Raw genomic sequence first — 54,014 nt, 5'->3', positions numbered from 1 at the left:
CCCGAGCAGCGCCAGCAGCACCAGCGCGGCATGCGGCTGGTGCAGGAAGCCGGCCATGTCGAACAGATGCCCCGACGCGGCCGGTGTCCACAGCCCCACCACCCAGCGGAAGGCGAGCACCGCCACGCCCATCGCGATCACCGAGGCGGGCGAGTAGCGCGCCGAGATCTGCCCGCGCAGCAGCAGGTTGATCACCACCGATCCGATCGCGACGCCGACCGAGAAGACCGCCAGCACCAGGCTGGCGACGCTCGCGTCCGCGGTCAGCACGTTCTTCACCAGGGGCGGGAAGACGATGATCAGCACCGAGCCGATCGTCCAGAAGAAGCTGATCGCGCAGATCGCCAGGAACAGCCGCGGGATGTGCATCGTGCCCGCGATCAGGCGCCAGGAGGCGCGGAACGGGTTGAGGTCGACCGCCAGCTTGGGCCCGAGCCGCGGCGCGGGCGGCACCGCGCGCGCGGTGAGCCAGCCGAGCAGCGCCACCGCTATCGTCAGCGCGGCCACTAGCGCGGTGGAGCGGTAGACGAAGCCCGCCACGATCGTGCCGAGCAGGATCGAGAGGTAGGTCCCGGCCTCGACCAGCCCGGTACCGCCGAGCACGTCGTCCTCCTCGAGATGCTGGGGCAGGATGGCGTATTTGATCGGGCCGAAGAAGGTCGAGTGGACGCCCAGCCCGGTCACCGCGGTGAGCATGAGCACCAGCGGCAGCGTGACCGCGCCGGTGCGTGCCAGCATCAGCCCGGCGGTGCCGACCGCCATGATCGCGATCTCCACCGTCTTGACGATGCGGATGATCCGGGCCTTGTCCATGGTGTCGGCGAGCTGCCCGGCCAAGGCCGAGAGCAGGAAGAAGGGCAGGATGAAGAGCGCCGCGCTCAGCGCGTTGAAGAAGCTCTCCTGCGTCTCGTCGGCGAAGATCTCGTAGGTGGCGAAGAGCACCATCGAGGTCTTGAACAGATTGTCGTTAAAGGCACCGAGGAACTGGGTGGTGAACAGCGGCAGGAAGCGCCGCCGCTTGAGCAGCCCGAGGGCATTGATCATGACGCGGGACCAGGCCCTTCGGATAGTTGGTACTTGCCGCGGCCATAGCCCCTGGAGGCGCGCGTTCCAAACGCTGTTTTTCGCGGCCGCGGGTTGCGCCGCGGGCGTGCGCGGTCCACGTCGGCGGGCGATGCTGTCGCTGCCCAACCTCCTGACGCTCTCGCGGATCGTCGCGGTGCCGCTGCTGGTCGCCTTCCTGTGGTGGCCGAGCTGGCAGGCCGGCTTCGCGATCGCCTTCTGCCTCTACTGCCTGATGGGCATCACCGACTATTTCGACGGTTATCTGGCGCGCGCGCAGGGCACCGTCTCGAAGCTGGGCGTGTTCCTCGACCCGATCGCCGACAAGATCATGGTCGCCGCGGTGATCCTCATGCTGGTGGGGACGCGCCACGACGACGTCGCCGTGATCACCGGGGTGCATATCATCGCCGCGCTGGTGATCCTGCTGCGCGAGATCGCGGTGAGCGGGCTGCGCGAGTTCCTCGCGGGCCTGCAGGTGTCGCTGCCGGTGTCGCGGCTGGCGAAGTGGAAGACGACGCTGCAGCTGGTGTCGCTCGGCGCCCTGATCCTCTCGGGCGCGGTGCCCGCGGCGGTATGGGTCCACCAGGTCGGGCTCGCCAGCCTGTGGGGCGCGGCGGCGCTGACGATCGTGACGGGGTGGGATTACCTCCGCGTCGGCCTGCGGCACATGGATTGAGCGCGATGCGGCTGCTCTATTTCGCCTGGGTACGCGAGCGCGTCGGCGTCGGCGAGGAGGAGGTGGCGCCGCCGCCGTCGGTGACGACGGTGGCCGAGCTGGTCGCCTGGCTCGCCGCCGCGAGCGAGCGCCACGCCGCCGCCTTCGCCGAGCCGGCGCGACTGCGCGCGGCGGTCGATCAGGCGTTCGTGCCGCTCGACGCGTCGATCGCCGGCGCGCGCGAGGTGGCGATCTTCCCGCCGGTGACGGGCGGATGATCCGCGTCGCCGTCTCGCCCGCCGCGATCGACGTCGCGGCCGAGCTCGCGGAACTCGAGCGCGACGGCGCGGTGGCGAGCTTCACCGGGCTGGTGCGCGGCGACGACGGCGTCGCGACGCTCGAGCTGGAGCATTACCCGGGGGCCACCGAGGCGGCGCTGGAGCGGCTCGCCGCGGCAGCGAGCGCGCGCTGGTCGCTCACCGCGGCGACGATCGTCCATCGCGTCGGAGCGATGGCGCCGGGCGAACGGATCGTTTTCGTGGGCACCTGTGCGCCACACCGCGGCGCGGCGTTGGAGGCCTGCGCCTATCTGATCGACCGGCTGAAGACCGACGCGCCCTTCTGGAAGCGCGAGACGGTGAACGGCGCGGCACGCTGGGTCGAGGCGCGCGCGGGCGACGGAGAGGCGGCGGCGCGCTGGGAATAGACGCGTCCGTCGCCCGATGCCGCTGGGCCCCGACGACGGCCCGGGCCAGCCAGGTGACGCTGGTGAGAAGTCACCGACGCTGTCCCAACTGCTCCCCGGCCTGCGCCGGGGAACAGCCTCGTGTCGTGAGACGCGCCCGCTCACCTCACCGCGGCAATACCCAGTGGACGCGATCGGTGAAGGTGGCCGCGACGGGCGTCCCCGCCTCGTCGAGCGCCGCGGTGAAGCGGCCGCGGCGCTGGTAAAGCCGGCACGTCGCCTGATCGAGCGCGTCATGGCCGCTCGACGCGGTGACGCTGCACCCGGTGACCTTGCCGGCCGCGTCGACCTGGAGCGCGATCGCGACCACGCCCTGCTCGCCGGCGCGGATCGAGGAGGGCGGGTAATCCTCCGTCGAGATCCAGCGTGTGCGATCGCCGCGCGCGCGGACGCTGCTAGCCTTGCTCAGCGGCGGCGGGGGCGGGGTGATCTCCACGGTGCCGCTGCCACCACCGATGATCGGCGTGATCGGGATGATGGGGGGCGCGGGCTCGATCGTGAAGGATTTGTCCACGGCGGTCGGTACGACCGGCTCGGGCGTGACGATCGTCTCCCTCGGCTGCAGCTTGGACGCGACCTGCGTCGGCTGCGGCGCCGGATCAGGTGGCGGCGGAGTCTCTAACGGAATGTTGCGAATCGTCAGCTCTGTCGTCACCGACGTCACGAAGCTCGCCGCCATGCCGCTGACGAACACATAGCCGATCAGGCCATGGATCGCGGCGACCGCGGCGAGGGTGGTGAGGCGTCTCGAACTGGGGACCCGGTCTGCATAAGCCATGCGACAACCCTCCAACCTGGAGTGCCGTGGCGGCCATGTTGCCCGGCCATCGGCGAGCTCCGGACAATGGAGGCTGCGCCTCGGCCGCCGGGTGGTCAAGCCGGGGTTCCACCCATTGTGGGCGTGAAATGGGACAGGATCATCGAGCGGACGAAGTCATCCTGAGCACGTCTCAGGATCCGACGTGCCGCACGATCAGGTCCGGCGGTGCGAGCGGCGTCGTGGCCTCGGCGACGAGTGCAGGATGACGGAGGAGGAGCGTTCACCCGGCCGCCTTGAGCACCTCCCCGAGCAGCTGGAAGTCGCGCTCGCGCGGCGAGGCACGGCGCCACACCAGCGCCAGCGTGCGCATCGGATGCGCCGCGTCGAGCGGGCGCGCGGCGACGTTGGTATGCTCCAGGATGCCGGCGTCGAGCGCGATCTTGGGCAGCATCGTCACTCCCAGTCCGTTGTCGACCATCTGCACCATCGTGTGGAGCGAGGTACCCAGCATCGTCGCCTCGGCGCGCAGCTCGGCGCGGTTGCACGCCGCCAGCGCATGGTCCTTGAGGCAATGGCCGTCCTCGAGCAGCAGCAGCCGGGTCTCGTCGATCTCGGCCGGGCTCACCGCCGCGGGTGTCGCGGGCATCTCGCCCTCCGGGAAGGCGAGGAAGAGATGGTCGTCGAACAGCGGCAGCGTCGTCACCTCGCCGCAGGCGTAGGGCAGCGCGAGCAGCACGCAGTCGGTGCGGCCGTTGTGGAGCGCCTCGCACGCCGGGCCGCTCGGTTCCTCGCGCAGGAACAGCCTGAGGTCGGGATAGTCGCGGCGCAGACGCGGCAGCACGCGCGGCAGCAGGAAGGGCGCGATCGTCGGGATCACGCTCATCCGCATCTCGCCCGACAGCGGCCGCCCTGCCGCGCGCGCCATGTCGCCGAGCTCCTCCGCCTCGCGGAGTACGGTGCGCGCCTTGACGGCGATCTGCTCGCCCAGCGGGGTGAAGCGGACGACGCGGCGGGTGCGCTCGACCAAGGTGACGCCGATCAGCGTCTCCAGCTCGCGCAAACCGGCCGACAACGTCGACTGGGTGACGAAACAGGCCTCCGCGGCGCGTCCGAAATGGCCGTGATCCTTGAGTGCCACAAGATATTGCAGCTGCTTCAAGGTGGGAAGATAGATGGCCGCCATTCATCGCCTCGATCGATCAACAGCTTCGCGATAACCGACTTGATCGATCACGCGAACCCCCTTAGTGACGTCGCAACGAGAGGCGGCCCACCGCCCGCGCGTGAGAGGATGGCTGGAACTCCCTTTTTCCTCAGGAGGCTTCCATGCTGACCATCGGCGATACCTTCCCCGCCATCACCGTCCCCGTCCAGCAGGGCACCAGCGCGCTGCCCGCCGGCGAGACGCTTGACCTCACCACCGCCTATCCGGGCAAGTGGAAGGTGCTGTTCTACTGGCCGAAGGACTTCACCTTCGTGTGCCCGACCGAGATCGTCGGCTACAGCCAGATCAAGGGCGACTTCGAGGACCGCGACGCGGTGCTCATCGGCGCCTCGACCGACACCGCGCACGTCCACCTGGCGTGGCGCAAGTCGGATCCTGATCTGGCCGCGGCCGACTTCCCGTGGCTGGCGGACAACGGCCGCAAGCTGGCCGACGCGCTGGGCATCGTCGACAAGAACGAGCACGTTGCCTTCCGCGCCACCTTCATCGTCGATCCCGACAACGTGATCCAGGCGGTGCAGGTCAACGGCCTCAACGTCGGCCGCAACCCGGCCGAGACGCTGCGCGTGCTCGACGCGCTGCAGACCGACGAGCTGTGCCCGTGCAACTGGAACAAGGGCGACGACGTCCTCCAGGTCGCGGCCTGATCGATCCGGGGGCGGGGCCAAGCGTCCCGCCTCCTTCACTTACCCGTCGCCCCGGCGGCGGCTGACCCCCCGCGCACCCGCGGGGGCCGGTCGCGCCGGGGCGACTCACGTCCGAGAGAGAGACATGGCACTCAAGGAATTCGCGGGCATCTTGCCTGACTTCGCCAAGGACATCCGACTCAACGTCGGCTCGCTGCTCAACGAGACGGTGCTCAACGATCAGCGCAAATACGGGCTGCTGCTCGCCTGCGCGCACGGCTCGGGGCACAAGCCGCTGGTCGAGGCGACCGAGGCCGAGGTGGCCGACAAGCTGTCGACCGAGGCGGCCAACGCGGCGCGCGCCGCGGCGGCGGTGATGGCGATGAACAACGTCTATTACCGCTTCACCCACCTCGCCGGTAACGACGAGTACCAGCGCATGCCCGCCAAGCTGCGCATGAACGTCATCGCGGCGCCGGGGATCGACAAGGTCGATTTCGAGCTGTTCAGCCTGGCGGTCAGCGCGATGAACGGCTGCGGCATGTGCATCGACAGCCACGAGCAGGTGCTGAAGAAGGCCGGGGTCACCGCCGAGGTGATCCAGTCGGCGGTGCGCGTCGCATCGGTGATGAAGGCGGTCGCCACGGTTCACGCGGTCAGCGCCTGAGCCATCGCCCCGGTGCGCGTCGCGCGCCGGGGCCATCACGTCACATCAGCACGGCGCGCACGAAGCCGTAGGTGCTGGTGATCGTCAGCACCGTGCCGACCAGCACCAGCATCACCTTCATCGGGATGCGCTTGGCGAACAGGGCGCCGAGCGGCGCCGCGGCCACGCCGCCGATCAGCAGGCCGATCGTGGCGGTCGCGAAATCCTTCACGCCGAGATGGTAGATGAAGGTCGCCGACACGATCGAGGTGAGGAAGAATTCCACCGCGCTGACCGTGCCGACCACCTTGCGTGGCTCCACCCCCTGGACCAGCAGGTTGGAGGTGACGATCGGTCCCCAGCCGCCGCCGCCCGCCGCGTCCATGAAGCCGCCGATCAGGCCGAGCGGCTCGACCACCTTGGGCTTACTCACCTTGGGCGGGAAGACGAGGCCGCGGATCAGCAGGTAGACGCCCACCGCGATGAGATAACCGAGCACGAAGGGTTTGACCGTGTTGCCGTCGAGGTTGGTGAGCAGATAGGCGCCCGTGACCCCGCCGATCACGCCCGGGATCAGCAGCCGCAGGAACAGCCCGCGGTCGATGTTCCCATGCAGCGCATGGCTGATCCCCGACACGGCGGTCGTGAAGGTCTCGACGATGTGGACGTTGGCCGAGGCGCGCGCCGGCGCCACCCCCATCACCGCCACGAGCAGCGTGTTGCAGATCACGCCGAACGCCATGCCGAGCGCACCGTCGACGAGCTGGGCACCGAAACCGACGGCGATGAACGGAAGCAGGCCGGCGACGTCCAGCTGAGAGAGTAACTGCATGCACCTTCCTGATCGCTCCCGCCGTGGTGGCGATGCTAAGGGCTTGAGCGATCGTCCACAACCGCGATAGGAAATTCGCGTTTCGCGCGGCCAAGCTCTGCTTATGGAATCCGGCGCGCGTTCGCCTTATCTGTGGCGAACAACCATGCTCGAGCGTCGGCGCCGCCGGCGGTTAAGGAGCCGGCGGGGACACGGATGGCGCGACTGACCGATTATCTCGACTCGATCCGCGCGCGCGATCCCGCCCCGCACTCGCGGCTCGAGATCCTCACCTATCCGGGCGTTTGGGCGCTCGGCTTCCATCGTGTCGCGCACCGGCTCTATCGCCGTCGCTGGTTCCTCGGCGCGCGCGTGGTCAACCACGTGTCGCGCCTGCTCACCGCGATCGACATCCACCCCGGCGCGAAGATCGGGCGGCGTTTCTTCATCGACCACGGCTTCGTCGTCATCGGCGAGACCGCGGAGATCGGCGACGACGTCACCATCTATCAGTGCGTCACGCTCGGCGGCACCAGCCCGGACAACGGCGTCGCGGGCAAGCGACATCCCACGATCGCGGACGGCGCGATCATCGGGTCGGGCGCGCAGGTGCTCGGCCCTATCCTGGTCGGGCCGCGCGCGCGGGTCGGCGCGAACGCGGTGGTGACCCGCGACGTGCCCGCAGGCGCGGTGATGGTCGGCATACCGGCGCGGCCGACGATGGTCGAGGGCGGCGCCGCGCCTGAGCCGCGCTTCGTCCCTTATGGCACGCCGTGCAGCGAGATGTTCGATCCCGCCACGCAGAAGGTCGAGATCCTGCGCTGCGAGCTGGAGGCGATGAAGAAACGGCTCGACTCGCTGATCGCCGAGCAGGGCGGGCGCGCGGAGCGCGACCGCGCCTGATGGGGATCGTCACGCCTTTCCCGGGCGGTGCCCGACCTGATCAGGTCGGGTTCGACCGCCCCGAGCTCAACCGTATCCTCGACCTCTATGGCCGCATGGTCGCGGCCGGTCACTGGCGCGACTATGCGATCGATCTCGGCCGCGAGGCCGCGGTGTTCAGTGCATTTCGACGCGCCACCGAGCGGCCCGAGTTCCGCATCGAGAAGCGCCCGGCGTTACGCCAGCGCCAGGGCATGTGGGCGCTCGTGGGGGAGGCGGGGCAGGTGATCCGTCGCGGGCATGAGCTCGGTCCGGTGCTCGCGCCGGTCGAACGGCGGCTGATGAAGCTGGTCGAGGAATAGAGCAGCAGCGACGTCCCGCGCCGCGCCGGTCGGGGTTCATGCGAGTGTTCGTCGCAGCAGGAAGCCCGCCTCATGCGCGCGACTGCACGGGGGGAAGGCGCGTGGCGAGCCGGCCCAGTCGTGTCACGATCGACACCCGGATCGTCTGCCAGAATGCCGAGAGCGACAGCAGCGCCGCGCCGATCACCAGGGCGGTGAGCGCCGTCGACATGGCGACCGCACCCGTGGTGCGGATCAGCGTCGACAGCGCATACAGCACGTAGATCAGGCTGGAGACGAGCAGCGCGCGGCGGTCGATCGCCAGCGCCACTAGCGCGAACAGCATATACATCAGCAGCACGAGCAGCGCGGTACCGAGCGCGAGTCGGTCCTCGAACACGCCGAGCAACTGGAAGATCGGGTGCGCGATCATCGGTGCGGCGACGAGGTGGAGCCAGAACGCCACGTCGGCGCATCTCGTCTCGCGGCGTGGATCGCTCATGTCCCAGCGCATCGCATAGCCGAAGACCGCCATGCCGCCGACGAGCAGCAGCACCCAGGTGAGGGGCTTGGCCGCTGGGACGGCGGCGATGATCAGCGAGACGACGAGGGCGACCGCGGCGACCGCCGCGATCGCGGGCGTGATCGGAACGCTGAAGCGCCGCCAGTGGAGCGCGGCTCCCGTCCCTGCCGCCGCGCCAGCGAGGCCGATCGCGACCAGAGCGGCGCTGTCGACGACGCGGATCGCCATGAAGCCGATCGACGCGAGGACCGCCGCAGCGATGCCGCCGACGAAGGTGAGCAACAGCACGATGCTCGGCAGCGCCATTCGCCGACGCGCGGTGAAGTAGAGCGCCAGCACCCAGGACATCGCCGCCACGGCCGCGCCACCTGCCCAGTCGGCGACGAGGCCGCCGATCTGTGCCACCGCGACGAGCAGCAGGGTGATCGCGATCGTGACGAAGAGGTCGTTGAACCCGGTGAGGAAGCGGAAATGCTCCTCGTCGACCGCCGGGGTCGCGCGCAGCCCGGCGACGTGATCGCGAAAGGCGGCGGCGAGGTGCGCCGGTAGCACGCCGGCCGACACGGCCTGATCGAGGTCGCTGTCACTGTACATGCGCGCGACTGTCGCCCCGGCACCGACCCGGCGCAAGCCGCCGCGTGACCCGATCGGACGGAGCGATCAGTCGCGCTGAAGCGCGGCGCCGATCAGCAGCGCCTGCGCCGCACCCAAGTCGGGGACGATCTCGCCGGCGCGTTCGGTGATCGCCGCCCATTGCGCCGCGACACCTTCGGGCGAGAGCGCCTCGCCCTCGAGCAGCACGCCCGGGGTCAGCGTGATCTGGCTCGCCTGGAACACGCCTGCGCCGGCACCGATGATCTGGTTGCTCGGCGCCTCGTCGCTGACCAGGAACAGCGCGGCGGGCGCGACCTTCTCGGGGGCGAAGGCGGCATAGGCCTCGGCAGGGAACAGCTCCTCGGTCATCCGTGTCCCGGCGACGGGGGCGATGGTGTTGACGCGGATGCCGAAGCGCGCCCCCTCGAGGTGGAGCGTGCGCGCCAGCCCGACCAGCCCGAGCTTGGCCGCGCCGTAGTTCGCCTGGTCGAAGTTGCCGAACAGTCCGGAGGAGGACGCGGTCATCAGCACGCGGCCGTAATTCTGCTCGCGGAAGGTGTCCCAGCACGCCTTGGTGGCGTGAGCCGAGCCGATCAGGTGGACGCCGACGACGAAGGCGAAGTCCTCCGGCGTCATCTTCGCGAAGGTGCGGTCGCGCAGCACGCCGGCGTTGTTGATCAGGACATGGACGCCGCCCCAGGCCTCACGGGCGCGTGCGACCATCTCCTCCATCGCGGCATAGTCGGTGACGCTGGCCCCGTTGGGCATCGCCTCGCCACCGGCGGCGCGGATTTCCTCCACCACCGCCTGCGCCGCGTCCGAACCGCCCTGGCCCGAGCGATCGCCGCCGAGGTCGTTCACGACCACGCGCGCGCCGCGGCGGGCCAACTCGAGCGCATAGTGGCGACCGAGGCCGCCGCCGGCGCCGGTGACGATGGCGACCCGGCCGTCGAAGCGGATGGACATGAGAAAGGCGCCCCCTCGTGCGATGGAGCGCCTCTCCTAGTCAGGTGCGGGGCGGGCGAGAAGCCCGTCCCGTCCGGTCAGCGACGACGCGCGCGGGCGCGCTTCTTGCCGCCGGCGTCGCTCGCCTGCATGCAGCCATCGTACTGGCCCTTCTTGCAGATCGGGTATTCCGACTTCGCCGCGGGCGCCGGATAGGCCTGGTCAGGCGAGGGCGCGGGCTGGAAGCGCACCGTTGCCCCCGGCTGCGGCGTGCCCGACAGCGCCGGCTGCGACGGCTGATAGCCGCCGGCGGTCTCGGTGCCCATCGCGCCACCCGCGGCGGGCTGCGGCGAGGCGGGGCTGGCGGACGGCGGCGTCGCGGCGTCGCCGGTCGACGGCGCGCTCTGCATCGGCGCCTGCTGGCTCGTCGCCGGGTCGGCAGTGGTGTCGGCGGAGGGCGCCGGCGCCGCGTCGGCGGGCGCGGTGGCGTCCGGAGCGGTCGTGGTGTCGGGCTGCATCGTGCCCGTCTGCGGCGTCTGCTGCGGGGTGTCCTGCGCGATCGCCATCGTCGGGACGGCGATGACGGCGGCTGCTGCCAGAAGGATCGTCTTCATGTTCTCTCTCCTGCCGTGCGTTCGGTCAGAAACGCGTAAAGTCACGCGGGTCGGCCAACGATCCGGCGGCGAGAAAAGGTCCCTCGTTGCGCGCGCGCACCGAAGAAGAGGACGGGGAAAACGCCTGAGATCTAGAGTTCTCGGCCACGCGCGAACACAGGATGACGGGGGAAGCGCCCCGGACCGCTGGGCTCCCGCCTGCGCGGGAGCACGCCCATTCTTAGACGCAACTGATTGTAAACACGCCTCAATGCCCGGTGTCGAGCGCGTAGCCGGCGGAGCGGACGGTGCGGATGATGTCGGGCCGCCCGCCCTCGTTGATCGCCTTGCGCAGGCGGCGGATGTGGACGTCGACGGTGCGGCTCTCGATGTCGCTGTCGTGCCCCCAGACGCTGTCGAGCAGCCGCTCGCGCGAGAAGACGTGTCCGGGATGTTCGAGGAAGTGCTTGAGCAGGCGGAACTCGGTCGGTCCCAGCGCGACCACCTCGCCGCCGCGGCGCACCTTGTGGCCGACGGTGTCCATCTCGAGGTCGGCGTAGGTGAGCTGCTCGCCCGCCAGCGCGGGACGGACGCGCCGCAGCACCGCACCGACGCGCGCGACCAGCTCGCGCGGCGAGAAGGGCTTGGTCACGTAATCGTCGGCGCCCGTCTCCAGCCCGCGGACGCGATCCTCCTCCTCGCCGCGCGCGGTGAGCATGATGATCGGCACGTTCTGCGTCTCGGGGGCGCGGCGCAGCCGGCGGCAGACCTCGATCCCCGAGATGCCCTCCACCATCCAGTCGAGCAGCACGATGTCCGGCGGCGTCTCCTTCGCCATGAGGAGCGCCTCCTCGCCGTCGATCGTGTGCTGGACGGCGAAATGCTCGCGCGTGAAATGCCACACCAGCAGTTCGGCGAGGCTGGCGTCGTCTTCCACCAGCAGCATGCGGGCCTTGGCCATCAGATGGTACCCCCGTGATGAAGCTTGTCGCGCTCGGTCAATCGCGTCCCCGTCGCCGCGAAATAGACCATCTCCGCCACGTTGGTGGCGTGATCCCCGATCCGCTCGAGGTTCTTGGCGACGAACAGCAGGTGCGCGCACTGGCTGATCGTCTTCGGGTTCTCGACCATATAGGTCACGAGCGTGCGGAAGATGCTGTCGTAGAAATCGTCGAGCGCGCGGTCGCTCTCGCATACCGCGAGCGCCCGGTCGGGATCGCGCGCGGCGAAGGCGTCCAGCACGTTGTGCACCATCTCGGACGCCATCTTCGCCATCGCGGGCAGGGTGGAGATCGGGTCGATGCGATGCTCGCTCTCGATCTGCGGCACGCGGCGCGCGATGTTCTTGGCGTAGTCGGCGATGCGCTCGACCACGCCGGCGATCTTGAGCGCGGCGACCACCTCGCGCAGGTCGTCCGCCATCGGCGCGCGCAGCGCGATGATCCGCACCGCGGTGCGCTCCACCTCGGCCTCGAGCGCGTCGATCTTGCGGTCTCCCGCCGCCACGCGCGCGGCCTGCTCGGCGTCGCCGCGCTGCAGCGCCACCATCGCCTCCGCGATCGCGCTCTCCGCCAGGCCGCCCATCTGCGAGATCAGCCCGCGCAGCTGGCCGATGTCCTGGTCGAAGGCCTTGACCGTATGTTCCTGGCTGTTCGCCATCCGTCCCGTCCCGTCTCTCAGCCGTAGCGCCCGGTGATATAGTCCTTCGTCCGCTCCTCACGCGGGTTGGTGAAGATGTCGGACGTGTCGCCGTATTCGACCAGCTGGCCGAGGTGGAAGAAGGCGGTGCGCTGGCTCACGCGCGCCGCCTGCTGCATGTTGTGCGTGACGATCACGATCGCGTAGCGCCCGCGCAGGTCGTGGATCAGCTCCTCGATCCGCGCGGTGGCGACGGGGTCGAGCGCGCTGCACGGCTCGTCCATCAGGATCACCTCGGGGTCGACCGCGATCGCGCGCGCGATGCACAGCCGCTGCTGCTGCCCGCCCGAGAGCGCGGTGCCCGAGTCGCCCAGCCGGTCCTTGACCTCGTTCCATAGCCCGGCCCGCGTCAGCGAGCGCTCGACGATCTGCGCGAGGTCTGCCTTGGAGCGCGCCAGCCCGTGGATGCGCGGGCCGTAGGCGACATTCTCGAAGATCGACTTCGGAAAAGGGTTGGGCTTCTGGAACACCATGCCGACGCGCGCGCGCAGCTGCACCACGTCCATGGCCTTGGCATAGACGTCCTCGCCGTCGAGCCGGATGTCGCCCGAGACGCGCGCGCCCGGGATGGTGTCGTTCATGCGGTTGAGCGTGCGCAGGAAGGTCGACTTGCCGCAGCCCGACGGACCGATGAACGCGGTGACGTCCTCCTGGCGCACGTCGATGCTGACGTCGCGGATCGCCTGCTTCGTGCCGTAGAAGACGTCGACGCCGCTCGCGGTCATCTTGGGCGGGGCGTTGCTCATCACCAGCGGGTCTCGAAACGGTTGCGGAGGAAGATGGCGAGGCCGTTCATCGCCAGCAGGAAGACGAGCAGCACGATGATCGCGGCCGAGGTCTTCTCGATGAAGCCGGTCTGCACGTCGTCGGACCACAGGAAGATCTGCACCGGCAGCACGGTCGCGGGATCGGTCAGCCGCTCGGGCGGGGCGGCGATGAAGGCACGCATGCCGATCATCAGCAGCGGCGCGGTCTCGCCGAGCGCGCGCGCCATGCCGATGATCGTGCCGGTCAGGATGCCCGGCAGGGCCAGCGGCAGCACGTGGTGGAAGACGACCTGCACCGGCGAGGCGCCGAGCGCGCGCGCGGCGTCGCGGATCGAGGGTGGCACCGCGCCGATCGCGTTGCGCGCCGCGATGACGATCACCGGCGTGGTCATCAGCGCCAGCGTCAGTCCGCCGACCAGCGCGGCCGAGCGCGGCATGTGGAAGGTACCGAGGAACACCGCCAGCCCCAGCAGGCCGAAGATGATCGAGGGCACCGCGGCGAGATTGTTGATCGACACCTCGATCAGGTCGGTCCAGCGGTTCCGCGGCGCATATTCCTCTAGGTAGAGCGCGGAGAACACCCCGATCGGGAAGGCCAGCAGCAGCGTCACCACCATCGTCAGCAGCGATCCCTTGAGCGCGCCCCAGATGCCCGCGCGGGTCGGGTCGGTCGAGTCGGCGCCGGTCAGGAAATCGCGGTTGAGCCCGCGCGAGAGCTGTGAGGCAAGCGCCCGGGCGAGCGCCCGGTCAGCGCGGGTGCCGCCGCCCTTGAAGGCGATGTCGAGCCGCGACGCGACGGGAACGTCGATCGTGGCGCGGCGGCCGAGCAGGCTCGGGTCCCGCTTCACCGCCTCGCGTACGCGCAGCCACGCCGCGTCGGACAGGAGCGCCGCGCCGCCGACCCGTGGGAAGGCGACGTTGGCGGCGGAGTCGACCGCCGCCTCCAACCCAGCGCCGGCCAGCGCGAGATCGGCGCGCGGGCCGCGCAGCTGCGCCGGGGTCACGTTCAGCCCGGCGCGTGCGAGGTCGAGCGGCAGCGCGATCCGCGTCTCGACGAAGCCGCCCGCGCCGCGCGCCGCCATCGAGGCGAGCAGGAACAGCAGGAACGCGGCGGAGGTGACCACCGCGGCGAGCCCTAGCAGGCGGAAGCGTCGCTCGGCGGCGTAGCGCTGGCGCACGCGGCGCTGCATCGACGCGGTGCGCCAATCGGTCGGACGCCGTTCCGCCGGTGCGGCGGCGCTCACCGGCGCCGCGGGGACGAGCGTCTCGCTCACTCGTAGGCCTCGCGGTAGCGCCGCACCACGATCAGCGCGACGACATTGAGCAGCAAGGTGATGACGAACAAGGTCAGCCCGAGCGCGAAGGCGGCGAGCGTCTTGGCGGAGTCGAACGCCGCCTCGCCGGTGAGCAGGTCGACGATCTGCTTCGTCACGGTGGTGGTGCTGGCGAAGGGGTTCAGCGTCAGCGACGCCACCCCCGACGCCGCCATCACCACGATCATCGTCTCGCCGATCGCGCGGCTCACCGCCAGCAGCACGCCGCCCACCACGCCGGGGAGCGCGGCGGGAACGAGCACCTTCTTGATCGTCTCCGCGCTGGTCGCGCCCATCGCCAGGCTGCCGTCGCGCATCGCCGCGGGAACCGCGGAGAGCGAGTCGTCCGCCATCGAGGACACGAACGGGATGATCATGACCCCCATCACCGTGCCGGCCGCGAGCGCGCTCTCCGACGAGGCCCAGCTCACCCCCAGCGCGAAGCCGAGGTCGCGGACCGCCGGCGCCACCGTCAGCGCGGCGAAGTAACCGTAGACGACCGTGGGCACGCCGGCGAGGATCTCGAGCAGCGGCTTCATCCAGCGACGCGTCCCGGCGCGGGCATATTGCGTCAGGTAGATCGCGCTCATCAGCCCGAACGGGATCGCCACGGCCATCGCGATGATCGCGCCGATGAAGAAGGTGCCCCAGAACAAGGGCACCGCGCCCAGGGCGGCACCGGGATCGCGCGGGTCGATCACCTGCGGGCTCCAGTGCGTGCCGAGCAGGAAGTCGGTCACGGGTACGACGCGGAAGAAGCGAGCGCTCTCGAACAGCAGCGAGACGACGATGCCGATCGTCGTGACGATCGCGATCAGCGAGGCGGCGAGCAGCGTGCCCATGATCACGCGCTCGACGTGGGTCCGCGCCGAGAACCCGGGGCGCACGCGCAGGTAAGAGAGCGCGCCGCCGGCGAAGGCGAGCAGCAGCGCCGCCGCGGTGGCGATCCAGTCGTAGCGCGCCTGCGCCGCGGCATAGGACGGCGCGAGCTGCTCGGACAGCGGGTGGAAGGCGCCATAGGCGCGCCCGGCGGCGAGATTGCGCGCTTCCGCCAGGATCGCCGCGCGGTCGAGCCCGGGCGGGGGGAGCGTCGCGGCGCCGGGCGTGGCGAGTACCGCCTCGGTGACCAGCGCGGGCGAGGTGACATGCCAGACCGCGAGGAAGAGCAGCGCGGGCAGCAGCGTTCCCAGCGCGACGAACCAGCCGTGGTGCTGCGGCAGCGAGCTGAAGCGGCGCGCGGTGCCACGGCGGAAGCGCGCGGCGCGGGCACGCGCGGTGACCCAGCCGATCAGAGCGAGCGCGGCGATGACGAAGGCGAGCGCGAGCGGGGACATCAGCGCAACACCGCGGGATCGAGCGCGAACTCCTGCGTGATCACCGCGGCGGCGCGGCGCTGCACCGGCTCGGGCGAGGCGATCAGCCCGCGCCGCACCAGCGGCCCGCGGCGGTCCCACAGCGCGGCATATTGGCGCAGGAAGGCGCGCAGTCCGGGAATGGCGCGAAGATGCGCCTTCTTCACGTAGAGATAGAGCGGCCGCGCTCCGGGATAGCTGCCGTCAGCGATCGTCGCGTAGCTGGGCGCGACGCCGCCCAGTGTCACGCCGCGCACCGCCCCGGCATTCTCCTCCAGGTAAGCGTACCCGAAGATGCCGATCGCGTCGGGGTTGGCGCGCAGCTTCTGGACGATCAGATTGTCGTTCTCGCCCGCGTCCACATAAGCGCCGTCGTCGCGCAGTCGGTGGCAGCGCGCGGCGAACCGGTCGGGCGCGCGCTCGCGCAACGCGCGCGTGTCCGGCTCCACCGCCTCGCAGCCGGGGGCCATGATCAGCTCGACGAAGGAGTCGCGCGTCCCACTCGTCGCGGGCGGGCCGTAGACCTGGATCGGTATCGCTGGCAGCGACGGGTCGACGTCGCGCCACAGCCGGGCGGTGTTGCGGCGGCCGCCGGGCGCGGCGGCGAGCGCGCGATAGAGGTCGCTGGCGGTCAGTGCCATGCCCGGGCCGCGCAACGACTCGGCCAGAGCGATGCCGTCGATGCCGACCTGCACCTCGAGCACGCCGCCGACGCCGTGGCGCGCACACGCGTCATATTCGGCGCGGTGCATCCGCCGCGAGGCGTCCTCGATGTCCGGATGCGCCGCGCCGATGCCCGCGCAGAACAACTTCATCCCCGCGCCGGTCCCCGTCGACTCGATCACGGGCGGTTTGGCGCCGGGCGTGTTGGCGAGGAACTGCTCGGCGACGAGAGTAGTGAAGGGGTACACGGTGGAGGAGCCGACGATACGGATCTGGTCGCGTGACCCCGCCCCACCGCCGGCGGCCTGGTCGACGCAGCCGCCCAGCGCGCCGATCGCCAACGCCGCCAGCACGGCGTGCGGCAGCGGCGCCGGCATCTTGGCCGCAAGCGCGTTGACGAGGCGCGACATCATTCCCCCGAGCGGGCGGCCGATACGGCGGCCCCGGTGGCGCCGCCAATGTGACACGTGAGTTACGTCTTCATGACAGCGACCCCGGCGCGGGCGCCGGCGCCGCGGCGGGGAGGGTAACCGCGACGCGGGTGCCGACCCCAACGGTGCTGGTGATGTCGAGCCGTCCGCGGTGGCGTTCGACGATATGCTTGACGATCGCGAGCCCAAGCCCGGTGCCGCCGAGCGAGCGGCTCCGCCCCGGATCGACGCGATAGAAGCGCTCGGTCAACCGCGGCAGATGCTCGGGCGCGATGCCCTCGCCCTGGTCGGCGACGACGAGGCAGACGTTGCGATCGATGCCGCTGAGCGAGACCTCCACCGGCGTGCCGGCGCGACCGTACTTCATGGCGTTGCCGACGAGATTGTGGACCAGCTGCGACAGCTGCGCCTGGTCGCCGATCACGCGCGGCACGCCGTCCGCCAGCTCCAGCCGGATGTCGTCGCCGCGATTGCCATGGGTGGTGTAGAGCGAGTCGCACGCATCCTGCACCAGCTCGGCGAGGTCGACTTCGGCGCGCGGCAGGCGGAACTTCTCCGCCTCGATCCGCGACAGGCTCATCAGATCTTCAACGAGTCGCTCCATTCGCCTCGCCTCGTCGAAGACGATGCCGAGGAAACGCTGGCGCAGCCCCGGGTCCTCGCCCGCGGCCTCGGCGAGCGTCTCGACGTAGCCGAGGATCGAGGCCAGTGGGGTGCGGAGTTCGTGGCTGGCGTTGGCGACGAAATCGACGCGCATCCGCTCGGCGGCATATTGGCCGGTCTGGTCGATGAGGTGGACCAGTCGTAGCTCCGGCCCTAATGCGGCGGTGCGCATCTGCCAGCGCTGGTCCAGCGTGCCGATCCCGACGAGGTCGACCGGATGCTCGGCGCCCTCGGCGAGATGCTCGGCCGCGCCGGGATGGCGGATCGCCACGCGCGCGTCCTCGCCCAGGATATGCTGCCCCAGCAGCGCGCGCGCGGCGGCGTTGGCGACCACCACGCGGCCCCCGCGGAGCACCAGCACCGGCTCCGCGATCGCCTCGAGTGCGGCCTCATAGGGCACCTCGGCGCGGGTCGGCTCTGGGGTGAGGTCGGCGGGCGGCTCCTCCGGGATGGTGGCGACGATCACCACCAGTGCCGCGCAACCCGCCAGCGCCGCGAGCGCGGTCTGATAGTCGCCCGCCAGCACGAGCACGACCGCGGCGGTCGCGACCGCGATCGCGACCGCGAGCCAGGTGCGGAGCGGGATCTCGTCGATCACGTGCGGCGGTGTAGCGCAGATCGTCGCGGCTGGGCAGGGGAGGCGCGACGGCCGAGACGGCGAGCCGCGACGATCACCGCCAGCACCGCCGCGATGATGAGCGTGTCGGCGAGCCAATCCATCACGTCGCAGTCGCGGTGGAGCGAGGGTATCGACTGGAAGACCTCGATCAGCGCGCCCAGGAACGACATGCGCTCCCCGATCCGCAGCAGCGAGGTCATCGGAAAGGCCAGCACTGACAGGATCGTGAGCGTGCCGAAGGCGAACATGTGCTGCCACTTGTCGCTCACGTCGGCGACCTGCGGCGGATGCGGCATGAGCGCGAGGGTCACCGCACCGATCGTCGCGGCGATCAGAGCGAGGAGGAACAGCGGGCGCACCTGTGCCAGCGAGGTGGTCTCGGTCATAGCCGCTCCAGCGTGGGAATGAGTTGGTCGAAGCCGTCGATGATCGCGTCCGCGCCGAGCTCCTCGACCGGCTGCATCAGGAAGCCGAAGCGGCACGCTATCGCGGGTAGCCCGGCGGCGTGCGCGGCCTGGATATCGTAGATCGAGTCGCCCACGAAGGCGGTCCGCCCCCCACCGCAGCGCGCCACCATCGCGTCGATCGGCAGCCGTGAGGGCTTGCCGTTGCCCGGCCCCATCGTGTCGCCGCCGATGATGGTGACGAAGCGCTCAGTCAGACCGAGCTGGTCGAGCACCCGGCGCGCGAGATGCTCGAGCTTGTTGGTCACCACCGCGAGCCGCACGCCGCGCGCGGCGAGCGCGTCCAGCGCCTCGACGACATGCGGATAGGGGCGGGTGTGGACGGTGAGGTGCGCCTCATAATAGTCGAGCAGCCGGCGGTGGAGCACCGCCAGCTCCTCGTCCGAGCAGCCGCCGGTCGCGACCATGCCCTGCGCGAGCATGTGGCGCGCTCCCCCGCCGATCATCGGCTTGACCTGCTCCACGGTGAGCGTCGGCCGCCCGACGGAAGCGAGCGCGTGGTTGGTCGCCGCGGCGAGGTCGCCCGAGGTGTCGAGCAGGGTGCCGTCGAGATCGAAGCCGACGATCGGAAAGGGGAAGGAGGTCATGCGCGCGCCGCGTTGCCGCCTCATACTGGAATTGGCAAGCAAAGGGTGGCAGGGCACGCCCATGTCGAGCCAGCCGCCCGTCGCTATCGTCGTCCTTGCCGCGGGCAAGGGCACGCGGATGAAGTCCGATCTGCACAAGGTGCTGCATCCCATCGCGGGACGGCCGATGCTGCTCCACCTGCTCGCCAGCGCGGCGACGCTCGGGCCCGAGCGCACCGTGGTGGTGGTCGGCGCCGGGCGCGAGCAGGTCGAGGCGGCGGTGGCACCGCTCGGCGCCGCGACCGCGCATCAGGCCGAGCAGCTCGGGACCGGTCATGCGGTGAGGCAGGCCGAGGCGGCGCTGGCGGGCTTCGCGGGCGACGTGCTGATCCTGTACGGCGACGTGCCGCTGGTGAGCGCGGCCACGATGCGGGCGATGCTCGACCGGCTTCACGCGGCCGACTCGCCGGAGGTGGTGGTGCTCGGCTTCCGCCCCGCCGACCCTGGCGCCTATGGCCGGCTGATCGTCGCGGCCGATGGTGACCGGCTCGAGAAGATCGTCGAGTATAAGGATGCCAGTGCCGCCGAGCGCGCGGTCGACCTGTGCAACACCGGGCTGATGGCGGTGCGCGGTGAGCGACTGTTCGCGCTGCTGGGGCGGCTCGGCAACGCCAATGCGGCCGGCGAATATTATCTCACCGACGTGGTGGAGCTGTCGGGTCGGGCGGCGGTGATCGAGGCAGCGGCGGACGAGGTCGCCGGCGTCAACAGCCGCGCCGAGCTCGCCGCGGTGGAGGCGACGTGGCAGCAGGCGCGCCGGGCGCGCGCGATGGCCGAGGGCGCGACGCTGCTCGCGCCCGAGACGGTGTGGTTCGCGCACGACACGGCGATCGGCCGCGACGTGACGATCGCGCAGAACGTGGTGTTCGGGCCGGGCGTCCAGGTAGCGGACGGTGCCACGATCCACGCCTTCAGCCATCTCGAGGGCGCGACCGTCGCGGGCGCGGTCGAGGTCGGGCCGTACGCGCGGCTGCGCCCCGGCGCGGTGCTCGAGCCCGGCGCCAAGGTCGGCAATTTCGTCGAGGTCAAGAATGCGGTGCTGCACGCCGGCGCCAAGGCCAACCACCTCAGCTACATCGGTGATGCCGACGTGGGCGCCAAGGCCAACATCGGCGCCGGCACGATCACCTGCAACTACAACGGCTATCTCAAGAGCCGCACCGTCATCGGCGCGGGCGCGTTCGTCGGCTCGAACTCGGCGCTGGTCGCCCCGGTGTCGATCGGAGACGGCGCCATCGTCGCGGCAGGATCCGTTATTGTCCGGGATGTTACAGAGGATTCACTTGCCCTGGGGCGCGCCCGGCAGGAAGAGCGCGCGGGCTGGGCGGCGCGCTTCCGGGCGTCGATGAAGGCGAAGAAGGACGGCCAATAACATGTGCGGTATCGTCGGTATCCTCGGCCATGACGACGTGGCGGATCGCCTGCTCGACGGGCTCAAGCGGCTCGAATATCGCGGCTATGACTCGGCCGGTATCGCCACCGTGGTGGACGGGCAGATCGCGCGCCGCCGCGCCTCGGGCAAACTGATCAACCTCCAGCGCGAACTCGCCGCCGATCCGCTGCCCGGCCACACGGGCATCGCGCACACGCGCTGGGCCACGCACGGCGGACCCACCACCAACAACGCGCACCCGCATGCCACCGGCGAGGTGGCGGTGGTGCACAACGGCATCATCGAGAACTTCAAGGCGCTCCGCGACGAGCTGATCGCGCGCGGCCGCGTCTTCACCAGCGAGACCGACACCGAGGTGGTCGCGCACCTGATCAGCGAGAAGGTCGAGGCCGGCGCGGCACCCGAGAATGCGGTGCGCGAGGTGCTGCCGCGGCTCCACGGCGCCTTCGCGCTCGCGATCCTGTTCCGCAGCCACCCCGAGCTGCTGATCGGCGCGCGGCTCGGCTCGCCGCTGGTGGTCGGCCACGGCGACGGCGAGACGTATCTCGGCTCGGACGCGCTCGCGCTCGCGCCGCTGACCCAGCGGATCGCGTATCTCGAGGAGGGCGACTGGGTCGTCTGCACGCGCGACGGCACACAGGTCTTCGATCGCGACAACGCGCCGGTCGAGCGGCCGGTGACGATCTCGGGCGTGACGGGCGCGCTGATCGACAAGGGCAACCACCGCCATTTCATGCAGAAGGAGATCTACGAGCAGCCGATCGTGGTCGCCCAGACGCTGCGCAGCTACCTGCAGCGCTTCGAGGGGCGGATCGTGCTACCGATCCCCGATTTCGACCTCTCCGGCATCCGCCGCGTCACGATCGTGGCGTGCGGCACCAGCTTCTACGCCGGGATGGTCGCCAAATATTGGTTCGAGCAGTTCGCGCGCGTGCCGGTCGACCTCGATGTCGCCAGCGAGTTCCGCTACCGCGCGCCGGTGATGGAGGAGGGCGGTCTGGCGCTCTTCATCAGCCAGTCGGGCGAGACCGCGGATACGCTGGCGGCGCTGCGTCACGCGCGGGCCGAGAAGCAGACGATCGCGGTCGTCGTCAACGTGCCCACCAGCACGATGGCGCGCGAGGCCGACCTGCTGCTGCCGACCCATGCCGGGCCGGAGATCGGCGTCGCCTCGACCAAGGCGTTCACCTGCCAGCTCGCGGTGCTCGCCGCGCTCGCCGCCAACCTCGCCAAGGCCAAGGGCCGGCTGACCGAGGCGGAGGAGCGCAGCATCGTCCGCCAGCTCGCCGAGGCACCCGCCGCGATCAACGGCGCGCTCGCCTACGACGAGTCGATCGAGGCGATCGCGGGCGCGGTCGCCGGCGCGCGGGACGTGCTCTACCTGGGGCGCGGGACGGACTATCCGCTCGCGCTGGAGGGCGCGCTCAAGCTCAAGGAGATCAGCTACATCCACGCCGAGGGCTATGCCGCTGGCGAGATGAAGCACGGACCGATCGCACTGATCGACGAACATGTTCCGGTGGTGGTGATCGCGCCGACGGGCCCGCTGTTCGACAAGACCGTCAGCAACATGCAGGAGGTCCAGGCGCGCGGCGGCAAGGTGCTGCTGATCAGCGACTATGACGGCGTCGAGGCGGCGGGCGAGGGCTGTGTCGCGACGATCACCATGCCCAAGGTCCATCCGCTGATCGCACCGCTGGTCTATGCGGTGCCGGTGCAGCTGCTCGCGTATCACGTCGCGGTGGCGAAGGGGACCGACGTCGACCAGCCACGCAACCTGGCGAAGAGCGTCACGGTGGAGTGAGTCGGGTGCTCTGTCACTTCGCCTCCCCGCGCGCGTGCGCGCTCGTCGGCCCGCCGCCCTCGCGACCGGCTTCAACCTGAGCCCGTCCCAGGATCCGAGGTGCCGCGCGTCTGATGACCGCGGCCCCGCGGGCGCGGCGGATCCCGAGACACGCTCAGGATGACGGCAGGCACAGCGAGGCGTGCCTGCCGCATCACGTCTCACCGCCGCCTCGAAGGCCGTCCACCACCTCGCCCAGCACCGCGCGCTCGAGTCCGAGCCACGCCGCCATCCGGTCCAGCTCGATCAGCAGCCGCGGCATCGTGTCCGGCGGCGCACCCGGCTCGAGCGTGACGCGGCGCGCGACCAGCACGCGCGCGACACGATCGGCCTTGAGGTCGACGCGCGCCACCAGCGCCTCGTCGAGCAGGAAGGGCAGGACATAATAGCCGTGCTGCCGACGCTCCTGCGGCACGTAGATCTCGATCCGGTAGCGAAAGCCGAACAGTCGCTCCGTGCGGCCGCGTTCCCACACCAGCGGATCGAACGGGGCTATCAGCGCAGCGCCGCGCACCCGTCGCGGCGCGGTCGCGTCGCGGTGGAGCCAGGCTCGCTGCGACCAGCCCTCGACTCTCGCCGGCAGCAGTACGCCCGCCTCGACCAGCGTGACGATGGCGTGATCGCCTTCCTCGGGACGCAGCCGGAAATAGTCGCGCAGGTCCGCCGCGGTGGCGACACCCAGCGCGCGCGCGGCACGCTCCACGAGTGCCGCCTGCGCCTCCTCGATCGTCGGCGTCGGCAGCGCCAGCACGGCCGGCGGGAGGACCCGCTCGGGCAGATCGTAGACCCGCGCGAAGCTGCCCCGCCGGGTCGCGGTGGTGATCCGGCCCGACCAGAACAGCCACTCGAGCGCGTGCTTGGTGTCGCTCCACTCCCACCAGCCGCCGCGGCTCGCGCCGTTCTCGAAATCGGCCGCGGTCAGCGGGCCCTCGGCGGTGATCCGCTCCAGCACCGCCATGGCCGCGACGCGATCCTCCCCGGCGAAGCGGCGCAGCCGCCGATAGCCGGTCTCGCCGCGCGCTGCCCGATCCATCCGCCAGCGCAGCAGCGGGTGGAGCTCGAGCGGCAGCAGCGACGCCTCGTGCGCCCAATATTCGAACAGGCGACGGTGTCGCCGCGGCCCCCAGGCATCGCGTTCCAGCAGGGTGCGGTCATAGCCGCCGAGCCGCGCGAAGGCGGGGAGGTAATGCGCGCGAGTCAGCACGTTGACGCTGTCGATCTGGAACAGGCCGAGCCGCTCGGCGACCGCGCGCAGCGCCGCCGCGCCGGGGCGCGACCGCCGAGAGCGGCCGAAGCCCTGTGCCGTCAACGCGATACGGCGTGCCTCGCGCCGCGAGAGGGTCAGCGTCATCTCGGCGGCTTGGCGCTCAGCGCGGCCCGGCGTCAACCGTGCTCAGGCGGCGCGCGCCACCCGCGGCGCCGCGCCGGCGCGGATATGGTCGTGGATCGCGGAGACGATCGGATCGATGAGCTGCGGCGGCAACGTGTGCCCCATCCCCTCGATCTCGAGTAGCCGCGCGCCCGGGATGGCGCGAGCGGTCTCGCGCCCGCCCGCGGGCGGCACCAGCGGATCGTCGCTGCCGTGGATCACGAGGGTCGGTGCGTCGATCGCGCGCAGCCGTTCGGTGCGGTCGCCATCGGCGACGATCGCGGCCATCTGGCGGAGGAAGCCGGTGGGGCAGCGGTTGCGCAGCGTCTCGGCGCGGATCCGCTCTGCCATCATCGCGTCCTCCATCGGGAAGCGGCCGCTCACCGCGCGGCCGGCCATCGTGCCGTGCGCGACGATCGCCTCGATGTCGTCGCTGCGGGGATGGCGGAGCAGCAGCGCGGTGGCGCGCATCGAGGGGCGCGAGCAGCCGGGATGGCCGGTGGTCGACATGATCGAGGTGAGCGAGGCAGCGCGCTCGGGCCAGCCGGCGGCGACGAGCTGAGCGATCATCCCGCCCATCGACGCGCCGACGAGATGCGCGCGTCCCACGCCCAGCGCATCGAGCACGCCGACCGCGTCAGCGGCCATGTCGGTGAGTGTGTAGGGCACCTCGGGCACGCGACCGAACTGCTTCTGCATCACCGTCCAGACGATGCTCGGCACACCCGCGTGGTCGAACTTGGTGGAGAGGCCGACGTCGCGGTTGTCGAAGAGGATCACGCGATAGCCGAGGTCGGCCAGCGCCTCGACCATCGCCGGCGGCCAGCGCACCAACTGCGCGCCCAGACCCATGATCAGCAGGATAGCGGGACCGTCGCGCGGCCCGCGCTCTTCCACGTCGATCTCGATCCCGTTCGCCCGCACCAGCGTCATCGCTCGCTCCGTCCTCGCCCACCTCCCGTGGCGCCGCTCCGTTCTTTCATATAGACGTCATAACGACGTCACGTGAATGCAACATTTCCATTCCGGTTCCGCTCGACGCTGTCCCGTGTTAGCGCAGCGACGTCATGGCCGACCGCCTCCACCTCGATCGCTTCCTGCCGTACCTGCTGTCGGTCACCTCCAACCGGGTGAGCGACCGCATCGCGCGCGCCTATGACGCGCTGTTCGGGCTATCGATCCCGGAATGGCGGCTGATCACGCTGATCGCGGAGCACGCGCCGATCACCCAGGTCGAGCTCGGCGAGCGCAGCCGCATGGACAAGGTGACGGTGAGCCGCGCCGCGATCGCGCTGACCGGGCGCGGGCTGCTCGAGCGAAGCCCCAACGACACCGACCGGCGCTCGCATCACCTTCGACTGAGTGGCGCCGGCGAGGCGCTGTACGCGCAGGTCGCGCCCGAGGCCAAGGCGCTGGAACGGCGCATCTTCGGCCGGTTCACCGAGGTCGAGCTCGAACAGTTCAGGGACATGCTGCGGCGGATCGACGCCGCGGTGCAGGAGGAAAGTTGAATGGCGCAGTTGCCGCTGATCGCGGGCGTTGAACTCGGCGGGACGAAGTGCATCGCGGTACTGTCGCGCGGTCCCGACGCGATCCTGGAGGAAGTGCGCGTTCCCACCACGCGGCCGGAGGAGACCTTGCCGGCGCTGGAGGCGGCGCTCGACCAGTGGCGCGGGTTCGCGGCGATCGGCGTCGCGAGCTTCGGCCCGGTCTCGATCGACCCGCACTCGGGCGACTATGGCAAGATCACCTCGACCCCGAAGCCGCACTGGGCCAACACCGACGTCGCGCGCCGGCTGGGCGCGCGCTACGACGTGCCGGTCGGTTTCCACAGCGACGTCGTCGGCGCGGCGCTGGCCGAGGCGCGCTGGGGCGCCGGACAGGGACTTCCCGACCTCGCTTATGTCACGGTGGGCACCGGCGTCGGCGCGGGCATGATCGCGCACGGCCGCCCGGTCGACGGCCTGACCCACTCCGAGTTCGGTCATATCCGCCCGCCGCGTCTCCCCGGCGACGACTGGATCGGTGCTTGCCCCTATCACGGCGCCTGTGTCGAGGGGCTCGCCGCGGGCCCCGCGATCGCCGCGCGGACCGGGATCAAGGGTGAGGAACTCGGCGCCGACCATCCCGCCTGGGAGTCGGTGGTGAGCGCGTTGTCTTCGTTGTTCGCGACGCTGACGCTGACCGGCGTGCCACGCCGCATCGTGCTGGGCGGCGGCGTGATGGTGGGCAATCCCTGGCTCCTGCCGCGATTGCGCGCGGCGACCGCGGCGAGCCTCAACGGCTATGTCGCGCTGCCCGAGGTAGCGGACATCGAGACGTTCATCGTCCCCGCCGCGCTCGGCGGCAACGCCGGACCGCTCGGCGCGGTGCTCCTCGGCACGCTCGCGGTGGAGGACCGGCTCGGCGCCGCGCTGGCGGGATAGCGCGGCGAGGTAGCGCGCCGCACCGCACGCCCGCTCGACGATCGTCGAGGCCGGCCCGTCCTGACCTAAGGCGACGTCGCTCACTCTCGCGCGGCGCGGCGCGACCCGGCGAGCGCACCGAACCCGACCGGCGCCGGCACCGGCGCGGTCGCCCACCGCTCGGCCCATCGCGCACGCGACGATACCAGGAGGCAGGTGGGCGTGGAGCCTGCGCTTCTCCCCGGACGAGCGACGACGCGGGCTCCGGCAGTCCGCGGCGGGGCGACGGTCGGGGCGGTGCGCGCCGCCCTTCAGGGTGTCTTCGCGGACGGTGACCTGCCGCCGGGAGTGGCCGGATCTTCCGCTCGCCTCGTTGCGCTCTTTACCCGTGTCCGCACGCGACCGAACCACCCCGCCTCGCAGCGCGGACGCGACCCGGCCCGACCCCGACGAGAGCGCTCGCTCGGCGAGGCTGGGCGAGCGACCGTCACGTCGTCGGCACCTCCGGCGCCACCGGCGCGTCGAGCAGTGGCGCGAGCGAGTCGATCGGGCTGACCGTCGGCAGCGCCGCGAGCGCCTCCTCCAGCCGCGTCCCGCCCCGGCCGGCGAGCGACCCGCTCAGCAGGCCGAAGACATGGCCGCTCGGCTTGGTCGCGAACCCAGCGGCGTAGCGCTGGTGCAGCGAGTCGAGCTCGCCCAGCCGCCCGAGCATCGCCAGCGCGATGGCGTGACGCAGCACGATGATCTGCGCGACGTCGCTGAGTGGCGCCGCGGCGCGCGGCAGCAGCGACTGGTCGGCGGCGACGAGATCGGCCCAGCGCCGCTGCTTCCACAGGATCTCGCTGCGCAGCGCGGCGCTGTTCGGGACCTCAGCGAGGATCGCCACCGCCTGGTCGACCCGGCCGAGCTGCGACAGGGCGATCGCCTGGACACGCTGGCGGTCCGCGATCATCTCGGGCGTATAGTCGCTCCGCGCCGTGGTCCGCAGCAGCGTCACCGCGTCGCCCGGCTTGCCGGCGAGGATCTGTAGCGTCGCCACGCGCGCGGATAAGGGACCTTGCGCGATGTCGCTGGTGCGATTGCGTAGCTGGTAGGCGAGCAGGTCCGCCGCCTGCTGGTAGAGACCCGCCTGGACCAGACGCTGCGCGAAGGTCTCGATCAGCTGGTTGCCGCTCGTACCCGACGGCAGGATGTCGCGATAGTCCCACAGCAGGGTAGCCGCGCGCGGCAACGCCATGGTCGCGCCCGGGCCGATCAGCGCCTCGAGTTCGTGCTGCACCTGCGCGTGAAAATCGGCCGGTCGGCGGGTCACGTCGAAGTAGCGAAGCAGCGCGCCGCCCGCGGCGAGCGCGGCGGCATGGTCGCCGCGCTCGGCCGCGAGCCGGAAGGTGAGCGCGCGCGCGCGCTCCTCCACCGCGTCGCCGCGCCAGCCGAAGGTGAGCGCGCTCAGCTGTCTGATCGCCGCCCCGGGCGCGAGCTCACGGTCCGCCAGCCCGACCTCGATGAGTTCGAGCCGGGCGGCCGCACGGTCCGCCGGCGACCCCTCGCGTTCCACCTTGCCGAACAGCGTCCGGGCGGGGGCATATTGCCCCAGCAGCGCCTGCGCGCGCGCGCGCAGCAGCGTGGCACCGGGGTGATCGAGGGGCATGCCCGCGAGCACCGCGCTCGCCGCCTCCGGGCGCCCCGTCTCGAGCCCGATCGTCGCGATCGCCAGCGTGAACGGCATCCTCGCCGCGGCGGGACGGGCCATCAGCGCCGGGGTGGCGCAGCTCACCAGTGCGCGCGCCGCCTCATATTGGGCGAGCTCCGCCAGCGCGCGCAGCCGCCAGGCGCAGCGCTCGGCGCTGGGCGCGTCCGCTCCCCCCGGCGCGGGAGCGAGCGCGAGCAACGCCTCGCCGTCGTGATGCGCCAGCGTGAGCGCGGCGCCGTACGCGAGCCGGAACGAGTCGAGCAGGAGCAGGTCGGGCTCGTCCTGGCGCATGGTATCGAGCACGCCCATCGCCTCCGCACCGCGATCCTGCCCGATCAGGCTGCGCGCGTAGGCCCATCGCGCCGGCTGCCGCTCGGTCGCGGCGACGCTCAGCATGTGCCAGGACTCGGCGTCGGGCACGACCGGCCAGGCCGCCCTGCCGCTCGGCAGCGGCAATCGCGCGAGCGTCGGCGCGAAGGTGGCGCCCCTCGTCTCGGCGGTGGCGCTGCCCGCGGCGAGCGCCAGCGTCAGCGCCAGGGTGAGACGCGCCCTCACAGCAGCACGTCCGGGACGAGCCCGAGCAGCGCCGCCGCGGCGCCGCCCGCCGCGGTGGCGAGGAGGAACAGGCCGATCAGCGGCCAGGACGGCGGCTGCTCGATGATCGTGGGCGCGGCGGCCGGCGGCTCGCCGCCGAACGCCTCCTCGTCCCAGCGTCGCTCGGCTGATCCGGCGCGCGGCGCTGGATCAGCCGGCTCGCTGTCGCGAGTGATGACGCGGTAGCGGGGAGGAAGGTTTCGTCCGGGCATTGGCCATCCATCGAGTTGCTCGTCCTATCATAGGAGCGGATGAGCGGTGCGCGGTCGCGCCGCCTCGCTTTCGGAGGATCACGTGAGACGCTCGCTGCTGCGCGCCCTGCTGCCGCTTCTGCTGGTCGCGGCCGACCGCGGCGTGGAGATCCGCGGCTTCATCACCGACCGTCCGATCGTGTACGTGGATCCGATCGAGCTTCCATTGTTCGAGGGCGGCGCGATCGCGGGGCGGATGCGGGTGCGGCTGGCCCTGCAGGCGGCCAACACCGACAGCGCGCTGCGGCTCTATCTTCGGCGGCCCGAGACGCGGTCGGCGCTGCTGGTCGCGCTGGTCGATTTCGACCGCGCCGAGTGCGGTCCGCTGGCGCCGATCAATGCCGAGCACATGAGCGCCGCGCTCAATCGCGCCCTCCAGCGCGCGGGCATCACCGACGCGCGGCAGGTCCTGATCCTGGAGGTAAACAGCGAACCGGTCTGATCGCGCGACGGACCATGATCGGCCGGGGGGGGAGAGCCGCCAGGGCGGCGTGACGCGCGGCCTGGCCACGATCGGCGCACGGCGACGCGCGACGACGGGGACGGCCGAACGGATGTCTACCGGAGAGATGGCTGCGCGGCGATCGGTCGCGGGTCGAGTGACCCGGCGACGATACGACGCTGACCCCTTGCGACCGACTCGCGACGAAGCGGTCACTTCTTCGGACTATCGGTGGCGGAGTGCGCGATCGGGCGTGGGCGCGTCCAGCACGCAAGCGGGGTGGCCTCTGACCGGCCGGGCCGGACGTCCCCGCCGACGCGTGCCGTCGCGCTGGTGCACACACCGCTCGGCGGCCGATGGACCGCTGTGACGCGCGTTCTTGGCCGCGCGGCGATCGCCACCAAGCGCCGGACCATGGCACCCTTGGCTCGAGGGCGACGCCGCGCCCGGCGGTTTCCCGATCAGCGATCGACTGCCCTGCGTCAGCCGCTCGCCGGTCGAGGCGGCGTCGATCCCGGTCGGAGGGCGGGCACCAGGGTTCACCGCGGCGCACCGGACCTAGGTCGCGGGCCGTGCCGGCGGGGGCGCGGATCTCCCGGTCGACGCCGCGTTGTCAGCAGGCGCGAGCGGCGGCGCAGCGATGCGCGGGGGGCTCACCCGCGGCGCGCCGGCACCGACGCGCGGCGGCCCGGTGCGCGCCGGCAGCGGCGTCACCGCCGCGGCTGGGCGCGACGACGACGCGCGCGGCACGGCGGGCGGGAGCACGATCCCGGCCGCGCTGGCGACCCGCTGCTGGGCTATCGGCATCTCCGGCGCGGCGCGGCCGGCGAGCGCGGTACTGAGGCGCAGCGCGGCCGCCGGCGTCATCGCCCCCATCATCAGCGCCAGTGATCGGCCGCGCATCCGTCGCGCGACCTGTGCCTGCAGGTCGATGTCGAGCGCGGCGAAGACCGGCGCCGCGCGGTTCGGCTTCATCGTCTGGTAGACACGCGCCAGGTCCTCGATCGGCTGCGGCGCGTCGCCGTAGCCGCTCGCCTGGTCCGCGCGCGCGCTATCGCCGCGTCGGGCACCGAGCTGGGCTTGGACCCGTTGCTCCAGCGCGAGTGCGCTCTGCTCGCGCAGCTCCGCGGCACGATTGCGCCGCGCGATCGCCTGGTCGCGCTGGCTGATCCCCTGCGCGATGGCGTTGCCGAAGCGATTGTCGCTCACCGCCTCGGTCGCGCTCGTGCCCGCCACCGCATGCGCGATCGTGGAGGCTGCCGCGGCGCCGGCGGTGAGCGTCAGGAGCGAGGGCCGCAGCAGCCGCTTGGTCCAGCCACGCGCCGGCGCGGACGCGGCTTGGCGAGAAGGAGGGGTTGTCGGGGCAGCGACGGGCCCGCGCGCGGTGACGGGAGGGACGACAGGCTGGGTCATGACTGAGGCTCCTCGGCAGCGGCGCTGGCCGGCGCGCCGGCGAGGTCGCGCCTCCCGTCGGCAGACTGGCCGTGCTCGCCGATCGAGGACGGCGCATCGCTGGCGCCGACCACCGCGGGCGCGATGCCCTGGCCGTCGCGGCCCTTCCTCTCCGCCTGGCGTGAACCGGCGACCCGTGGCGGGGTCGTCGCGCCCGCGTCGCGGCGCCCGTCCGCCGCGTGGAGGGGGGTGGGCGAGGCCGGCACTACCGCGTCGTCGGCAGCGGCCCCGTCGGCGCCTCCCGCGCCGCGCGCGCCGTTCGCCGCCGCCAGGATGCGCTCGGCGACGCCGTTGCCGACGTCGATCATCAGCGACAGCTCGTCGCGCAACCCGGCGAGCTGCGCGCGCAGGTCACGTGCGCCGCGCACCGCGGCGTCGAGCGGCGGCCCCTCCGCGCTCAGCACCCTGGTGAGGTCGCCGAGCGCGCGTTGCGACGTCTCGGTCGCGGTTTCGAGCGAGGCGACCACCTCGATCAGCCCGGCGTGCCGAAGCTTGTGCACCGCGTGCGAGAGCCGCACCGTCTGTACCAGCACCGCGGCGCAGAACAGCGAGGTGATGACATTGGTGACGAAGGAGAGATTGATCATGGTGCCACCTGGCCGATCGAGGTGCTCAGTCGGACCGCGGCGAGCGCGCTGTGCGTGCCGATCGTCCCCGCCGCGAGCGGGACCCCGCGACACTCGAGCGCGACCCCGTCCTCGGGCGCACGGTCGAGCGTGATCGTGCGTCCGGGGCTGAGCGCGAGATAGTCCTCGATCCGCATCTCGCGCTCGCCCAGCATCGCGTCGACCTGCACCTCGGTGTGCAGCAGTTCCTCCGCGATATGGCTCTCCCACATCCTGTTGCGCCCCATCTTCTCGCCGACGAAGCGCTCGATCAGCTTCTCGCGCACGGGCTCGATCGTGGCGTGGGGAAGGACCAGGTGGAAGCGGCCGCCGCGGCCCTCCATGTCGATGCGGAAGCTCGCCACGGCGGTGAGGTTGGTCGGCGCCGCGATGGCGGCGAAGCGCGGCGTGACCTCGACCCGCTCGAGCGCGAAGTCGACGGGTTCGATCGCCTCGAACGACTGGGCGAAATCGTCCAGCGTCTGCTGCATCATCCGCCCGACGAGATGCGTCTCGATCGCGGTGAAGGCGCGGCCGTCGATTCGCATCGTGCTCGGCGCGCGACGGCCGCCCAGCAGCGAATCGACGACGGCGTAGACGAGCGAGGAGTCGACCGTCATCAGCCCGTAATTGCCCCATTGCTTGGCGAGGAAGACCCCGATCATCGCGGGCAGCGGCAGGTGATTCATGAACTCGGCGAACCGCATCGTGCTGACCCGTTCGGCATGGACGTCGAGCGAGTCGGCGGTGAGATTGCGCATGCTGGTGCCGAGCGTGCGTACCATGCGCTCGCACACCACCTCCAGCATCGGCAGCCGCTCGTGGTTCGCGACATCGGCCTCGATCAGCGCGCGCAGGCCGGTGCGACGCGTCGGCCGCGGCGCGCTCTCGATGCCGAACAGCGCGTCGATGCTCGCCTGGTCGAACGTGTCCGGCACGTCCTCGCGGGCAGGCTCGGCCGCCGCCAGCGGCACGGCAGCGTCGGCCGCATCTACCTGGGCCGGAGCAGCGGCGGCGGTCGCCGATGCGGGCGCGGCCGGGGGCGCCGCCGCGGTGGTGGCCGACGCGGGCGGCGTCATCGTCGCGTTCACGGCGCCCCCCGGCGCCGGCGTGGCGGCCCCGCCGACGGGCGCCGGGCGCGCGTCGGCCGGCCGCCTCGCGGTGGACACCGCCCTCTCGGTGACCGCTCGATCGGCCCGCGCCGAACCGACCCGCTCGGGGCGTGAAGGGGCGGGGGTGGGGCCGAACCCGCGGCCGTCGGGGTCGGTCGTCATTGCTCGATCAGGTCCTGGATGAGCACCTCGCTCACGCCGTCGCGACCGAGCGCGTCGCGCAGGCGCACGACGATCTCCTCCTTCACGCGGAAGACCGCCGCCGAGCCGCTGAGATCCTCCGGGCGGAGCTCGCGGAGGAACGACTGCAGCGTGTCCAGGATCAGCGGCATCGCCGCGGTGATCCTGCCGACCTGAGCGGTATCGGCGGCGACGATGACGAAGTGCAGCTTGAGAAAATGCTGGCGCCCGTCGGCGCTGCGCAGGGTCACCACCATCGCGGGCACGTCGACGTAGCGCGCGCTGGCGGCCTGGCTGCTCGGCGGCTGGGCCGTGTCGCTCGCGCCGAACGGCCACACGCCCGCGAGCGCCAGCCCGCCGCCGATGACCAGGAGGGCCGCGAGGCCGACGATCACTGCCAGCAGCGCGCGACGTCGCTCGTCGCGCGGGTCCGTCGTCACCGCCGCGGTGCCGCGGGACCGGTCGAATCTCAACACGTCGGCTCGTTCTGCCACGTCATACCTCTTGCTTGGCCGCGCGATTTCGGACGGTGAGCCACCACCCGGCGCGGTTGGTCCTATTATAGGGGCGAGCCTCGGGCGGTTGCCGCGACGCGCTGGTTTTTGGTGCGGTGCCCGCGCCGGAGCTCGGCCGCGCCGGCTGGCCAGCGGCGCTGGAGCGTAGAAGGACGGGCGAGAGAGACGGATGAGTTCCGACGTATCCACCTATGTGCTGCTGAGCCATCAGGCCGCGCTGCGGCGTCAGCTCGACGTCACCGCCAACAACATGGCGAACAGCAGTACGGTCGGCTTCAAGCGCGCGCAGGAAGTCTTCCGCGAACACGTGGAGCGCGTCCGCCGCGCCCCGATCGAGGACGCCAAGCGGCTGTCCTTCGTGCTCGATTACGGGCAGGTCCATGACACGCGCGCCGGCGCCTTCCAGCCGACCGGCAACCCGCTCGACGTGATGATCGACGGCCCGGGCTATCTCTCGGTCGAGGACGCGAGCGGTGCGACGGCGTACACCCGTGCGGGCTTCATCACTCTGCTCACCAGCGGCGAGCTGGGCACGCCCTCCGGCGCGCCGCTGCTCGACGAGAACGGCCGCCGTATCGCGGTGTCGCCGGAGGAGCAGGGCAGCCTCGCCATCGCCGAGGACGGCACCGTCTCGACCAGCGCCGGCCCGATCGCGCGGCTCGCTGTGACCCGGTTCGACGAGTTGCGCGTGAACGAGCGCGGCGACGGTCTGCTCACCGGCGCCGGCGGCCGGCTGCTGCCCGCGGCGGAGACACGCCTGCGCAGCGGCGGCGTCGAGGGCTCGAACGTGCAGCCGATCATCGAGACGACCAACATGATCGAGGTGCTGCGCGCCTACCAGCGCACCAGCGAGGCCGCCGCCAACATCGACACGCTGCGCAAGCTGGCGATCTCGCGGCTGGCAAAGCCCGACTGATCTTCTCCGACCCCTCCCACAACAGGACAACGAACATGCGCTCCCTGTCGATCGCCGCGAGCGGAATGCTGGCGCAGCAGACCAACGTCGACGTCATCGCGAACAATATCGCGAACATGAACACCACTGCCTTCAAGCGGCAGCGGCCCGAGTTCGAGGACCTGTTGTACGAGCAGGTGAGCCGACCGGGCGCGGCGACCAGCGCCGACGGCACGCGCGTGCCCGCGGGCATCCAGCTCGGCAGCGGCGTGCGCGCCGCGGGGGTGTACCGCGTGCTCGAGCAGGGCGCGACCACCGAGAGCAAGAGCAAGTTCGACATCGCGATCCTGGGCCAGGGCTACTTCCGTATCGCGCTACCCAACGGCGAAGTCGCCTACACGCGGTCGGGCGCGTTCAAGCTCTCCGACCAGGGCGAGGTGGTGACGACCGACGGCTACCGCGTCCAGCCCGACATCACGATCCCGAACGGCGCCACCGACGTCTCGATCAGCGCGACCGGTCTCGTCCAGGTCAAGCTCGCCGATCAGGTGCAGCTGCAGGATGTCGGCCAGCTCGACCTCGCCACCTTCGTCAACGAGGCGGGGCTCGAGGCGCTCGGCTCCAACCTGTTCCAGGAGACCGAGGCGTCGGGCCAGCCGACGGTCGCGAACCCGGGTCAGCCTGGTTTCGGCACGCTCAAGCAGGGCTATCTCGAGGCGTCGAACGTCAACCCGGTGGCTGAGATCACCGCGCTGATCAGCGCCCAGCGCGCCTATGAGATGAACAGCCGCATCGTGAAGACCGCCGACGAGATGCTCGCCACCACGACCCAGCTGCGGTGAGCGTGGTGAGGACCGGGCGTGGGCGCCGTGTCGCCGCTCTCTTGGCGTTGGCGAGTGGACCGGCGGTCGCACAGTCAGGGGCGCCCGCGACGACGGTCGTGCTGGCGCAGCCGGTCGCCGCGGGAGCGGTGATCGGGGTCGACGACCTGCGCGCCTGGGGAGCCGGCGACCCGCCCCCGATGCGCGGCGCGCTGGCCGCGGCGAACATCGTCGGTCGCGCCGCGGCGCGTCGGCTCGCCGCCGGCGCGGTGGTGCGCGCGGGCGACGTGCGGGCGCCCCAGGTGATCCGACGCGGCGAGCCGGTGACGGTCGTGCTGCGCAGCGGCGCGCTGACGATCAGCGCGGAGGGCCAGGCGCTCAATGCCGCCGCGCTGGGTGAGCCGGTGCGCGTGATCTGCGACTCGACCAGACGCACGGTCTCGGGCCGGGCCGAGGCGCCGGGCCGGGTCATCGTCGCCGGCTGAAGGAAGGAAGAGCGTGATGAGACTGCAGCCCTACCGCGGTGCCCTGCTGCTCGCCGCGATCGTGCCGCTGCTCGCCGGCTGCGGCTCGGTCGGGCGGCTCAAGGCGATCGGCAAGCCCCCGAGGATCGAGCCGTCGGAGCCGCCGGTCGCCCCGGCGGTCACCCCCTCGCTCGGCGACCAGGCGCGATATGGCCGCGACCCGGCGGCGATGACGGAGCCGGGCAACAGCGCCTCGCTGTTCCGCACCGGCGCGGGCGCCTTCTTCCACGACCAGCGCGCCTCGCAGGTCGGCGACATCCTCACGGTCCGCATCAGCATCGCCGACAGCGCCACGCTCGACAACAAGTCGAGCCGCGCGCGCAGCGGCAACGACAGTGTGGGCCTGCCCAGTTTCCTGGGGCTCGAGAACACGCTGAAGAAGGTGCTGCCCGCGGGCGCTAACCCGGCGTCGCTGATCGACACCAAGAACGCGTCCGGCAGCACCGGGACGGGCAACACGTCGCGCAGCGAGCAGATCAACACCGTGGTCGCCGCCACGGTGGTGGGCTTGCTCCCCAACGGCAACCTCGTGATCCGCGGGCATCAGGAGGTCCGGGTCAATTTCGAGCTGCGCCAGCTGCTCGTCAGCGGCATCGTCCGCCCACAAGACATCGCGCGCGACAATAGCGTGCTGAGCAGCCAGATCGCTGACGCACGGATCAGCTACGGCGGCCGCGGTCAGATCACCGACGTGCAGCAACCGCGCTGGGGTCAGCAAGTCATCGAGGCGATATCGCCGTTCTGAGCTGGACGGGGCACGGCCCATCGCCGTCGATTATTCGGGAGGAGGTGAGCGACACCCGGCCATGCCGCGGCCCGGCGCGTTCCGGCCGTCGGGGCGGCGTCGACCATCATGGCCGCTCGCCCGACCGCGCGTGGTGACGGCGAACGACCTCTATGAGGGCGTGACGGTGACGTGTTCGCGGGCGGCGGCGCCCGCTTCGCTCCGTTGACGTGGATCTCGGCCGTCGCGCGCGGATCGGCCGAGCCGATCCAGCCGTGGCCGAACGAGGCTGGCATGCGCTCGGGCGGAACGCCTCGACGACACGCGGCCGTCGCGTCCGACGATCGCGCGACGCGCCGCCGCGATGCGGCGCCGACCGCCGGGAGGATCCCGATCCGCCCGTCGCCGCTTCCCTGCAGGCCGATGCCGCGGTCACTCCGTCACCGCCTCGCGCGCGCGCGCGGGATGGCGCTGGCGGCCAGATAGGTCGACGCTTCCCCGACGCCGGGGTCGGCCGTCCCGACGGCGCGACGGGTCGACGCGCGGGCGGCTCCGTTGGTCGCTTGGTTAATGACCGCTCCTCCATCTCGTGCGCTGCTGCGAGGACAGGGAATGTCAGCGTCGCGACACGGGAACCGGTCGCGTCAAAAGGGAGAAAATGATGCGTGTTGGTACCGTCCTGATCGCCGCCTGCGGGCTGGCGATGCTCGCGGCCTGTTCGAAGAAGCCGGTCACGCCGCTGCCCCCGCCGCCGCCGCCGGGCGCGGTCGCCGGCAGCAGTGCCGCCGACCGCGACGGTGACGGCATCGTCGACGGTTATTACACCTCGGACGGCATCTATCACCCCTATGCGCCGCCGGCGCCGCCGCCTCCGCCGCCCGCACCGACCCGTCGCGGAGAGCGCGGCTGATCGCTCGCACGCGGGTGAGGCGCGTCGCGCACGGAGCGGCGGCGCTGCTGCTGCTGGCCGCGGCCGCGCCCGTCCGCGCCGCGGCGGGGGCGACGGTCGGCGCTCCGACCCCGGCGCGTGCCGCCGCGAGCGACGCCGCCGAGCGCGCCGTCGCCGCGTCGCTGCGCGAGCGCGCCGGCGGCTGGATCGGGCGGGTCTATGCCGAGCGCGGCTATCGGCCGCTCTGGGCCGCGGGTGGCCGGCTCGGCCCCGCCGCGGACTCGCTGCTCGACGATCTCGACACGGCCGCCCTCGACGGGCTCGGCTCGACCTATGGCGCGCGCGACCTGCGCGCTCAACTCGCTGGCGCGCGCCAGCGCGGTGACGCCGAGAGCGTCGCGCGCGTCGAACTGGCGCTCTCCAAGGCGTTCACGCGCTACGTCCGCGACCAGCGCCGTCCGCGCGAGGTGGGGATGATCTGGGCGGACGCCACGCTCAAGCCGAAGCGACCCAGAGCGGAGGCGGTGTTGCGCGCCGCGAGCTTCCCGCGCTCGTTCGCCGGCTATGTCACCGGCATGGAGTGGATGAGCCCGCACTACGTGCGCCTTCGCGCACTGGTCGCGCGCGCCCGCCGCGACGGCGTCGGCCGCGCGGAAGAGCAGAGGTTGCGGCGCAACCTCGAGCGCGCGCGCGTGCTGCCGGGGCCGTGGACACGACATATCGTCGTCGACGCCTCGTCGGGGCGGCTGTGGTATTATGAGGCGGGCCGTCAGGCCGGCACGATGAAGGTGGTGGTGGGCGCGCGCGAGACTCAGACGCCGCTGCTCGCCGGCGTGGTGCAGTGGGCGATCGTCAATCCTTACTGGAACGTGCCGACCTATCTCGCGCGCAAGAGCGTCGCGCCCAAGGTGCTGGCGGGCCGCTCGCTCGCCTCGCTGCGGATGGAAGCGCTGAGCGACTGGAGCGCGGCGGCGCGGCCGCTGCCCGCGAGCGCGATCGACTGGCACGCGGTTGCGGCCGGGACCCGCGAGATCCGGCTGCGCGAGCTGCCGGGGCGCGGCAACTCGATGGGACGGGTCAAGTTCCTCTTCCCCAACGAGGAGGGCATCTACCTTCACGATACGCCCGACCGCGAGCTGCTCGAGCGCGACGACCGCCACCTCAGCAACGGCTGCATAAGGCTGGAGAACGCGCCGGTGCTGGCCCGCTGGCTGACGGGTCGCCCGCTACCCGCGTCGACGCGCGACCCGGAACAGGCGGTGGCGCTCCAAGTACCCGTACCGGTCTATCTGACCTATCTCACCGCGACCGAGAGCCGGGCTCAGGTGGCGTTCCGCGACGACGTCTACGGCCGCGACGCCGCGGGCGGCTGAGGCGCCGGTCGGCGGGAGGCGCCTCAGCCCGGATGCGCGACGAAGGCGGGCAGCGCGGCGGCGCGCAGCGGCCGTGCCGCCCGCGCGGGCGCGCCGCGGCGTGACGATGCGGGGCACGATCTCTCTTCCATCGCCGGGCGATCGCCGCGGTATGTCGGCCCGAGACGGTCGGCGCTCGGCGAGCCATTCGTTTTTTCAGACCGAGCAGAAGTCGAGCAGGGTGTAGGCCGCGATCAGCGGCGCCTGAAGGCGCTCGAACGAAGGCTGGCGCTGCCACTCGACTGGACGGAGGCGACGCTCATCGGCGATCTGCATGGGCTTCTCGCAGGCGGGCAACGTCACGCCGATCACCCGCCGCGCCGTCACATCGTCGCTCATCGCCGGGGCCCGAGGTGACGCTCGGCGAGGGGGTGAGGCGCCCCGCACACGCCGGGATCAGCGTCGGAGCGACCAGCTGCGTCTGGTCCTCAAACACCAGCGTCGGCGCGTTCACCACGGGATCGATCGCGGCGAGAGCGTCGGGGTCGCGGAACACCGACACGGGCGCGAGCGCGGAGGAGAGGTGCCTCATCGCTGGAGGTGGCGACCCGGCGGACATTAGGTGGGGCCGAGCACGCCGACCGCGCGCATCATCGTCCTTGCGGCGCTCTCGCCAGCGAGGTCGCGACGACGACCCTGACGGCCGCTCGAGGTGTTGTGCCGCGCGCGTCTGCGCGAGGTGACCGCTCCCTGACAGCGGCCGAGGGGTTAGCGCAGTCGGCGTGCCAGCAGGATCAACAACAGCCCGGCGACCGCGAGCGCGCTGCCGTAATCGGCCCAGACCCGCTGATCGAGCATGAAACTCGATCGCGGCCAGTGGACGTAGCCCAGCCCCTGACCGATCCAGAGCGCACCCATCAGCGCCATCGCGACGCCGAGCACGATCAGGATCGGTCGGACCCGCATCGGCTCAGCGCTGCCCCAGCGGGACGTAGCTGCGCTCGGTCGGCCCGGTGTAGAGCTGGCGCGGGCGGCCGATCTTCTGGTCGGGGTCGGTGATCATCTCGTTCCACTGCGCCACCCAGCCGACCGTGCGCGCCAGCGCGAACAGCACGGTGAACATGCTGGTCGGGAAGCCGATCGCCGACAGGATCACGCCCGAGTAGAAGTCGACGTTCGGGAAGAGCTTCTTCTCGATGAAGTAATCGTCGCTGAGCGCCAGCTCCTCGAGCCGCAGCGCGGTCTCGAACAGCGGATCCTGCACGTTGAGCGCCGCGAAGACCTCGCGCACGGTCTTCTGCATCACCGTCGCGCGCGGGTCGTAGTTCTTGTAGACGCGGTGGCCGAAGCCCATCAGGCGAAACGGGTCGTTCTTGTCCTTGGCGCGAGCGATGAACTCGGGGATGCGCTCGGGCGTGCCGATCTCGTGCAGCATGTTGAGCGCGGCCTCGTTGGCGCCGCCGTGCGCGGGACCCCAGAGGCAGGCGATGCCCGCCGCGATGCAGGCGAACGGGTTGGCACCCGACGAACCGGCGAGCCGCACCGTCGAAGTGGAGGCATTCTGCTCGTGGTCGGCATGCAGGATGAAGATCCGGTCCATCGCGCGCTCGACCGCGGGGTTCACCTCGTAAGGCTCGGCCGGCACGCCGAACGTCATCCTCAGGAAGTTGCCCGTGTAGCTCAGCGAATTGTCGGGGTAGAGGAAGGGCTGGCCGACGCTGTACTTATAGGCCATCGCCGCGATCGTCGGCATCTTGGCGATCAGCCGGTGCGACGCGATCATGCGCTGCTGCGGATCGTGGATGTCGGTGGAGTCGTGGTAGAAGGCGCTGAGCGCGCCGACGACGCCGCACATGATCGCCATCGGGTGCGCGTCGCGGCGGAAGCCGCGGAAGAACTGCGCGAGCTGCTCGTGCACCATGGTGTGGCGCGTGATCGTATGGGTGAAATGGTCGAGCTCGCCCTGGTCCGGCAGCTCGCCGTTGAGCAGCAGGTAGCAGACTTCCATGAAGCTCGACTGCTCGGCCAACTCGCCGATCGGATAGCCGCGGTGGAGCAGGATGCCCTGATCACCGTCGATATAGGTCAGCTTGGACTGGCACGAGGCGGTCGAGGTGAAGCCGGGATCGTAGGTGAAGGCGCCGGTCTGGGCGTAGAGCTTGCGGATGTCGACCACGTCGGGGCCGACCGAGCCCGACAGCACCGGATATTCGAGCTCCTTGCCCGACAGGGCGAACTGGGCTGCTTCGGTCATGGATGATCTCCTGTCAGGCTTGGTGGTCCGCGATCCGAGCCAGGCTCTCGTCGCGCCCTAGAAGGACGAGTACGTCGAAGATGCCGGGCGAGGTCCTGCGCCCGGTGAGCGCGGCGCGGAGCGGCTGGGCGACCTGCCCCAGCTTGACCCCGGCCGCGTCGGCCACCTGCCGCACCGCGGCTTCGATGGTCTCCGTATCCCAGTTGTGCACCGCGTCAAGCGCGGCGTGCAGGCGCGCCAGCAGCGCCGGAGCCTCGCCCGCCAGCAGCGGTGCGGCCTCGGTATCGATCACCAGCGGACGCGTTGCGAACAGAAACGCGGTACCGTCGGCGAGCTCGTTGAGGTTGGCGGCGCGAGGCTTGAGCGCGGGCATCGCCGCGGCGAGTACGGCGCGGCGCGTGTCGTCGCGGTCGAGGCCCAGCTTCTCGGCGACCAGGTCGGCGAGCCGCGAGTCGTCGCTGGCGCGGATATAATGACCGTTGAGATGCTCGAGTTTCTTGAGATCGAAGCGGCTCGGCGACTTGCCCACGGCGTCGAGGTCGAACCAGCGCACCGCGTCCTCGCGCGCGATGATCTCCTCGTCGCCGTGGCCCCAGCCGAGTCGCAGCAGGTAGTTGTCGAGCGCCTCCGGCAGGATGCCCATCTCGTCGCGATAGGCCTCGATCCCGACCGCGCCGTGACGCTTGGAGAGCTTGGCGCCGTCGCTGCCGTGGATCAGCGGGATGTGCGCGTAGACCGGGTCGGGCCATCCCCCCTCGATCGCGTCCATCGCACGATAGATCGGCAGCTGGCGGAAGGCGTTGTTGAGATGGTCGTCGCCGCGGATCACGTGGGTGACCCCCATGTCGTGATCGTCCACGACGACCGCGAGCATATAGGTCGGCGTACCGTCCGAGCGCAGCAGGACGAGGTCGTCGAGCTCCGCGTTCTGGACGGTGACCTCGCCCTGAACCCGGTCATGGATCGTCGTCGCGCCCTCCGTCGGTGCGCGCAGCCGGACGACATAGGACTGGTCGGCGGGCCAATCGGTGCGATCGCGCCACGGCGAGCGGATGCGCAGCGGCTGCTTGGCCGCCTGCGCCGCGGCGCGCATCGCGTCCAGCTCCTCGCTGGTGAGGTAGCAGCGATAAGCGTGGCCGGCCTCGATCATCCGGTGCGCGACCGCGGCGTGACGGTCGGCGCGGGCGAACTGATAGACTTCCTCCCCGTCCCAATCCAGGCCGAGCCAGCGCATGCCGTTCAGGATGGCCTCGATCGCCGGCTGGGTCGAGCGCGCGCGGTCGGTATCCTCGATCCGGAGACGGAAGGTGCCGCCGTGGTGGCGCGCGAAGAGAAGGTTGAACAACGCGGTGCGCGCGCCGCCCAGGTGAAGGAACCCGGTCGGTGACGGGGCGAAGCGCGTGACGACGGCGCGCTCATTGATCTCGGTTGCGCTCAAGCGCGCGTGCTCCCAGGCTGGATGGTCGGATGGCTCGATCGGCCGCGCTCGCCCCTAGCAAAGCCTCTCTCCCGCATCAAATCGCGTCCTGCGCGGGCAACGCTTTGGAACGTTGGCTGGAAGCGGAGCGCGACCAACTATTCCTCTGGCTGCCGGTGGCGCTGGGGGCGGGCGCGGCGCTGTGGTTCGTGTTGCCAGAACGCCGCGAGTGGGTCGCGCTGATCCTGGTCGCCCTCGGCATCGCCTCGAGCGCGGCGGCGAGCTGGCGCGGCGGCCGGGCGGCACCGTTCGCGGCGATGCTGGGGCTCGCGGTCGCGACAGGGACCACGCTGGCGTGGACGCGCGCGCGACGAGTCGCCACGCCGGCGCTCGACCGCCCCGCGGTGGTTCGCTTCGCTGGCACGGTGGAGAAGGTCGAGCCCTTGCCCGCGCGCGGGCTGGTGCGGGTGACACTGGGGACGCTGCACTGGGAACGGTCGCCGCATCGTGCGCCGCTCCGCTTGCGTGTCAGCCTGCCGCAACGCGCCGTGCCGGCGACGCTGGGCACGGGCGCGGCGATGACGGTGCGGGCGCGGCTGATGCCTCCCGCATCGCCGGCAGTGCCCGGCGCCTATGACGCGGCACGCGCCGCCTGGTTCGACGGCGTCGGCGCGAGCGGGCGCGGCTACACGCCCGTCGCGCTGCGGGGGGTCGGCGCGCCGGGCGTGCGCGACCGGCTCACGGCGCATATCACAGCCGCGCTCGCGGGCAGCGCCGGCGGGATCGCGGCGGCGCTGGTCACGGGCGACATGGGCGCGATCGCCGAGGGCGACTCGCTCGCGATGCGTCGCGCCGGGCTGGCGCACCTGCTCTCGGTGAGCGGGCTGCATATCACGGCGACGGTGGGGATCGTGATGGCCGCGGTGCTGCGCCTCCTGGCGCTGTCGCGGCGGCTCGCGCTCACCGGCCTGCTCCCGCTCGTCGCGGCAGGGGCGGGAGCGGTCGCCGCGATCGGGTACACCTGGCTGACCGGCTCGCAGGTGCCGACGATCCGCAGCTGCGTGGCCGCGCTGATGGTGCTCGCTGCCTTGGCGCTCGGGCGCGAGGCGCTGACGCTCCGGCTGGTAGCGATGGGCGCGCTGGTGGTGCTGCTCGCCTGGCCCGAGGCGGTGGTGGGGCCGAGCTTCCAGCTCTCCTTCGCCGCGGTCGCCGCGATCGTCGCGCTGCACGAGCATCCCCGGGTCCGTGCCGCGCTGCTGGCGCGCGACGAGCCCTGGCCGCGCAAATGGCTGCGCGAGGCGGCGTCGCTGCTGGTGACCGGCGCGGTGGTCGAACTCGCGCTGATGCCGATCGCGGTCTTCTATTTTCACCAGGCCGGTGCGTACGGCGCGATCGCCAACATCGTCGCGATCCCGCTCACCACCTTCGCGATCATGCCCGCGGTGGCGGTCGCGTTGCTGCTCGACGCGCTCGGCTGGGGGGCGCCGGCCTGGTGGGTCGCCGGACGCGCGATCGCGTCGCTGCTGTGGATCGCGCACACCGTCGCCGCGCTGCCCGGCGCGGTACGGGCGATCCCGGCCATGCCGCTCGGCGCGTTCGCGACGATGGTGGCGGGTGGGATCTGGCTGACCCTGTGGCGGACGCGGTGGCGCTATCTCGGGCTGGCGCCGATCGCGATCGGCGCGGCATGGACGCTGGCCACGCCCGCGCCCGACCTGCTCGTCACCGGGGACGGGCGCCACCTCGCGGTGCGGCAGGCGGACGGCGGGCTGGCGCTGCTGCGTGATCGCGCGGGCGGCTATGTCCGCGACGCTCTGGCGCAGAACGGCGGGATCGACGGCGTGCCGGGGCTGCTCAGCGAGTCGAACGAGGCGCGCTGCAATCGCGATCTCTGCTGGTGGCAGCGTCGCGTCGCCGGGCGGTGGCGGCGTGTGCTGGCAACCCGAAGCGGCTACACGGTGCCGGCTGCTCGGCTAACGAGACTCTGCAACGCGGCCGACGTGGTGGTGAGCGAGCGCCGCCTGCCACGCCGCTGCCGCGCGCGCTGGCTCACGCTCGACCGCACTGCCCTGGCACGCACCGGCGGCGTGGCGATCACCTTCGCGAACGAGCGCGTAGTGGCGGTACGGAGCGAGCGGGACGAGCATCCGTGGGTCACCGCAGAGGGAACATCGCCGCAGGCTCCCGCGCGCGTCGGTGTCCGGCCCCACGAACGCTGTCGCGCGCGTGCCTGGGCCCCGCCATGCGCTGGCGAACGGCGCGATCCGCCGAGCGCCCGCTGACGTCGGCACGGGCGCGAGGCGGCCTGCGAGGAAGCGCGAGCGACCCGCCGCTTCCCCGTAGCGCCTGGGAAGCCGCCGAACGCTCAGTCGTAGCGGCGCAGGATGCCCGCCAGCTTGCCCTGAACACGAACCTGGGTCGGCGCGTAGCGCTGCGGGTCGTAGGAGCGGTTCGCCGGGTCGAGCCGGATCATCGCGCCCTCGCGACGAAAATACTTGAGCGTCGCCTCGCTCTCGTCGATCAGCGCCACCACGATCTCGCCGTCGCGCGCCACCTCCTGACGGCGGATCAGCGCATAGTCGCCATCGAGGATGGCGGCATCGACCATCGAGTCACCCGCCACCTCAAGCGCGAAGTGCTCGCCGCTGCCGAGCAGGGCGGCGGGAACGGGGAGGGTGGTCGCGCCCTCGAACGCCTCGATCGGCACGCCGGCGGCGATACGCCCGTGCAGCGGGATCTCGACGATATCGTTGGCCGGTACCGCCGGCACGGCCGCGGCGCGCTTGGCCGGTGCGGCGGCGCGCTTGGGTTCGCCGCGCTCGGGCGCCTTGAGTACCTCCAGCGCGCGCGCGCGATTGGGCAAGCGGCGGAGATAGCCGCGCTCCTCGAGCGCGCTGATCAGCCGGTGGACACCCGACTTGCTCTTCAGCTCGAGTGCGTCCTTCATCTCCTCGAACGAGGGCGACACGCCGCTCTCGGCGAGCCGATCCTCGATGAAGCAGATCAGCTCGTGCTGTTTGCGCGTCAGCATGTCCACACTCCCATTCGCGAACGGATGCGGAACCTTTATGGAACACGACAGGCCTCGTCAAGCGATGACGAGGATTTCCGCCGAGTCGCCCGCGCGCGCCGCCGGAGCGTGCGGCGGCCGCACGATCAGGCAGGTCGAGCGCGCCAGGGTGCGCAGCATCGAGCTGTCCTGGATCGTCGAGGCATAGGCCCGACCGTCGCGCAGCTCGGCGCGCAGATAGTCGCTGCGCTCGCCGTTGGCGGCAAGGTCTTCGCCGAGGATCGCGCTCGTCGGCGCGGGGAACGGGTCCGCGGCCCCAGCGAGATGCGCCACCAGCGGGCGGACGAAGAGCAGCGCGGTGACGAAGGCCGAGACCGGGTTGCCCGGCAGTCCGACGACGGTCAGGCCGCCGCGTCGCCCCGCCAGCATCGGCTTGCCCGGGCGCAGCGCGATGCGCCAGAAATCGAGCGTTATCCCCGCCGCCTCCAGCGCCGGCCGTACCAGGTCACGGTCGCCGACCGACGCGCCGCCGGTGGTGACGAGCACGTCGGCGTCGACCGCGGCGAAGGCCCGGGTAAGCGCGTCGAGGCGATCCGGCAGGATGCCGAGATCGACGATCTCCGCGCCGGTGTCGGCGAGCAGCGCGCGCAGCAGCAGCCGGTTGGACTCGGGCAGCGCCTCGCCCGGCGTCCCGGGCTCGACCAGTTCGTCGCCGGTCGCGACGAGTGCGACGCGCACCGGGCGAGCGACTATGACGCGGCTCACCCCTCCGGTCGCCGCCACGGCGAGCCGGGCGGGGGTGAAACGCTCGCCGCGCGCGACGAGCACGTCGCGCTCGGCGAAGTCGAGCCCGCGCGCGCGCACGTTGCGTCCCCGGTGTGCCGGGCCGTCACCCGCGAGCTCGACGCGGTCGCCGTCGCGCCGCGCCTCCTCCTGAACGAGCACCGTATCGCTGCCCGCGGGCATCACCGCGCCCGTGAAGATCCGCGCCGCCTCGCGCGGCGCGAGCTCGCCCACGAAGGGTGCGCCCGCCGCGCTCTCGCCGACGACGCGCAAGGGGCCGGGCAGGTCAGCGTAGCGGAGCGCATAGCCGTCCATCGCCGAGACGTCTCGGGCCGGCTGCGTGCGCCGCGCCACCACCGGCGCCGCGGCCCATCGTCCGAGCGCGTCGGCGAGCGGCACCTCCACCGCTTCGACCGGCGTGCCGAGCGCGAGTACGCGTGCCTGCGCCTCCGCGACTGCCAGCAGCGTGGAAGACGGCGGCGGCGCCATCAGGCGCGCCAGTCGCCCGAGCGGCCGCCGCGCTTGGCGAGCAGGCGCACGCCGCCGATCAGCATGGCTTTGTCGATCGCCTTGGCCATGTCGTAGACGGTGAGCAGCGCGACCGACACCGCGGTGAGCGCCTCCATCTCCACCCCGGTTTTGCCGTCGGTCGCGACGGTCGCGGTCGCGGTGACGCCGGCGTGGTCGACCGTGAGATCGAGCGCGACGCGGCTGAGCGGCAGCGGGTGGCAGAGCGGGACGAGCTCGCTGGTGCGCTTGGCCGCCATGATTCCGGCGACGCGCGCGACCGCGAGCACGTCGCCCTTGACGACCGCGCCGTCACGGATCGCCGCGGCCGCGTCCGGCGTCATGTCGATCCGCCCGGTCGCCACCGCCTCGCGCCGCGTCACCTGCTTGCTGCCGACGTCAACCATGTGCGCGGCACCGGCGTCGTCGAGGTGGGTGAGCCCGGCCATCTCAGCCGACCAAGGCGCGGGTCGCCGCGGCCACGTCGGTTTGGCGCATCAGCGCCTCGCCGATCAGGAAGCAGTGGACGCCGCGGCCTGCGAGCGAGTCGAGATCGGCGCGCGTGCTCAGCCCGCTCTCCGCGACCAGCAATGTGCCCGGAGGCGCGCGCTCGGCCAGCTCCCAGCTGCGCCGCACGTCGACCTCGAAGGTGCGCAGGTCGCGGTTGTTGACCCCGATCAGCCGCGAGCGCAGCCGTGCCGCGCGCTCCAGCTCGGCGGCGTCGTGCACCTCGACCAGCACGTCGAGACCCTGCTCGATCGCGGCGGCCTCGCACTCGGCGAGCAGCGTGTCGTCGAGCGCGGCGACGATCAGCAGGATCGCGTCGGCGCCGATGCTGCGCGCCTCCAGCGCCTGCCACGGGTCGACGGTGAAGTCCTTGCGCAGCACCGGCAGGTCGCAGGCCGCGCGCGCCGCGATCAGATACTCCTCGTGCCCCTGGAAATAGGGCGCGTCCGTCAGCACCGAGAGGCACGAGGCGCCCCCGTCGGCATAAGCGCGGGCGTGCGCCGGCGGGTCGAAGTCCTCGCGGATCAGCCCTTTCGAGGGGCTGGCCTGCTTGATCTCGGCGATCAGCGCGTGCCGCCCGGCGGCGACGCTCCGCTCCAGCGCCGCGCGGAAGCCGCGCGGGGCGGTCTGAGCGGCGGCGCGAATGCCCAGCTCGCTGTCGCTCACGGCGGCACGGCGCGCGCGCACGTCCTCGCGCTTGGCGGCGCAGATCTCGGCGAGGATGGTCATGCGTAGGCGATCCAGCGGTCGAGCAGCGCGCCCGCGTCGCCGCGGTCGAGCGCCTCGGCGGCGCGGGCGGCACCGTCGGTGAGGGAAGCGTCGCGGCCGGCGAGCACCAGCGCCGCGGCGGCGTTGACGAGCACCGCGTCGCGGTAGGCGCCGCGCTCGCCGCCGAGCAACTGGCGCAGCGCGAGCGCGTTATAGGCCGGGTCGCCGCCGCGGATCGCGAGCGTCGGGTGACGCGCGACCCCGGCGTCCTCGGGCGTGATCCGCGCCGGCAGCGCCACCGCGCCGATCGAGACCACCTGCGTCGGGCCGGCGCCGGAGATCTCGTCGAGCCCCTCCTCGCCGGCGACGACCAGCGCCGCCTCGCTGCCGAGCTGCTCGAGCGCCTCGGCGTAGATCGGGGCATAGTCGGGCCGAGCGATGCCGATCAGCTGGCGCGTGACATGCGCCGGGTTGGCGAGCGGGCCCATGAGGTTGAAGATGGTGCGGCGCCCGACCCTGCGACGGATGGGGGTGATGCGCCGCATCGCCGGGTGGTGGTTGCCCGCGAACAGGAAGCAGATGCCCAGGTCGCGCAGCGTCGCCTCCGCCTGCGCGCCGGCGCGCTCCATGTCGAGCCCGAGCGCCTCGAGCGTGTCGGCCGCGCCGGCCTTCGAGGAGGCGGCGCGGTTCCCGTGCTTGGCGACGGGCACCCCGCACGCCGCCACGACCAGGCTCACCGCGGTCGAGACGTTGAGCGTGTGCTGGCCGTCGCCGCCGGTGCCGCAGACGTCGATCGCACCCGGTGGCGCGGTGATCGGGATCAGCCGCTCGCGCAGCGCGCGCGCCGCCTCGGCGATCTCGATGCTGGTCTCGCCGCGCAAGGCCAGCTGGAGCAGGAAATCGGCGATGGCCTCCTCGCTCGCGCGCGCGTCGAGAATGTCGGCGAAGGCCTCGGCCGCACTCTCGCGCGACAGCGGCGAGGCCGGGTCGGGCAGCAGCCTGAGCGTCGTCACGCCGCGGCCCGCGCGCGATGGTCGATGCCGGCCAAGCGGAGGAAATTGGCTATCAGCGCGTGGCCGTGCTCGGTGGCGATGCTCTCGGGGTGGAACTGCACGCCGTGGATCGGCAGCTCGCGGTGGCGCAGTCCCATCACCGAGGCATCCGCCGCGGTGGCGTTGACCACGAGCGCGGCGGGAACGTCGGTGACGATCAGCGAATGGTAGCGCGTCGCGGTGAAGGGCGAGGGGAGCGCCGCGAACACGCCGGTCCCGTCATGCTCGACCGGGCAGGTCTTGCCGTGCATCAGCCCGCCGCGCACGACCCGGCCGCCGAAATGCTGGCCGATCGCCTGGTGGCCGAGGCAGACGCCGAACAAGGGTCGCCGCACCTCCGCGCAGGCGGCGACCAGCTCGAGGCTGATCCCGGCCTCGTTGGGAGTGCACGGCCCCGGCGAGATGAGGATCGCGTGCGCGCCGCTCGCCAGCGCCTCGGCCGCGGTCAGCTCGTCGTTGCGCACCACGCGCACCTCGGCGCCCAGCTCCATGACGTAATGGACCAGGTTCCAGGTGAAGCTATCGTAATTGTCGACCACCAGGATCATGCCGAGTGCCATAACCGATGCGGGGCGCATCGCAACACGCCGCAGCGCGGCGGTGGCGAAAGGATTCTTGCGCGGTGGCAAACATTCGACATAGCGGGGTCATCAGCCGGGCGGAGCCAGCGGCGCCGGCACGCGTTGTGGTGAGCGAGGAGAAGGTCGATGCTGCGTACGCTAGTCGTGATGGTCGCCGGTGTCGCGCTGCCGCTCGCCGCCGCGGGGCAGACCGAGAGCGCGGGGGATACGGGGCGGACGCCGCAGCGCGTGCGCAGCGTCACCCTCTCGGGCAACGAGCAATGCCCCAAGGCGCAGGGCGACGAGGTGGTGGTGTGCAGCCGCATCAACCCCGACGAGCAGTTCCGCATTCCCAAGGAGCTGCGCAACACCGCCGAGCCCGCCGCGAAGAACCAGGCCTGGACCAACCGCGTGGCGGTCGCCGACCGCGCCAGCCGGGTCAACGGCGGTGTGCCGGACAGTTGTTCGCCGGTCGGCAGCGCCGGGCAGTCGGGGTGCGCGCTCGCGATCAACAATGCCTTCGCCGCGGAGAAGCGCGCCGCCGAGAAGAACGACTCGATGATCCCCGGCGGGCGGTGACGCCCGCCCAGGGGCGCTGCTCCGTCCTATACCAGCCATCATCCCGGCCTTGAGCCTGGATCCATCTGTCGCGAAGCGCGACAGATGCTGCATGAGGGGCGCCATGGATGCCGGCGCGGGGCCGCGATGCCGACGACCTCGTGGGGGCGCTGCTTGGTAGCGACGCGCCTCGAGCGCTCGCTTGACCGCTGGTCAGCCTGTTATTGCCCGAACCCCGGCTCGCTCGCCTGACGGATCGCCTCGCGCGCGGCGGCGAGGAGCGCGCCCGACTTGGCCTCGCACTCGCGCTGCTCGGACTCGGCGTCGCTGTCCGCGACGATGCCCGCGCCGGCCTGGACGTGGATCATGCCGTCCTTCACGACCGCGGTGCGCAGCACGATGCACGAGTCCATCGAGCCGTCGGGCGAGAAATAGCCGACCCCGCCGGCATAGGCGCCGCGCTTCTCCGCCTCGAGCTCGGCGATGATCTGGCAGGCACGCACCTTGGGCGCGCCGCTCACGGTCCCCGCGGGGAAGCCAGCGAACAGCGCGTCGATCGCGTCGTGCCGGGGATCGAGCCGGCCCACGACGTTCGAGACGATGTGCATGACGTGGCTGTAGAACTCGATCCCGTAGCTGTCCGTCACCTGCACCGTCCCCGCCGCTGCAACGCGACCGACGTCGTTGCGACCGAGGTCGAGCAACATGAGGTGCTCGGCGCGCTCCTTCGGGTCGGCGAGCAGGCTGTCGCGGTTGGCGGCGTCCTCCGCCGCGGTACGGCCGCGCGGACGCGTGCCGGCGATCGGGCGGATCGTCACCTCGCCGTCGCGCGCGCGCACCAGGATCTCGGGGCTTGAGCCCGTCAGCGCGAAGCCGGGCAGGTCGAGATGGTAGAGGAAGGGCGACGGGTTGATCCGTCGCAGCGCGCGGTACAGTTCGAAGGCCGGGAGCGGGAAGGGTGCGGTGAAGCGCTGCGCCAGCACCACCTGGAAGATGTCGCCCGCGGCGATATAGTCTTTCGCCGCCGCGACCATCTCGCCGTAGCGTCCCGCGGGCAGCACCGGCGCGAGCACGAGCTCGGCCGCTTCGGTCCGCACGGGGGCGGGCAGCGTGCCGTGCGCCAGCCGCGCCTCGACGGAGTCGAGCCGCTCCGCCGCGCGCGCCACGATCGTGTCCGGCTCATCCTCCCCGGGCCAGACCGGCGCGACGAGGAACAGCGCGTCGGCGAGGCGGTCGAACACCAGCACCACGGTCGGACGGACGAACATCAGGTCGGGCAGGCCGAGCGGGTCGACCGGCGCGGCGGGCAGCTTCTCGACCAGTCCCACCGTCTCATAGCCGAAATAGCCGACGAGGCAGGCGAGCGCGCCGGGCAGCTCGGCGGGCACGTCCATGCGGATGCTGGCCACCAATTCGCGCAGCGCCGCCAGCGTCGGCTCGGCGCAGGGCGCGAAGCGGGTGCGGTCGTCGAGCCAGTCGCGGTTGATCTCGGCGCGCTCGCCCTGTGCTCGCAGCACCAGATCGGGGGCGAGCCCGATCAGGCTGTAGCGCCCGCGCACCGCGCCGCCCTCGACCGATTCGAGCAGGAAGTCGCCGCGGCCTGGCTCGATGAGCTTGAGCGCTGCCGCGACCGGCGTCTCGGTGTCGGCGATGCGGCGACGCCACACCAGCGCGGGGCGGCCCTCCGCCAGCGCGGCACGTGCCGCGGCGCCGCTATTGCGCGCCGCCACCGACCAGGTCCTGCTTGAGCTGCGCGATCGCGTCGTCGAAGCGCTTGGCGCCCTGCAGCTTGGCCACCGCATTGGCGAACTGCTGCGCGTACTCGGGGCCGATCGCGCGGCCGAGGTCGACGCGGGTGGCCTGGATCAGCGGCGGCTGCTTGCGCGCGTCACCCGGCACGACCTGGTCGAGCTTGAGCACCAGCCAGCCCTTGCCGTCGGGCGATGGCACCGCGCGCGCGCTGCCCGACGCCATGCCGAAGAGCGCGGCGAGCACCGGGTTGACCTGGCCGCGGGCGGTGATCTCGCCGCGCGACGCGCTGATCGGCTGCACGGGCGGCGCCTTCACCCCGGCGGCCGACAGTGCCGCGGGCAATGCGGCCCCGGCGTTGACCCTCGTCACGAGCGCGCTCGCCGCCTGCTGCGCCGCCTTCGCCGCGCGGTCAGCGGTGAGGTCGGCCACGACTCGCGCACGCGCCGCGGCGAGCGGCACCGGCGTCGGCTGGACCACGCGGTCGAGCGCGACCACCGCGAAGCTGCCGTCCTCGCCGAGATTGACCGTGGTCGGCGTGTCGCCTTCCTCGGCGGCGAAGGCGGCGGCGACGATCGGCGTCATGCCCGGGTCGGCCGGGGTCTGCGGCTGATCGGGGTTGGTGCCGTTCTGCAGCAGCGCCGGCGTGCTCTGCGCGCTGAGCTTCTGGTCGTTGACCACCTCGCTGATGTTGGCGTTGTCGGCGAGCGAGTCGTCGACCTTGTCGCGGATCGCGCCGATCGCCGCCTTGGTCTTGCTCGCGCGCAGCTGCGTGACCAGCTCGTCGCGCGCCTGTGCCAGCGTCTTGCCGGGATCCTGGGTGACCTTGTCGACGCGCGCGACGACGAAGCCGATCGCGCCGCGCACCGGGCCCACGACCGCGCCGCTCGCCGCGGCCGCGATCGCCTGCGCGACCGCGGGCGAGGTCTGCGACGCGAGCGCGCCCTGGTCGACGCCGGTGATCGAGCGCGGCTCCAGTCCGGCGGCGCGCGCCGCGGCGGCGAGCGGCGTGCCCGCTTTGACCTTCGCGGCGAGCGCACCCGCCGCCTTCTCGTCGAGTACGGTCACCAGCGTGACGTCGCGCAGCGTCTTGGGCGCGTAGGTCGATCTCGCGGCGTCATAGGCCTTCTGCACCTCGGCGTCGCTCGGGGTCACCTGGCCGGCGACCTGCTGCGGCCCGACGACGGCGTAGCGGATCACGCGCCGCTCGGGCGTGGTGTAGCGCGCGATGTTGCGCTGATACCATTGCTGCACCTCGGCGTCGCTCGGCGCGGCGCCGGTCGGCGCTGCCGGCACGAACGCGACCTGCCCGGTGCGGCGCTCGAGCAGCAGCGAGGCGTAGGTGAGCGCGAGCTGCTGCGGCACCTGATGCGCGCCGATCGTCGGCTGGGTGAGGAACTGCACCATGATCTGGCGTGCGAACTGCGCCTGCACCTGCGCGTCGGTGAAGCCGCGCTGCGCGATCAGCCGCTCATAGGCCTGCTGGTCGAACTGGCCGGTCGCGCCCGCGAAGGCGGGGATCGCCTTGAGCTCGCTGCCGATCAGCGCGCGGCTAACGCGCATGCCCTGATCGCGACCGAAGGTCTCGAGCGCGAGCGCGCTGACGTTGCGGTTGATCACCGCGTCGAGCCCGCCGAGCTGGACGAACTGTGCCATGTCGAGCGTCGGCTGCTCCTGCCGCGCCTGGGTGAGCTCGTCACGTGCCTGCTGGCGGACGTCCGCGGCGGTGACGCTCTCGCCGCCGACGCTCGCGATCGGGTGGCCGACCAGCCCGGTGCTGCTCGCCAGCCCGGTCACGTCGCCCGCGGCGAAGGCCAGCGCGATGACGATCAGGACGCCGAAGGTGACGATCACGCCGACCTTGGAGTGGATGATGCCGCGGAAGAAGGTGAGCATAAGCGAGCGGGGACCGGATCAAGGAGAACGCCGCGTCCTAGGGACAAGCCGAGGTGGCATCAAGCCGCGAGGCCGGTTATCGCGGGTCCGAAACGAGAAGGGGAGCGGGATGACTCGTCGGAAGCTGGTCGCCGGCAACTGGAAGATGAACGGCAGCCGCGCCGCGCTGGGCGAGCTCGAGGCGATCGCCGCCGCCGCCGCCGCCACCCCTGCGGTGGACGTGATGGTGGCGGTGCCCTTCACCCTGATCGCGCCCGCGGCCGAGCGTGTGCCCGCGCTGATGATCGGCGCCGAGGACGTGCACGAGGCCGACAGCGGCGCGCACACCGGCTGCGTCTCGGCCGCGATGGTCAGCGAGGCGGGCGCGCGCTTCACCATCGTGGGCCATTCCGAGCGGCGCCACGACCAGCATGAGACCAGCCAGGATGCCTGGGCCAAGGCGGCCGCGGCGCATCGCCGGGGCTTGCAGGTGATCCTGTGCTGCGGCGAGACCGGCGCGGAGCGCGACGCCGGCCGCGCCGAACGCGTGGTGCAGGCGCAGATAGAGAAGTCGCTGCCCGAGAATGCCGCGGGCGACTGGCTGACGCTCGCCTATGAGCCGCGCTGGGCGATCGGCACCGGCGCGACCCCGACGCTCGAGGACATCGCCGCGATCCACGCGATCGCGCGCGCCAAGATGCGCAAGCTGATCGGCGACGCCGCCGGCGGCGTGCGGATCCTCTACGGCGGCTCGGTCACCGGCGACAACGCGCGCGCGATCCTCGCGACTCCCGACGTCGACGGTGCGCTGGTCGGCGGCGCGAGCCTCACCGCCGCCAAGTTCGTGCCGATCATCGCCGCCGCGGCGGAAGTGTAGCGCGGGAAGCGGCGCGCTACACTTCCGCTGGGGGAGGGACCAAGTCCGAGATACGATATCATGACGCGAGACGGGCATGGCACGGCTGCGCCCG

At 71.7% G+C, this 54,014-nt stretch carries 57 protein-coding genes (1 of these 57 running past the window's edge); 21 read left to right on the top strand and 36 right to left on the bottom strand.

Going from position 1 to position 54,014, the window contains the following annotated elements:
* Window positions 1-1,044, bottom strand: the 5' portion of a protein-coding gene (locus FHY05_RS06990; RefSeq protein ID WP_183943678.1) for an MFS transporter. Its footprint begins 252 nt before the window's first position; the window shows 1,044 of its 1,296 coding nt (coding positions 1-1,044); the start codon lies at window positions 1,042-1,044; its stop codon lies off the left edge, out of view.
* Window positions 1,045-1,174: 130 nt separating this feature from the next.
* Here FHY05_RS06990 and pgsA point away from each other — a divergent pair, with 130 nt between their 5' ends.
* Genes pgsA through FHY05_RS06975 form a run of 3 tightly spaced genes read left to right on the top strand, consistent with a single transcriptional unit; the run spans window position 1,175 to window position 2,426 of the window.
* The gene (pgsA, locus tag FHY05_RS06985) at window positions 1,175-1,741 is read left to right on the top strand and encodes a CDP-diacylglycerol--glycerol-3-phosphate 3-phosphatidyltransferase (protein ID WP_183943677.1); all 567 of its coding nucleotides are present in this window, start codon (window positions 1,175-1,177) and stop codon (window positions 1,739-1,741) included.
* Between the two features lie 5 nt (window positions 1,742-1,746).
* Window positions 1,747-1,998 (top strand): molybdopterin converting factor subunit 1, encoded by a 252-nt coding sequence (moaD, locus tag FHY05_RS06980; protein ID WP_183943676.1) that lies wholly within the window; start codon window positions 1,747-1,749, stop codon window positions 1,996-1,998.
* A complete protein-coding gene (locus tag FHY05_RS06975) occupies window positions 1,995-2,426 on the top strand; it encodes a molybdenum cofactor biosynthesis protein MoaE (RefSeq protein WP_183943675.1) in 432 nt (143 codons plus the stop codon). Before moaD ends, FHY05_RS06975 begins: the two co-directional genes overlap by 4 nt.
* A 145-nt stretch (window positions 2,427-2,571) precedes the next feature.
* On the opposite strand, the gene FHY05_RS06970 is transcribed toward FHY05_RS06975, so the two are convergent.
* Both FHY05_RS06970 and FHY05_RS06965 read right to left on the bottom strand, forming a co-directional pair.
* A complete protein-coding gene (locus tag FHY05_RS06970; RefSeq protein ID WP_183943674.1) occupies window positions 2,572-3,243 on the bottom strand; it encodes an energy transducer TonB in 672 nt (223 codons plus the stop codon).
* A gap of 262 nt (window positions 3,244-3,505) precedes the next feature.
* Window positions 3,506-4,408: a hydrogen peroxide-inducible genes activator gene (locus FHY05_RS06965; RefSeq protein WP_183943673.1), complete on the bottom strand. Its 903-nt coding sequence runs from the start codon at window positions 4,406-4,408 to the stop codon at window positions 3,506-3,508.
* A 143-nt stretch (window positions 4,409-4,551) separates the two neighbouring features.
* On the opposite strand from FHY05_RS06965, the gene FHY05_RS06960 reads away from it, so the two are divergent.
* Window positions 4,552-5,097 (top strand): peroxiredoxin, encoded by a 546-nt coding sequence (locus FHY05_RS06960; RefSeq protein ID WP_183943672.1) that lies wholly within the window; start codon window positions 4,552-4,554, stop codon window positions 5,095-5,097.
* 124 nt (window positions 5,098-5,221) lie between these two features.
* A complete protein-coding gene (locus tag FHY05_RS06955) occupies window positions 5,222-5,743 on the top strand; it encodes a carboxymuconolactone decarboxylase family protein (RefSeq protein WP_183943671.1) in 522 nt (173 codons plus the stop codon).
* A gap of 40 nt (window positions 5,744-5,783) precedes the next feature.
* Here the strand turns inward: FHY05_RS06955 and FHY05_RS06950 are convergent, their stop codons facing one another.
* Window positions 5,784-6,554 (bottom strand): sulfite exporter TauE/SafE family protein, encoded by a 771-nt coding sequence (locus tag FHY05_RS06950; RefSeq protein WP_183943670.1) that lies wholly within the window; start codon window positions 6,552-6,554, stop codon window positions 5,784-5,786.
* A 195-nt stretch (window positions 6,555-6,749) separates the two neighbouring features.
* On the opposite strand from FHY05_RS06950, the gene epsC reads away from it, so the two are divergent.
* Together epsC and FHY05_RS06940 are read left to right on the top strand one after the other, a co-directional pair.
* Entirely contained in the window at window positions 6,750-7,436 is a 687-nt protein-coding gene (gene epsC, locus FHY05_RS06945) for a serine O-acetyltransferase EpsC (protein WP_183943669.1), read from the top strand.
* A complete protein-coding gene (locus FHY05_RS06940; RefSeq protein ID WP_183943668.1) occupies window positions 7,436-7,777 on the top strand; it encodes a DUF2794 domain-containing protein in 342 nt (113 codons plus the stop codon). Before epsC ends, FHY05_RS06940 begins: the two co-directional genes overlap by 1 nt.
* A 70-nt stretch (window positions 7,778-7,847) precedes the next feature.
* Here FHY05_RS06940 and FHY05_RS06935 read toward each other — a convergent pair whose 3' ends face one another.
* The 12 genes from FHY05_RS06935 to FHY05_RS06880 form a co-directional block, all read right to left on the bottom strand.
* Complete coding sequence (locus FHY05_RS06935; RefSeq protein WP_183943667.1) at window positions 7,848-8,873, bottom strand: hypothetical protein; 1,026 nt, start codon at window positions 8,871-8,873, stop codon at window positions 7,848-7,850.
* A 66-nt stretch (window positions 8,874-8,939) separates the two neighbouring features.
* Window positions 8,940-9,839: an SDR family NAD(P)-dependent oxidoreductase gene (locus tag FHY05_RS06930; protein ID WP_183943666.1), complete on the bottom strand. Its 900-nt coding sequence runs from the start codon at window positions 9,837-9,839 to the stop codon at window positions 8,940-8,942.
* A 77-nt stretch (window positions 9,840-9,916) separates the two neighbouring features.
* On the bottom strand, window positions 9,917-10,432 hold the full coding sequence (locus FHY05_RS06925; RefSeq protein WP_183943665.1) for a hypothetical protein: 516 nt from the start codon (window positions 10,430-10,432) through the stop codon (window positions 9,917-9,919).
* Between the two features lie 247 nt (window positions 10,433-10,679).
* Window positions 10,680-11,372, bottom strand: a complete 693-nt coding sequence (phoB, locus tag FHY05_RS06920) for a phosphate regulon transcriptional regulator PhoB (protein ID WP_183943664.1) — start codon at window positions 11,370-11,372, stop codon at window positions 10,680-10,682.
* Window positions 11,372-12,070, bottom strand: coding sequence for a phosphate signaling complex protein PhoU (phoU, locus tag FHY05_RS06915; RefSeq protein ID WP_183943663.1), 699 nt, complete (start codon window positions 12,068-12,070; stop codon window positions 11,372-11,374). The genes phoB and phoU overlap by 1 nt, the downstream gene beginning before the upstream one ends.
* A gap of 17 nt (window positions 12,071-12,087) precedes the next feature.
* A complete protein-coding gene (gene pstB, locus FHY05_RS06910) occupies window positions 12,088-12,855 on the bottom strand; it encodes a phosphate ABC transporter ATP-binding protein PstB (RefSeq protein ID WP_183943662.1) in 768 nt (255 codons plus the stop codon).
* The gene (pstA, locus tag FHY05_RS06905; RefSeq protein WP_311732391.1) at window positions 12,855-14,150 is read right to left on the bottom strand and encodes a phosphate ABC transporter permease PstA; all 1,296 of its coding nucleotides are present in this window, start codon (window positions 14,148-14,150) and stop codon (window positions 12,855-12,857) included. Before pstA ends, pstB begins: the two co-directional genes overlap by 1 nt.
* Window positions 14,147-15,523, bottom strand: coding sequence for a phosphate ABC transporter permease subunit PstC (gene pstC / locus FHY05_RS06900; protein WP_183943661.1), 1,377 nt, complete (start codon window positions 15,521-15,523; stop codon window positions 14,147-14,149). The genes pstA and pstC overlap by 4 nt, the downstream gene beginning before the upstream one ends.
* Window positions 15,523-16,614 carry a substrate-binding domain-containing protein gene (locus FHY05_RS06895; protein WP_183943660.1) on the bottom strand — a complete coding sequence of 364 codons (1,092 nt, stop codon included), beginning with the start codon at window positions 16,612-16,614 and terminating at the stop codon, window positions 15,523-15,525. The genes pstC and FHY05_RS06895 overlap by 1 nt, the downstream gene beginning before the upstream one ends.
* 70 nt (window positions 16,615-16,684) lie before the next feature.
* The gene (locus tag FHY05_RS06890; protein ID WP_183943659.1) at window positions 16,685-17,896 is read right to left on the bottom strand and encodes an ATP-binding protein; all 1,212 of its coding nucleotides are present in this window, start codon (window positions 17,894-17,896) and stop codon (window positions 16,685-16,687) included.
* Window positions 17,893-18,303, bottom strand: coding sequence for a VanZ family protein (locus FHY05_RS06885; RefSeq protein WP_183943658.1), 411 nt, complete (start codon window positions 18,301-18,303; stop codon window positions 17,893-17,895). The genes FHY05_RS06890 and FHY05_RS06885 overlap by 4 nt, the downstream gene beginning before the upstream one ends.
* Window positions 18,300-18,968 (bottom strand): HAD-IA family hydrolase, encoded by a 669-nt coding sequence (locus FHY05_RS06880; RefSeq protein WP_183943657.1) that lies wholly within the window; start codon window positions 18,966-18,968, stop codon window positions 18,300-18,302. The genes FHY05_RS06885 and FHY05_RS06880 overlap by 4 nt, the downstream gene beginning before the upstream one ends.
* Before the next feature lie 61 nt (window positions 18,969-19,029).
* Here FHY05_RS06880 and glmU point away from each other — a divergent pair, with 61 nt between their 5' ends.
* Both glmU and glmS read left to right on the top strand, forming a co-directional pair.
* The gene (glmU, locus tag FHY05_RS06875) at window positions 19,030-20,379 is read left to right on the top strand and encodes a bifunctional UDP-N-acetylglucosamine diphosphorylase/glucosamine-1-phosphate N-acetyltransferase GlmU (RefSeq protein ID WP_183943656.1); all 1,350 of its coding nucleotides are present in this window, start codon (window positions 19,030-19,032) and stop codon (window positions 20,377-20,379) included.
* 1 nt (window position 20,380) lies between these two features.
* Window positions 20,381-22,204 (top strand): glutamine--fructose-6-phosphate transaminase (isomerizing), encoded by a 1,824-nt coding sequence (glmS, locus tag FHY05_RS06870; RefSeq protein WP_183943655.1) that lies wholly within the window; start codon window positions 20,381-20,383, stop codon window positions 22,202-22,204.
* Between the two features lie 193 nt (window positions 22,205-22,397).
* Here glmS and FHY05_RS06865 read toward each other — a convergent pair whose 3' ends face one another.
* Both FHY05_RS06865 and FHY05_RS06860 read right to left on the bottom strand, forming a co-directional pair.
* A complete protein-coding gene (locus FHY05_RS06865) occupies window positions 22,398-23,594 on the bottom strand; it encodes a winged helix-turn-helix domain-containing protein (RefSeq protein WP_183943654.1) in 1,197 nt (398 codons plus the stop codon).
* A gap of 42 nt (window positions 23,595-23,636) precedes the next feature.
* Complete coding sequence (locus tag FHY05_RS06860) at window positions 23,637-24,545, bottom strand: alpha/beta fold hydrolase (RefSeq protein WP_183943653.1); 909 nt, start codon at window positions 24,543-24,545, stop codon at window positions 23,637-23,639.
* 134 nt (window positions 24,546-24,679) lie between these two features.
* Between FHY05_RS06860 and FHY05_RS06855 the strand changes: the two genes are divergently transcribed.
* Both FHY05_RS06855 and FHY05_RS06850 read left to right on the top strand, forming a co-directional pair.
* Window positions 24,680-25,123, top strand: coding sequence for a MarR family winged helix-turn-helix transcriptional regulator (locus FHY05_RS06855; RefSeq protein ID WP_183943652.1), 444 nt, complete (start codon window positions 24,680-24,682; stop codon window positions 25,121-25,123).
* Window positions 25,124-26,038: an ROK family protein gene (locus tag FHY05_RS06850; RefSeq protein WP_183943651.1), complete on the top strand. Its 915-nt coding sequence runs from the start codon at window positions 25,124-25,126 to the stop codon at window positions 26,036-26,038.
* A 466-nt stretch (window positions 26,039-26,504) separates the two neighbouring features.
* Here the strand turns inward: FHY05_RS06850 and FHY05_RS06845 are convergent, their stop codons facing one another.
* Both FHY05_RS06845 and FHY05_RS06840 read right to left on the bottom strand, forming a co-directional pair.
* On the bottom strand, window positions 26,505-28,262 hold the full coding sequence (locus tag FHY05_RS06845) for a hypothetical protein (protein WP_183943650.1): 1,758 nt from the start codon (window positions 28,260-28,262) through the stop codon (window positions 26,505-26,507).
* Entirely contained in the window at window positions 28,259-28,513 is a 255-nt protein-coding gene (locus tag FHY05_RS06840; protein WP_183943649.1) for a hypothetical protein, read from the bottom strand. Before FHY05_RS06840 ends, FHY05_RS06845 begins: the two co-directional genes overlap by 4 nt.
* Before the next feature lie 82 nt (window positions 28,514-28,595).
* Between FHY05_RS06840 and FHY05_RS06835 the strand changes: the two genes are divergently transcribed.
* Complete coding sequence (locus FHY05_RS06835; RefSeq protein WP_183943648.1) at window positions 28,596-28,994, top strand: hypothetical protein; 399 nt, start codon at window positions 28,596-28,598, stop codon at window positions 28,992-28,994.
* Between the two features lie 558 nt (window positions 28,995-29,552).
* Here the strand turns inward: FHY05_RS06835 and FHY05_RS06830 are convergent.
* The 4 genes from FHY05_RS06830 to FHY05_RS22425 are packed head-to-tail and all read right to left on the bottom strand — an operon-like array spanning window position 29,553 to window position 32,819.
* On the bottom strand, window positions 29,553-30,407 hold the full coding sequence (locus tag FHY05_RS06830; protein ID WP_183943647.1) for a MotE family protein: 855 nt from the start codon (window positions 30,405-30,407) through the stop codon (window positions 29,553-29,555).
* Window positions 30,404-31,033: a hypothetical protein gene (locus FHY05_RS06825; RefSeq protein ID WP_183943646.1), complete on the bottom strand. Its 630-nt coding sequence runs from the start codon at window positions 31,031-31,033 to the stop codon at window positions 30,404-30,406. Before FHY05_RS06825 ends, FHY05_RS06830 begins: the two co-directional genes overlap by 4 nt.
* Window positions 31,030-32,325 carry a flagellar motor switch protein FliM gene (gene fliM, locus FHY05_RS06820; protein ID WP_260181367.1) on the bottom strand — a complete coding sequence of 432 codons (1,296 nt, stop codon included), beginning with the start codon at window positions 32,323-32,325 and terminating at the stop codon, window positions 31,030-31,032. Before fliM ends, FHY05_RS06825 begins: the two co-directional genes overlap by 4 nt.
* Window positions 32,322-32,819, bottom strand: coding sequence for a flagellar basal body-associated FliL family protein (locus tag FHY05_RS22425; RefSeq protein WP_311732390.1), 498 nt, complete (start codon window positions 32,817-32,819; stop codon window positions 32,322-32,324). Before FHY05_RS22425 ends, fliM begins: the two co-directional genes overlap by 4 nt.
* Window positions 32,820-33,027: 208 nt before the next feature.
* Between FHY05_RS22425 and FHY05_RS06810 the strand changes: the two genes are divergently transcribed.
* The 6 genes from FHY05_RS06810 (at window position 33,028) to FHY05_RS06785 (ending at window position 38,084) form a co-directional block, all read left to right on the top strand.
* Window positions 33,028-33,774, top strand: coding sequence for a flagellar hook-basal body complex protein (locus FHY05_RS06810; RefSeq protein WP_183943645.1), 747 nt, complete (start codon window positions 33,028-33,030; stop codon window positions 33,772-33,774).
* 35 nt (window positions 33,775-33,809) lie between these two features.
* Window positions 33,810-34,595 carry a flagellar basal-body rod protein FlgG gene (gene flgG / locus FHY05_RS06805; RefSeq protein WP_183943644.1) on the top strand — a complete coding sequence of 262 codons (786 nt, stop codon included), beginning with the start codon at window positions 33,810-33,812 and terminating at the stop codon, window positions 34,593-34,595.
* A 47-nt stretch (window positions 34,596-34,642) separates the two neighbouring features.
* A complete protein-coding gene (gene flgA, locus FHY05_RS06800; protein ID WP_183943643.1) occupies window positions 34,643-35,059 on the top strand; it encodes a flagellar basal body P-ring formation chaperone FlgA in 417 nt (138 codons plus the stop codon).
* 16 nt (window positions 35,060-35,075) lie between these two features.
* Entirely contained in the window at window positions 35,076-35,843 is a 768-nt protein-coding gene (flgH, locus tag FHY05_RS06795; protein WP_183943642.1) for a flagellar basal body L-ring protein FlgH, read from the top strand.
* Window positions 35,844-36,483: 640 nt separating this feature from the next.
* Window positions 36,484-36,732 (top strand): hypothetical protein, encoded by a 249-nt coding sequence (locus FHY05_RS06790; RefSeq protein WP_183943641.1) that lies wholly within the window; start codon window positions 36,484-36,486, stop codon window positions 36,730-36,732.
* Window positions 36,733-36,746: 14 nt separating this feature from the next.
* Complete coding sequence (locus FHY05_RS06785) at window positions 36,747-38,084, top strand: L,D-transpeptidase family protein (RefSeq protein WP_311732389.1); 1,338 nt, start codon at window positions 36,747-36,749, stop codon at window positions 38,082-38,084.
* 195 nt (window positions 38,085-38,279) lie between these two features.
* Here FHY05_RS06785 and FHY05_RS06780 read toward each other — a convergent pair whose 3' ends face one another.
* The 4 genes from FHY05_RS06780 to gltX all read right to left on the bottom strand — a co-directional run bounded on the left by FHY05_RS06780 (window position 38,280) and on the right by gltX (window position 41,755).
* Window positions 38,280-38,462, bottom strand: coding sequence for a hypothetical protein (locus FHY05_RS06780; protein ID WP_183943640.1), 183 nt, complete (start codon window positions 38,460-38,462; stop codon window positions 38,280-38,282).
* Between the two features lie 369 nt (window positions 38,463-38,831).
* Entirely contained in the window at window positions 38,832-39,029 is a 198-nt protein-coding gene (locus FHY05_RS06775; protein WP_183944056.1) for a hypothetical protein, read from the bottom strand.
* Window positions 39,030-39,033: 4 nt separating this feature from the next.
* Window positions 39,034-40,317: a citrate synthase gene (gene gltA / locus FHY05_RS06770; protein WP_183943639.1), complete on the bottom strand. Its 1,284-nt coding sequence runs from the start codon at window positions 40,315-40,317 to the stop codon at window positions 39,034-39,036.
* A 13-nt stretch (window positions 40,318-40,330) separates the two neighbouring features.
* Complete coding sequence (gltX, locus tag FHY05_RS06765) at window positions 40,331-41,755, bottom strand: glutamate--tRNA ligase (protein WP_183943638.1); 1,425 nt, start codon at window positions 41,753-41,755, stop codon at window positions 40,331-40,333.
* Between the two features lie 104 nt (window positions 41,756-41,859).
* Here gltX and FHY05_RS06760 point away from each other — a divergent pair, with 104 nt between their 5' ends.
* On the top strand, window positions 41,860-44,016 hold the full coding sequence (locus tag FHY05_RS06760; RefSeq protein WP_260181338.1) for a ComEC/Rec2 family competence protein: 2,157 nt from the start codon (window positions 41,860-41,862) through the stop codon (window positions 44,014-44,016).
* A gap of 83 nt (window positions 44,017-44,099) precedes the next feature.
* Here the strand turns inward: FHY05_RS06760 and lexA are convergent, their stop codons facing one another.
* From lexA to FHY05_RS06730, 6 genes are read right to left on the bottom strand one after another with little or no spacing between them, the layout of a single operon-like run.
* Window positions 44,100-44,765, bottom strand: a complete 666-nt coding sequence (lexA, locus tag FHY05_RS06755) for a transcriptional repressor LexA (RefSeq protein WP_183943636.1) — start codon at window positions 44,763-44,765, stop codon at window positions 44,100-44,102.
* Between the two features lie 57 nt (window positions 44,766-44,822).
* On the bottom strand, window positions 44,823-46,016 hold the full coding sequence (locus FHY05_RS06750) for a molybdopterin molybdotransferase MoeA (RefSeq protein ID WP_183943635.1): 1,194 nt from the start codon (window positions 46,014-46,016) through the stop codon (window positions 44,823-44,825).
* On the bottom strand, window positions 46,016-46,483 hold the full coding sequence (gene moaC / locus FHY05_RS06745; protein WP_183943634.1) for a cyclic pyranopterin monophosphate synthase MoaC: 468 nt from the start codon (window positions 46,481-46,483) through the stop codon (window positions 46,016-46,018). The genes FHY05_RS06750 and moaC overlap by 1 nt, the downstream gene beginning before the upstream one ends.
* Window position 46,484: 1 nt before the next feature.
* Complete coding sequence (gene trpC, locus FHY05_RS06740) at window positions 46,485-47,270, bottom strand: indole-3-glycerol phosphate synthase TrpC (RefSeq protein WP_183943633.1); 786 nt, start codon at window positions 47,268-47,270, stop codon at window positions 46,485-46,487.
* Window positions 47,267-48,262: an anthranilate phosphoribosyltransferase gene (gene trpD, locus FHY05_RS06735; RefSeq protein WP_183943632.1), complete on the bottom strand. Its 996-nt coding sequence runs from the start codon at window positions 48,260-48,262 to the stop codon at window positions 47,267-47,269. Before trpD ends, trpC begins: the two co-directional genes overlap by 4 nt.
* Window positions 48,259-48,849 carry an aminodeoxychorismate/anthranilate synthase component II gene (locus tag FHY05_RS06730; protein ID WP_183943631.1) on the bottom strand — a complete coding sequence of 197 codons (591 nt, stop codon included), beginning with the start codon at window positions 48,847-48,849 and terminating at the stop codon, window positions 48,259-48,261. The genes trpD and FHY05_RS06730 overlap by 4 nt, the downstream gene beginning before the upstream one ends.
* Before the next feature lie 159 nt (window positions 48,850-49,008).
* Here FHY05_RS06730 and FHY05_RS06725 point away from each other — a divergent pair, with 159 nt between their 5' ends.
* Window positions 49,009-49,440, top strand: a complete 432-nt coding sequence (locus FHY05_RS06725; protein WP_183943630.1) for a hypothetical protein — start codon at window positions 49,009-49,011, stop codon at window positions 49,438-49,440.
* 200 nt (window positions 49,441-49,640) lie between these two features.
* Here FHY05_RS06725 and FHY05_RS06720 read toward each other — a convergent pair whose 3' ends face one another.
* On the bottom strand, window positions 49,641-51,149 hold the full coding sequence (locus tag FHY05_RS06720) for a chorismate-binding protein (RefSeq protein ID WP_311732387.1): 1,509 nt from the start codon (window positions 51,147-51,149) through the stop codon (window positions 49,641-49,643).
* Window positions 51,133-53,064, bottom strand: coding sequence for a peptidylprolyl isomerase (locus FHY05_RS06715; protein WP_183943628.1), 1,932 nt, complete (start codon window positions 53,062-53,064; stop codon window positions 51,133-51,135). Before FHY05_RS06715 ends, FHY05_RS06720 begins: the two co-directional genes overlap by 17 nt.
* A gap of 109 nt (window positions 53,065-53,173) precedes the next feature.
* On the opposite strand from FHY05_RS06715, the gene tpiA reads away from it, so the two are divergent.
* The gene (gene tpiA / locus FHY05_RS06710; protein WP_183943627.1) at window positions 53,174-53,920 is read left to right on the top strand and encodes a triose-phosphate isomerase; all 747 of its coding nucleotides are present in this window, start codon (window positions 53,174-53,176) and stop codon (window positions 53,918-53,920) included.
* The last annotated feature ends 94 nt before the right edge of the window (window positions 53,921-54,014 follow it).

Source organism: Sphingomonas sp. BK580, from assembly GCF_014194975.1.
GTDB lineage: Bacteria > Pseudomonadota > Alphaproteobacteria > Sphingomonadales > Sphingomonadaceae > Sphingomonas.
Note: the sequence above shows the minus strand (reverse complement) of the source record. Positions and strands in the feature narration are given on the sequence as shown.

What these genes read in the sequence shown, in the direction of transcription:
- pgsA (WP_183943677.1), top strand. Translation starts at nt 1,175, where the DNA reads ATGCTGTCGCTGCCCAACCTCCTGACGCTCTCGCGGATCGTCGCGGTG.
- moaD (WP_183943676.1), top strand. Translation starts at nt 1,747, where the DNA reads ATGCGGCTGCTCTATTTCGCCTGGGTACGCGAGCGCGTCGGCGTCGGC.
- FHY05_RS06975 (WP_183943675.1), top strand. Translation starts at nt 1,995, where the DNA reads ATGATCCGCGTCGCCGTCTCGCCCGCCGCGATCGACGTCGCGGCCGAG.
- FHY05_RS06970 (WP_183943674.1), bottom strand. Translation starts at nt 3,243, where the DNA reads ATGGCTTATGCAGACCGGGTCCCCAGTTCGAGACGCCTCACCACCCTC.
- FHY05_RS06965 (WP_183943673.1), bottom strand. Translation starts at nt 4,408, where the DNA reads ATGGCGGCCATCTATCTTCCCACCTTGAAGCAGCTGCAATATCTTGTG.
- FHY05_RS06960 (WP_183943672.1), top strand. Translation starts at nt 4,552, where the DNA reads ATGCTGACCATCGGCGATACCTTCCCCGCCATCACCGTCCCCGTCCAG.
- FHY05_RS06955 (WP_183943671.1), top strand. Translation starts at nt 5,222, where the DNA reads ATGGCACTCAAGGAATTCGCGGGCATCTTGCCTGACTTCGCCAAGGAC.
- FHY05_RS06950 (WP_183943670.1), bottom strand. Translation starts at nt 6,554, where the DNA reads ATGCAGTTACTCTCTCAGCTGGACGTCGCCGGCCTGCTTCCGTTCATC.
- epsC (WP_183943669.1), top strand. Translation starts at nt 6,750, where the DNA reads ATGGCGCGACTGACCGATTATCTCGACTCGATCCGCGCGCGCGATCCC.
- FHY05_RS06940 (WP_183943668.1), top strand. Translation starts at nt 7,436, where the DNA reads ATGGGGATCGTCACGCCTTTCCCGGGCGGTGCCCGACCTGATCAGGTC.
- FHY05_RS06935 (WP_183943667.1), bottom strand. Translation starts at nt 8,873, where the DNA reads ATGTACAGTGACAGCGACCTCGATCAGGCCGTGTCGGCCGGCGTGCTA.
- FHY05_RS06930 (WP_183943666.1), bottom strand. Translation starts at nt 9,839, where the DNA reads ATGTCCATCCGCTTCGACGGCCGGGTCGCCATCGTCACCGGCGCCGGC.
- FHY05_RS06925 (WP_183943665.1), bottom strand. Translation starts at nt 10,432, where the DNA reads ATGAAGACGATCCTTCTGGCAGCAGCCGCCGTCATCGCCGTCCCGACG.
- phoB (WP_183943664.1), bottom strand. Translation starts at nt 11,372, where the DNA reads ATGGCCAAGGCCCGCATGCTGCTGGTGGAAGACGACGCCAGCCTCGCC.
- phoU (WP_183943663.1), bottom strand. Translation starts at nt 12,070, where the DNA reads ATGGCGAACAGCCAGGAACATACGGTCAAGGCCTTCGACCAGGACATC.
- pstB (WP_183943662.1), bottom strand. Translation starts at nt 12,855, where the DNA reads ATGAGCAACGCCCCGCCCAAGATGACCGCGAGCGGCGTCGACGTCTTC.
- pstC (WP_183943661.1), bottom strand. Translation starts at nt 15,523, where the DNA reads ATGTCCCCGCTCGCGCTCGCCTTCGTCATCGCCGCGCTCGCTCTGATC.
- FHY05_RS06895 (WP_183943660.1), bottom strand. Translation starts at nt 16,614, where the DNA reads ATGTCGCGCCTCGTCAACGCGCTTGCGGCCAAGATGCCGGCGCCGCTG.
- FHY05_RS06885 (WP_183943658.1), bottom strand. Translation starts at nt 18,303, where the DNA reads ATGACCGAGACCACCTCGCTGGCACAGGTGCGCCCGCTGTTCCTCCTC.
- FHY05_RS06880 (WP_183943657.1), bottom strand. Translation starts at nt 18,968, where the DNA reads ATGACCTCCTTCCCCTTTCCGATCGTCGGCTTCGATCTCGACGGCACC.
- glmU (WP_183943656.1), top strand. Translation starts at nt 19,030, where the DNA reads ATGTCGAGCCAGCCGCCCGTCGCTATCGTCGTCCTTGCCGCGGGCAAG.
- glmS (WP_183943655.1), top strand. Translation starts at nt 20,381, where the DNA reads ATGTGCGGTATCGTCGGTATCCTCGGCCATGACGACGTGGCGGATCGC.
- FHY05_RS06865 (WP_183943654.1), bottom strand. Translation starts at nt 23,594, where the DNA reads ATGACGCTGACCCTCTCGCGGCGCGAGGCACGCCGTATCGCGTTGACG.
- FHY05_RS06860 (WP_183943653.1), bottom strand. Translation starts at nt 24,545, where the DNA reads ATGACGCTGGTGCGGGCGAACGGGATCGAGATCGACGTGGAAGAGCGC.
- FHY05_RS06855 (WP_183943652.1), top strand. Translation starts at nt 24,680, where the DNA reads ATGGCCGACCGCCTCCACCTCGATCGCTTCCTGCCGTACCTGCTGTCG.
- FHY05_RS06850 (WP_183943651.1), top strand. Translation starts at nt 25,124, where the DNA reads ATGGCGCAGTTGCCGCTGATCGCGGGCGTTGAACTCGGCGGGACGAAG.
- FHY05_RS06840 (WP_183943649.1), bottom strand. Translation starts at nt 28,513, where the DNA reads ATGCCCGGACGAAACCTTCCTCCCCGCTACCGCGTCATCACTCGCGAC.
- FHY05_RS06830 (WP_183943647.1), bottom strand. Translation starts at nt 30,407, where the DNA reads ATGACCCAGCCTGTCGTCCCTCCCGTCACCGCGCGCGGGCCCGTCGCT.
- FHY05_RS06825 (WP_183943646.1), bottom strand. Translation starts at nt 31,033, where the DNA reads ATGATCAATCTCTCCTTCGTCACCAATGTCATCACCTCGCTGTTCTGC.
- fliM (WP_260181367.1), bottom strand. Translation starts at nt 32,325, where the DNA reads ATGACGACCGACCCCGACGGCCGCGGGTTCGGCCCCACCCCCGCCCCT.
- FHY05_RS06810 (WP_183943645.1), top strand. Translation starts at nt 33,028, where the DNA reads ATGAGTTCCGACGTATCCACCTATGTGCTGCTGAGCCATCAGGCCGCG.
- flgG (WP_183943644.1), top strand. Translation starts at nt 33,810, where the DNA reads ATGCGCTCCCTGTCGATCGCCGCGAGCGGAATGCTGGCGCAGCAGACC.
- flgH (WP_183943642.1), top strand. Translation starts at nt 35,076, where the DNA reads ATGAGACTGCAGCCCTACCGCGGTGCCCTGCTGCTCGCCGCGATCGTG.
- FHY05_RS06790 (WP_183943641.1), top strand. Translation starts at nt 36,484, where the DNA reads ATGCGTGTTGGTACCGTCCTGATCGCCGCCTGCGGGCTGGCGATGCTC.
- FHY05_RS06780 (WP_183943640.1), bottom strand. Translation starts at nt 38,462, where the DNA reads ATGAGCGACGATGTGACGGCGCGGCGGGTGATCGGCGTGACGTTGCCC.
- FHY05_RS06775 (WP_183944056.1), bottom strand. Translation starts at nt 39,029, where the DNA reads ATGCGGGTCCGACCGATCCTGATCGTGCTCGGCGTCGCGATGGCGCTG.
- gltA (WP_183943639.1), bottom strand. Translation starts at nt 40,317, where the DNA reads ATGACCGAAGCAGCCCAGTTCGCCCTGTCGGGCAAGGAGCTCGAATAT.
- lexA (WP_183943636.1), bottom strand. Translation starts at nt 44,765, where the DNA reads ATGCTGACGCGCAAACAGCACGAGCTGATCTGCTTCATCGAGGATCGG.
- FHY05_RS06750 (WP_183943635.1), bottom strand. Translation starts at nt 46,016, where the DNA reads ATGGCGCCGCCGCCGTCTTCCACGCTGCTGGCAGTCGCGGAGGCGCAG.
- moaC (WP_183943634.1), bottom strand. Translation starts at nt 46,483, where the DNA reads ATGGCCGGGCTCACCCACCTCGACGACGCCGGTGCCGCGCACATGGTT.
- trpC (WP_183943633.1), bottom strand. Translation starts at nt 47,270, where the DNA reads ATGACCATCCTCGCCGAGATCTGCGCCGCCAAGCGCGAGGACGTGCGC.
- FHY05_RS06730 (WP_183943631.1), bottom strand. Translation starts at nt 48,849, where the DNA reads ATGATCCTGGTGGTCGACAATTACGATAGCTTCACCTGGAACCTGGTC.
- FHY05_RS06725 (WP_183943630.1), top strand. Translation starts at nt 49,009, where the DNA reads ATGCTGCGTACGCTAGTCGTGATGGTCGCCGGTGTCGCGCTGCCGCTC.
- FHY05_RS06715 (WP_183943628.1), bottom strand. Translation starts at nt 53,064, where the DNA reads ATGCTCACCTTCTTCCGCGGCATCATCCACTCCAAGGTCGGCGTGATC.
- tpiA (WP_183943627.1), top strand. Translation starts at nt 53,174, where the DNA reads ATGACTCGTCGGAAGCTGGTCGCCGGCAACTGGAAGATGAACGGCAGC.